The organism is Dubosiella muris (assembly GCF_004793885.1).
GTDB lineage: Bacteria > Bacillota_I > Bacilli_A > Erysipelotrichales > Erysipelotrichaceae > Dubosiella > Dubosiella muris.
Genome location: NZ_SRYG01000005.1, coordinates 55451 through 112759, shown reverse-complemented (window position 1 = coordinate 112759; position 57309 = coordinate 55451). Strand labels below are relative to the sequence as shown.

General features: G+C 48.8%; 55 protein-coding genes, 2 tRNA genes and 1 pseudogene (2 of these 58 only partly in view). 42 read left to right on the top strand and 16 right to left on the bottom strand.

Annotation, left to right across the window (positions count from 1 at the left end; all coding sequences use genetic code 11):
* Positions 1-639 carry the 5' portion of a Fic family protein gene (locus tag E5336_RS03755; protein WP_135979742.1) on the bottom strand. Its footprint begins 351 nt before the window's first position, so the window shows 639 of its 990 coding nt (coding positions 1-639); the start codon lies at positions 637-639; the stop codon falls past the left edge of the window.
* 251 nt (positions 640-890) lie between these two features.
* On the opposite strand from E5336_RS03755, the gene E5336_RS03750 reads away from it, so the two are divergent.
* From E5336_RS03750 to E5336_RS03710, 9 genes are all read left to right on the top strand, one after another.
* Positions 891-1943, top strand: a complete 1053-nt coding sequence (locus E5336_RS03750) for a hypothetical protein (RefSeq protein WP_135979741.1) — start codon at positions 891-893, stop codon at positions 1941-1943.
* A 213-nt stretch (positions 1944-2156) separates the two neighbouring features.
* Entirely contained in the window at positions 2157-4613 is a 2457-nt protein-coding gene (gene secA / locus E5336_RS03745) for a preprotein translocase subunit SecA (RefSeq protein ID WP_135979740.1), read from the top strand.
* Positions 4613-5714 (top strand): peptide chain release factor 2 gene (gene prfB / locus E5336_RS03740; RefSeq protein ID WP_135979739.1). Its coding sequence is split into 2 segments (ribosomal slippage): positions 4613-4684 and positions 4686-5714, totalling 1101 coding nucleotides; the frame shifts between segments, so codons are not numbered across the junction. The genes secA and prfB overlap by 1 nt, the downstream gene beginning before the upstream one ends.
* 150 nt (positions 5715-5864) lie before the next feature.
* Positions 5865-6962, top strand: a complete 1098-nt coding sequence (gene brnQ, locus E5336_RS03735; protein WP_135979738.1) for a branched-chain amino acid transport system II carrier protein — start codon at positions 5865-5867, stop codon at positions 6960-6962.
* Between the two features lie 67 nt (positions 6963-7029).
* Positions 7030-7725 (top strand): M15 family metallopeptidase, encoded by a 696-nt coding sequence (locus E5336_RS03730; protein ID WP_277820773.1) that lies wholly within the window; start codon positions 7030-7032, stop codon positions 7723-7725.
* A gap of 28 nt (positions 7726-7753) precedes the next feature.
* Positions 7754-8434, top strand: a complete 681-nt coding sequence (locus tag E5336_RS03725; RefSeq protein WP_135979736.1) for a FadR/GntR family transcriptional regulator — start codon at positions 7754-7756, stop codon at positions 8432-8434.
* Between the two features lie 190 nt (positions 8435-8624).
* Positions 8625-9413 carry an electron transfer flavoprotein subunit beta/FixA family protein gene (locus E5336_RS03720; protein ID WP_135979735.1) on the top strand — a complete coding sequence of 263 codons (789 nt, stop codon included), beginning with the start codon at positions 8625-8627 and terminating at the stop codon, positions 9411-9413.
* Between the two features lie 13 nt (positions 9414-9426).
* Positions 9427-10629 (top strand): electron transfer flavoprotein subunit alpha, encoded by a 1203-nt coding sequence (locus E5336_RS03715; protein ID WP_135979734.1) that lies wholly within the window; start codon positions 9427-9429, stop codon positions 10627-10629.
* Positions 10622-12034, top strand: coding sequence for an FAD-binding oxidoreductase (locus tag E5336_RS03710; protein WP_135979733.1), 1413 nt, complete (start codon positions 10622-10624; stop codon positions 12032-12034). Before E5336_RS03715 ends, E5336_RS03710 begins: the two co-directional genes overlap by 8 nt.
* Positions 12035-12429: 395 nt before the next feature.
* On the opposite strand, the gene E5336_RS03705 is transcribed toward E5336_RS03710, so the two are convergent.
* Positions 12430-13677, bottom strand: coding sequence for a tetratricopeptide repeat protein (locus E5336_RS03705; protein ID WP_135979732.1), 1248 nt, complete (start codon positions 13675-13677; stop codon positions 12430-12432).
* A gap of 145 nt (positions 13678-13822) precedes the next feature.
* Between E5336_RS03705 and E5336_RS03700 the strand changes: the two genes are divergently transcribed.
* The 3 genes from E5336_RS03700 to E5336_RS03690 all read left to right on the top strand — a co-directional run bounded on the left by E5336_RS03700 (position 13823) and on the right by E5336_RS03690 (position 17315).
* Entirely contained in the window at positions 13823-15442 is a 1620-nt protein-coding gene (locus E5336_RS03700; protein WP_135979731.1) for an ATP-binding cassette domain-containing protein, read from the top strand.
* Positions 15443-15804: 362 nt separating this feature from the next.
* Positions 15805-16530, top strand: a complete 726-nt coding sequence (locus tag E5336_RS03695; protein WP_135979730.1) for an ATP-binding cassette domain-containing protein — start codon at positions 15805-15807, stop codon at positions 16528-16530.
* The gene (locus tag E5336_RS03690; RefSeq protein WP_135979729.1) at positions 16527-17315 is read left to right on the top strand and encodes an ABC transporter permease; all 789 of its coding nucleotides are present in this window, start codon (positions 16527-16529) and stop codon (positions 17313-17315) included. Before E5336_RS03695 ends, E5336_RS03690 begins: the two co-directional genes overlap by 4 nt.
* Positions 17316-17451: 136 nt before the next feature.
* Here E5336_RS03690 and E5336_RS03685 read toward each other — a convergent pair whose 3' ends face one another.
* The 4 genes from E5336_RS03685 to E5336_RS03670 form a co-directional block, all read right to left on the bottom strand.
* The gene (locus E5336_RS03685) at positions 17452-18441 is read right to left on the bottom strand and encodes a Fic family protein (RefSeq protein WP_135979728.1); all 990 of its coding nucleotides are present in this window, start codon (positions 18439-18441) and stop codon (positions 17452-17454) included.
* A gap of 115 nt (positions 18442-18556) precedes the next feature.
* Entirely contained in the window at positions 18557-18940 is a 384-nt protein-coding gene (locus tag E5336_RS03680) for a VOC family protein (protein WP_135979727.1), read from the bottom strand.
* A 28-nt stretch (positions 18941-18968) separates the two neighbouring features.
* Positions 18969-19787, bottom strand: a complete 819-nt coding sequence (locus E5336_RS03675; RefSeq protein ID WP_135979726.1) for a histidinol-phosphatase HisJ family protein — start codon at positions 19785-19787, stop codon at positions 18969-18971.
* Positions 19784-20701, bottom strand: a complete 918-nt coding sequence (locus tag E5336_RS03670) for an ROK family transcriptional regulator (RefSeq protein ID WP_135979725.1) — start codon at positions 20699-20701, stop codon at positions 19784-19786. Before E5336_RS03670 ends, E5336_RS03675 begins: the two co-directional genes overlap by 4 nt.
* Before the next feature lie 129 nt (positions 20702-20830).
* On the opposite strand from E5336_RS03670, the gene E5336_RS03665 reads away from it, so the two are divergent.
* The 5 genes from E5336_RS03665 (at position 20831) to E5336_RS03645 (ending at position 26083) form a co-directional block, all read left to right on the top strand.
* Positions 20831-21076: a hypothetical protein gene (locus E5336_RS03665; RefSeq protein WP_135979724.1), complete on the top strand. Its 246-nt coding sequence runs from the start codon at positions 20831-20833 to the stop codon at positions 21074-21076.
* A 20-nt stretch (positions 21077-21096) separates the two neighbouring features.
* Entirely contained in the window at positions 21097-22032 is a 936-nt protein-coding gene (gene cysK / locus E5336_RS03660; RefSeq protein WP_135979723.1) for a cysteine synthase A, read from the top strand.
* A gap of 129 nt (positions 22033-22161) precedes the next feature.
* The gene (locus E5336_RS03655) at positions 22162-24501 is read left to right on the top strand and encodes a glycyl radical protein (RefSeq protein ID WP_135979722.1); all 2340 of its coding nucleotides are present in this window, start codon (positions 22162-22164) and stop codon (positions 24499-24501) included.
* On the top strand, positions 24488-25387 hold the full coding sequence (locus E5336_RS03650) for a glycyl-radical enzyme activating protein (RefSeq protein ID WP_135979721.1): 900 nt from the start codon (positions 24488-24490) through the stop codon (positions 25385-25387). Before E5336_RS03655 ends, E5336_RS03650 begins: the two co-directional genes overlap by 14 nt.
* 12 nt (positions 25388-25399) lie before the next feature.
* Entirely contained in the window at positions 25400-26083 is a 684-nt protein-coding gene (locus E5336_RS03645; protein ID WP_135979720.1) for a fructose-6-phosphate aldolase, read from the top strand.
* A 90-nt stretch (positions 26084-26173) separates the two neighbouring features.
* On the opposite strand, the gene E5336_RS03640 is transcribed toward E5336_RS03645, so the two are convergent.
* Positions 26174-26602: an RrF2 family transcriptional regulator gene (locus E5336_RS03640; protein WP_135979719.1), complete on the bottom strand. Its 429-nt coding sequence runs from the start codon at positions 26600-26602 to the stop codon at positions 26174-26176.
* Positions 26603-26613: 11 nt separating this feature from the next.
* A complete protein-coding gene (locus tag E5336_RS03635; protein WP_135979718.1) occupies positions 26614-27147 on the bottom strand; it encodes an HdeD family acid-resistance protein in 534 nt (177 codons plus the stop codon).
* A gap of 113 nt (positions 27148-27260) precedes the next feature.
* On the opposite strand from E5336_RS03635, the gene E5336_RS03630 reads away from it, so the two are divergent.
* The 3 genes from E5336_RS03630 to E5336_RS03620 are packed head-to-tail and all read left to right on the top strand — an operon-like array spanning position 27261 to position 30322.
* Positions 27261-27809 carry a DJ-1/PfpI family protein gene (locus tag E5336_RS03630; protein ID WP_135979717.1) on the top strand — a complete coding sequence of 183 codons (549 nt, stop codon included), beginning with the start codon at positions 27261-27263 and terminating at the stop codon, positions 27807-27809.
* Positions 27793-29007, top strand: a complete 1215-nt coding sequence (locus E5336_RS03625; protein ID WP_135979716.1) for a glutamate-cysteine ligase family protein — start codon at positions 27793-27795, stop codon at positions 29005-29007. Before E5336_RS03630 ends, E5336_RS03625 begins: the two co-directional genes overlap by 17 nt.
* On the top strand, positions 29000-30322 hold the full coding sequence (locus E5336_RS03620) for a hypothetical protein (RefSeq protein ID WP_135979715.1): 1323 nt from the start codon (positions 29000-29002) through the stop codon (positions 30320-30322). Before E5336_RS03625 ends, E5336_RS03620 begins: the two co-directional genes overlap by 8 nt.
* A 104-nt stretch (positions 30323-30426) precedes the next feature.
* Here E5336_RS03620 and E5336_RS03615 read toward each other — a convergent pair.
* Positions 30427-30503: transfer RNA gene (locus E5336_RS03615), tRNA-Arg, on the bottom strand.
* A 119-nt stretch (positions 30504-30622) separates the two neighbouring features.
* Here E5336_RS03615 and uraA point away from each other — a divergent pair.
* A complete protein-coding gene (gene uraA, locus E5336_RS03610) occupies positions 30623-31897 on the top strand; it encodes a uracil permease (RefSeq protein ID WP_277820772.1) in 1275 nt (424 codons plus the stop codon).
* A 122-nt stretch (positions 31898-32019) separates the two neighbouring features.
* Entirely contained in the window at positions 32020-33435 is a 1416-nt protein-coding gene (locus tag E5336_RS03605) for an MFS transporter (protein WP_168353542.1), read from the top strand.
* A 68-nt stretch (positions 33436-33503) separates the two neighbouring features.
* On the opposite strand, the gene E5336_RS12695 is transcribed toward E5336_RS03605, so the two are convergent.
* Together E5336_RS12695 and E5336_RS03595 are read right to left on the bottom strand one after the other, a co-directional pair.
* Positions 33504-33821, bottom strand: coding sequence for a helix-turn-helix domain-containing protein (locus E5336_RS12695; protein ID WP_135979712.1), 318 nt, complete (start codon positions 33819-33821; stop codon positions 33504-33506).
* 12 nt (positions 33822-33833) lie between these two features.
* Complete coding sequence (locus E5336_RS03595) at positions 33834-34442, bottom strand: hypothetical protein (protein ID WP_135979711.1); 609 nt, start codon at positions 34440-34442, stop codon at positions 33834-33836.
* 209 nt (positions 34443-34651) lie between these two features.
* Here E5336_RS03595 and E5336_RS03590 point away from each other — a divergent pair, with 209 nt between their 5' ends.
* Together E5336_RS03590 and E5336_RS12565 are read left to right on the top strand one after the other, a co-directional pair.
* Positions 34652-35695, top strand: a complete 1044-nt coding sequence (locus E5336_RS03590) for an ATP-binding protein (protein WP_277820771.1) — start codon at positions 34652-34654, stop codon at positions 35693-35695.
* A 21-nt stretch (positions 35696-35716) separates the two neighbouring features.
* Positions 35717-36010, top strand: coding sequence for a hypothetical protein (locus E5336_RS12565; protein ID WP_277820770.1), 294 nt, complete (start codon positions 35717-35719; stop codon positions 36008-36010).
* A gap of 834 nt (positions 36011-36844) precedes the next feature.
* On the opposite strand, the gene E5336_RS03580 is transcribed toward E5336_RS12565, so the two are convergent.
* Positions 36845-38182, bottom strand: coding sequence for an RNA-binding domain-containing protein (locus E5336_RS03580; RefSeq protein WP_135979710.1), 1338 nt, complete (start codon positions 38180-38182; stop codon positions 36845-36847).
* Between the two features lie 249 nt (positions 38183-38431).
* Here E5336_RS03580 and E5336_RS03575 point away from each other — a divergent pair.
* From E5336_RS03575 to E5336_RS03500, 16 genes and pseudogenes are all read left to right on the top strand, one after another.
* Positions 38432-38508: transfer RNA gene (locus E5336_RS03575), tRNA-Arg, on the top strand.
* 144 nt (positions 38509-38652) lie between these two features.
* On the top strand, positions 38653-38931 hold the full coding sequence (locus E5336_RS03570) for a type II toxin-antitoxin system RelB/DinJ family antitoxin (protein ID WP_135979709.1): 279 nt from the start codon (positions 38653-38655) through the stop codon (positions 38929-38931).
* 165 nt (positions 38932-39096) lie between these two features.
* A pseudogene (gene tnpA / locus E5336_RS03565) lies at positions 39097-39376 on the top strand (IS200/IS605 family transposase); the annotation flags it as partial.
* A gap of 64 nt (positions 39377-39440) precedes the next feature.
* Positions 39441-40538: an IS200/IS605 family element RNA-guided endonuclease TnpB gene (tnpB, locus tag E5336_RS03560; RefSeq protein ID WP_135979708.1), complete on the top strand. Its 1098-nt coding sequence runs from the start codon at positions 39441-39443 to the stop codon at positions 40536-40538.
* Between the two features lie 43 nt (positions 40539-40581).
* Positions 40582-40920 carry a type II toxin-antitoxin system YafQ family toxin gene (locus tag E5336_RS03555; protein ID WP_135979707.1) on the top strand — a complete coding sequence of 113 codons (339 nt, stop codon included), beginning with the start codon at positions 40582-40584 and terminating at the stop codon, positions 40918-40920.
* 124 nt (positions 40921-41044) lie between these two features.
* Positions 41045-42370 (top strand): hemolysin family protein, encoded by a 1326-nt coding sequence (locus E5336_RS03550; RefSeq protein WP_277820769.1) that lies wholly within the window; start codon positions 41045-41047, stop codon positions 42368-42370.
* Positions 42371-42488: 118 nt separating this feature from the next.
* The gene (locus tag E5336_RS03545) at positions 42489-42941 is read left to right on the top strand and encodes a LytTR family DNA-binding domain-containing protein (protein WP_135979706.1); all 453 of its coding nucleotides are present in this window, start codon (positions 42489-42491) and stop codon (positions 42939-42941) included.
* Positions 42934-43629 (top strand): LiaF transmembrane domain-containing protein, encoded by a 696-nt coding sequence (locus E5336_RS03540; RefSeq protein ID WP_135979705.1) that lies wholly within the window; start codon positions 42934-42936, stop codon positions 43627-43629. The genes E5336_RS03545 and E5336_RS03540 overlap by 8 nt, the downstream gene beginning before the upstream one ends.
* 87 nt (positions 43630-43716) lie before the next feature.
* Positions 43717-44634, top strand: a complete 918-nt coding sequence (locus tag E5336_RS03535; RefSeq protein WP_135979704.1) for an ROK family protein — start codon at positions 43717-43719, stop codon at positions 44632-44634.
* A 274-nt stretch (positions 44635-44908) separates the two neighbouring features.
* Complete coding sequence (locus tag E5336_RS03530) at positions 44909-45220, top strand: PTS lactose/cellobiose transporter subunit IIA (protein ID WP_135979703.1); 312 nt, start codon at positions 44909-44911, stop codon at positions 45218-45220.
* A 24-nt stretch (positions 45221-45244) separates the two neighbouring features.
* On the top strand, positions 45245-46705 hold the full coding sequence (locus tag E5336_RS03525) for a glycoside hydrolase family 1 protein (protein ID WP_135979702.1): 1461 nt from the start codon (positions 45245-45247) through the stop codon (positions 46703-46705).
* A 39-nt stretch (positions 46706-46744) separates the two neighbouring features.
* The gene (locus E5336_RS03520; RefSeq protein WP_135979701.1) at positions 46745-47047 is read left to right on the top strand and encodes a PTS sugar transporter subunit IIB; all 303 of its coding nucleotides are present in this window, start codon (positions 46745-46747) and stop codon (positions 47045-47047) included.
* A 96-nt stretch (positions 47048-47143) separates the two neighbouring features.
* Positions 47144-48619, top strand: a complete 1476-nt coding sequence (locus tag E5336_RS03515; RefSeq protein ID WP_135979700.1) for a glycoside hydrolase family 1 protein — start codon at positions 47144-47146, stop codon at positions 48617-48619.
* A gap of 83 nt (positions 48620-48702) precedes the next feature.
* Positions 48703-49626: an alpha/beta fold hydrolase gene (locus E5336_RS03510; RefSeq protein WP_135979699.1), complete on the top strand. Its 924-nt coding sequence runs from the start codon at positions 48703-48705 to the stop codon at positions 49624-49626.
* Between the two features lie 103 nt (positions 49627-49729).
* Positions 49730-50212 carry a hypothetical protein gene (locus tag E5336_RS03505; RefSeq protein WP_135979698.1) on the top strand — a complete coding sequence of 161 codons (483 nt, stop codon included), beginning with the start codon at positions 49730-49732 and terminating at the stop codon, positions 50210-50212.
* A gap of 170 nt (positions 50213-50382) precedes the next feature.
* Complete coding sequence (locus E5336_RS03500; protein WP_135979697.1) at positions 50383-50619, top strand: hypothetical protein; 237 nt, start codon at positions 50383-50385, stop codon at positions 50617-50619.
* A 154-nt stretch (positions 50620-50773) separates the two neighbouring features.
* Here the strand turns inward: E5336_RS03500 and E5336_RS03495 are convergent, their stop codons facing one another.
* The 3 genes from E5336_RS03495 to E5336_RS03485 form a co-directional block, all read right to left on the bottom strand.
* Positions 50774-51202, bottom strand: coding sequence for a PTS sugar transporter subunit IIA (locus E5336_RS03495; RefSeq protein WP_135979696.1), 429 nt, complete (start codon positions 51200-51202; stop codon positions 50774-50776).
* Between the two features lie 133 nt (positions 51203-51335).
* Complete coding sequence (locus E5336_RS03490; RefSeq protein ID WP_135979695.1) at positions 51336-53129, bottom strand: SH3 domain-containing protein; 1794 nt, start codon at positions 53127-53129, stop codon at positions 51336-51338.
* Positions 53130-53685: 556 nt separating this feature from the next.
* Positions 53686-53916, bottom strand: a complete 231-nt coding sequence (locus E5336_RS03485) for a hypothetical protein (protein ID WP_135979694.1) — start codon at positions 53914-53916, stop codon at positions 53686-53688.
* 300 nt (positions 53917-54216) lie between these two features.
* On the opposite strand from E5336_RS03485, the gene E5336_RS03480 reads away from it, so the two are divergent.
* Together E5336_RS03480 and E5336_RS03475 are read left to right on the top strand one after the other, a co-directional pair.
* Positions 54217-55596 carry an MATE family efflux transporter gene (locus E5336_RS03480; protein ID WP_277820768.1) on the top strand — a complete coding sequence of 460 codons (1380 nt, stop codon included), beginning with the start codon at positions 54217-54219 and terminating at the stop codon, positions 55594-55596.
* On the top strand, positions 55593-56420 hold the full coding sequence (locus E5336_RS03475; protein ID WP_135979692.1) for an HAD-IIB family hydrolase: 828 nt from the start codon (positions 55593-55595) through the stop codon (positions 56418-56420). The genes E5336_RS03480 and E5336_RS03475 overlap by 4 nt, the downstream gene beginning before the upstream one ends.
* On the opposite strand, the gene E5336_RS03470 is transcribed toward E5336_RS03475, so the two are convergent.
* Positions 56417-57309, bottom strand: partial view of an MGDG synthase family glycosyltransferase gene (locus E5336_RS03470; RefSeq protein ID WP_135979691.1) — the 3' portion only. Its footprint extends 235 nt past the window's final position; only the last 893 of its 1128 coding nucleotides appear in the window; the start codon falls outside the window, past its right edge; the stop codon is at positions 56417-56419. The two genes, E5336_RS03475 and E5336_RS03470, sit on opposite strands and share 4 nt — an antisense overlap.

The following is a 57309-nucleotide window of genomic DNA, read 5'->3' as shown; positions in this document are numbered from 1 at the left end:
CTCGATCGGGATCCAGGCAAAAAACGGTTTCCATGTTTGTAAAATCAGGGAATGCCATAAACGTCCTGTGCGTCCGTTTCCATCCGCAAAAGGATGAATAAATTCAAATTCATAATGAAAAACGCAGGATTTGATCAAAGGATGCGTATTAGAATATCGAAGCCAGTTAAATAATTGTTTCATGACTTCCGGAATATAATGGGCTGGGGTTCCGGCATGGATCAACGTCGTGCCACTATAAACACCAGCATTTTTACTTCGAAATCTTCCCGCATCTTTTATTAAACCATTCATCATGAAAGCATGGGCTTTAAGAAGATCATTTAAAGAATAAGGATCGAGCGTTTGCAGAATCTCATAGGCTTCGTAAGCGTTTTTTGCTTCCCGAATATCGCTTGGAGGAGCCAGTACGCGTTTGCCGTTGATAATGTCCGTGACTTGATCAACGGTCAAAGAATTGTTTTCGATCGCAAGGGAAGACTGGATCGTTTTGATTTGATTTTCCCGGCGTAAAACAAGATTGGCCGCCTGTGCTTCGCTTACTGTGATTTTTCCAACCAGTTCACCAATCTCAATCACAAGACTTGTGATTTTGTCTGTCATGGTGAATGGCGGCGTATAAGAATTGTTTGTTTTCATAATCTAATTTTACCATATCGGGAGGGGACGAGAAGGAAAATAGAAAGGATAAAGTATTTTGGAAAGGAAACGAAGAGAAATCGCATTTTGAAAAATAGATCAAAAGAACGGGTGTCGAATTTTGCGTTTTTGCATAAGGCAGCCGATACCGGAAAATAAAATAAATTCTTTTCTATCGTTCTTAAACTTGTTAAGATATAAAATAATCATTTGTTTTAAACAGCAGTTTTAATTTTATGGAAGGGGAACGTATGAAAAGAACAAAAAAAGGAATTTTGATTGTCGGAATCCTGGCATTGGCTGCCGGGCTCGTCGTCGTTTTGAGTCAAAAGGGGAAAGAAGACGGAACCGACGCCTACGATTTCTGGAAGGAAACGTACGAAGCCGTCGCCCGCAAGACAAAGGGCGCTTCGAGGTACGAGGAAACGCCTTGGAAAGTGGGCGCGCAAGATAGAAAACAGGCGGTGGAGGCGGACTATCCGGACTTTTTCATCGGTTATATGGAGGATGAAAACGGACGCCAAACGGAAACGACTTTGTCAATGCAGCACGACGGTTCTTCGCAAGAAAAAAAGATTGAGCTGATTTATGAAGTAAAGGAGTTTGCTGAAGAAAATCTGAAAGCCGAGAAAGAGTTCAAGATTGAATCCAGCGATTATTTGGCCAAACAATTTGATACATCATATTCCGTGTACGAATATTTAAACGGGGTGTTTGACCGTTCCGAAACGCAGGAAGGCTATTTGCATTTCAACGGAAACGACGTGGACTATATCGAGCTTCCTTTGATGAAAGAAGCGATGGAGCATTTTGACAAGTTGACTGGAAAGATCGAAGAAGAGTTTGGCGTCGCATACGATCAAACCCATTTCATTGATTTACCGGCTCTTTGCGAAGACATCGCGTTTTCGGAAGAGATACCAGAGGAAATTCAAACGCTTGATTATTTTAGCGATGTTCACTACAACGCGAGAGGGTATGGCATTGTCACCTTTTTAAAGGTGGAAGATGACTTCCAAACCGCGACGTACGGGACGTATGATGTGACCCGTCAAGGATACGGTTTCAACTACACGATGAATCTGATCCCCAGAGCGATGGAAAACGGCTTTGATTTGGATACAGTTTCCGATATCGAAAAAGAAATGGTTTATTTTGACGGCGGTACCGCGTATATTTACCCGGCGGATTGGAAAGACGAGGAAATCCTGGCGGATGTAAGGACTGGAGCGGAAAACGCGGTTTCTGTTTTAAGCACGCAAAATAAAAATTACGAGGATTATGAAACGATGGTAAACGGTTGATCTTCTCCGAAGGGAAAGGATTCTGAAAGAAAGAAGAAAATCGCAGTCAAATCAGCAGGAAAGGAAACTTTTGCGATGAAAAGGCAAAAAAGTATTGAAAAAGGTTAGAATCTCCTGTTTAATGGCATTTGTATTAAAGGGTTTTTGACTAATATTTTTTTACCAATGCAATATGATATGGTATGATAAAAAGAACCACAAAGGAGGTACTGAATGGCCGGATTTTTAAATGGCCTTTTTTCGGAAGAAAAAAGGGAACTCAATAAATTAGAAAAAATGGCTGATAAAGTGCTGGCGCTCGAGCCGGCAATATCAAAATTATCCGATGAAGATCTAAAACATAAAACGATCGAATTCCGCGAGCGGCTGGCGAACGGCGAAACGATCGACGATATCTTGTACGAGGCGTTCGCGACCGCCCGGGAAGCGGCGTACCGCGTCATCAACGAGAAACCGTACAAAGTGCAGATCATGGGCTCTTTGGCGATGAACCTGGGCGACATCGCCGAGATGAAAACAGGTGAAGGAAAAACCTTGACGGCGACGATGGCCGTGTACTTGAACGCGCTGGTCGGACAAGGCGTGCACGTCATTACCGTCAACGAATACCTGGCCGGCCGTGACGCGGCGTGGATGGGTGAAATCTACCGTTTTCTTGGATTGACGGTTGGTGTCAACAAGCGCGAGCTTTCGCCACGGGAAAAACGCGAAGCGTACGCGTGCGACATCACGTACACGACGAACTCCGAGCTAGGATTCGACTACTTGCGCGACAACATGGTGACCGACGTGAAGGATCGCGTCATGCGCGGCTTGCACATGGCGATCATCGACGAGGTCGACTCCGTATTGATCGACGAGTCGAGAACGCCGCTCATCATTTCGGGCGGTAAAAAACAAACCGCCAACTTGTATATCGGCGCGGACCGCTTCGTCAAGACGCTGACGGCGCCGGAATACGAAACGGACAAGCACACGCACGAAAAGACGCTGATTTCGGGCGACTATGACATCGACGAGAAGACGCGTCAGGTCATGCTTTCGGAAGAAGGCGTGAAGAAAGCCGAGAAGTTTTTCAATATTGAAAACTTGTACGATATCGAGCACACGCAGCTCGTCCACCACATCAACCAGGCGCTGCGTGCCAACTATATTATGATGAAAGGCGTGGAGTACGTCGTCAACGACGAGCAGGAAATCGTCATCGTCGACCAGTTCACCGGTCGTATGATGCCGGGCCGCGCCTACAGCGACGGACTGCATCAAGCCATCGAAGCCAAGGAAGGCGTGCCAATCAAAGAGGAAACGTCGACGCTGGCCACGATCACGTACCAGAACTTTTTCCGCCTGTACGAGAAGCTGGCCGGCATGACCGGTACGGCGAAAACGGAAGAGGAGGAGTTCCTTTCCACGTACAACATGAAGGTCGTTGTCATCCCGACGAACCGTCCGGTCGTGCGCGACGACATGGCCGACGAGATTTACGCCCGCAAGGAAGACAAGTACCGGGCGCTTGTGAACCGCGTCAAGGAGCTGCACGCCAAAGGCCAGCCGGTTCTGGTCGGCACGATCGCCGTCGAGACGTCCGAGCTCATTTCGAAAATGCTGAAAAAAGAAAAGATCCCGCACGAAGTGCTGAACGCGAAAAACCACGCCCGCGAGGCGGAAATCGTCGCCAAAGCCGGCCAGGTCGGCGCCGTGACGATCGCCACGAACATGGCTGGTCGTGGTACCGATATCAAGCTGTCGCCGCAATCGCGCGAGCTGGGCGGTCTGGCCGTCCTCGGTTCGGAACGCCACGAAAGCCGCCGTATCGACAACCAGCTGCGCGGCCGTTCAGGACGCCAGGGCGATCCGGGCTTCTCCAGATTTTACGTGTCGCTCGAGGATTCGCTCATGGTTCGTTTTGGCGGGGACAAGCTGCAAGGTTTGTTCTCGAAAATGGGCGACGAGCAAATCGAGTCCAAGACGGTGACGAAGTCGATCACGATGGCGCAAAAGCGCGTCGAAGGCTTCAACTTCGATTCGCGGAAGCAGCTGCTCGACTATGACGACGTGTTGCGCCGCCAGCGCGAAATCATTTACGCGCAGCGCAACAAGATTTTGGAAAGCGAAAACGTGCACGACATGGTGAAGGTGATTTTCGAAAAAGTCATCGACCAGACGCTGCAAGCCAATATCGCCGATTCCCGCAAGGGCACGGTGGACATTCCGGGCTTTGTCAAGTCGCTGGAAATGATGGGACTGCAAGACGACCGCGCCATCCATGTCGAGGATTTGGAAGGCAAGAGCTACGAGCAAATCCAGCAGTACGCGATGGACAAGATCTGGGCCGACTACGAAAACGAGATCGCGGACGTGAAAGGCCAGTTCCTTCCGTTTGAGAAAACGGTTGTGCTGCGCAATATGGACCGCAACTGGATCGAGCACATCGACCGGATGGACAAATTGAGAAGCGGCATCTACTTGCGTTCGTACGCGCAAAACAACCCGCTCCAGCAATATGTGCAGGAAGGCTTCGACATGTTCGAGGAAATGAACCAGCGCATCGACCGCGAAATCGCGTTCTTCCTGTTGAAAGTGCGCATTCGCCGCGTCACGACGAAAAAAGAAGACATTGTCCAAAAGGCGAAACAAGCCCAGCAGGCAAAAAGAGGAGCCAGTGTATAATGGAACTATATGAATTGAAACAAGAAGTTTTTACTCACCTAGAAAAGTTGGACCTTCTAGGTGAGTCGCTTTGACCTCGCTCAAAAAGAGGAAGAAGTAAAAGCGCTTGACCAGCAAATGCTGGGCGCCGATTTCTGGAGCGACCAGAGGGCGGCGCAAAGCGTCATTCGCAAACGCAACGGATTGAAAGACATCATCGACTCGTATGCTTCGCTTCACGACGAGCTCGCCTCGCTTAACGAAACGGCCGACGAGCTGAAGGGCGCCTTCGACGAGGAGTTGATGATGCTTGCCGAGGAAGAGTACGCCGACGTGAAAAAGGCGTTCGAGGACTTTGAAATGAAAGTGCTGCTCTCCCACGAGTACGACAACTCCAACGCCATCCTGGAAATCCATCCAGGCGCGGGCGGTACGGAAAGCTGCGACTGGGCGGGCATGCTGTATCGAATGTACACACGCTATGCTGAAAAGCACGGCTACAAAGTGAGCGTGCTCGACTATTTACCGGGCGAGGAAGCCGGTATCAAGAGCGTGACGTTTCTGGTGGAAGGCGAAAAGGCGTACGGCTATTTGAAGTCGGAAAAAGGCGTGCACCGTCTGGTGCGCATCTCGCCATTCGACTCGGGAGCAAGACGCCACACATCGTTCGCTTCGCTCGATGTCATGCCGCAATTCAACGAGGAAATCGAGATCGAAATCAAGCCGGAAGACTTGATTGTCGAGACGAAACGGGCTTCGGGCGCGGGCGGTCAGCACATCAACAAGACCGACTCGGCCATTCGCATGGTGCACAAGCCAACCGGCATCGTCGCCACGTGCCAGTCCGGGCGCAGCCAGATCCAAAACCGCGAGGAGGCGCTGCGCATCTTGAAATCCAGATTGTACCAGCGAGAAATCGAGGAGCAGGAAAAGAAGATCGCCGCGCTCAAAGGCGAGCAGGCGGCCAACGAGTGGGGATCGCAGATCCGCAACTACGTGCTCCATCCGTACAGTCTGATCAAGGACGTGCGTACCGGCTGTGAAACGAGCCAGGTTCAAAACGTGCTGGATGGCGATTTGGATGCGTTTATTTTCGCGTACTTGAAGTCGCAGATCCGCTAAAATGAGTACAAAATGCAAGTCATCGCAGGATGGCTTGTTTTTTTTTGGAAGAAACGCGGGAACGGGGATTCGCGTATTCTCTTTGATTTTGTTCGAAAATGAACGGGTTATTTTCAGGCAGCTTTTTGGCATGCGTGGTATGATACTTTCATGAACAGGAAAATACCATTTCAAAAAATATTCTGGATCGGCCTCATGTTGTTTTCGATGTTTTTCGGGGCCGGGAATTTGATCTTCGCGCCGTTTCTTGGCGTGCAGGCGGCAGGCAATACGCCGCTGGCGCTCTTTGGGTTTTTGTGCACGTCGGTCGTCGTGCCGATTTTGGCCATCGTGATCTTGGCCAAGTTTAAAGACGGCCGTTCGATGCTGGAAACGATTTCGAAGCCGCTGGCCATCGTGTTCATGTCGCTTGTGTACTTGCTGATCGGGCCTTGCATCGCCATTCCGCGAACCGCGACGACAAGCTTCGAAATGTTCGAGTGGCTCATCGCGCCGACCGCGTTGAACCGGATGTTGTTCGCGCTCGTTTTTTTCGCGGCCTCTTTTTTCGTCGCGCTGCATCCCAACAAGCTCAAGGACGTGCTCGGAAAGGTGATGTCGCCGATCTTGCTTGTCCTTGTAGGCGTCGTGTGCGTCGGATCGCTTGTGCAGCCGGATGCGGTCAGCCAGATCGTCGTGCACTACGATCAAAATCCATTTGGCACCGGCTTTGTCGAGGGCTATCAGACGATGGACATTTTGGCGGCGTTTTGTTTTGGAAGCATCATGGTCATGAACATCAAAAACGAAGGCGTCGAGCACAAAAAGGCGATCCACGCGGTGCTGGTGCGCGCGGCAATCATCGCCGGCGTCCTTCTGGCGGGCGTGTACAGCTTGCTGGCGTTTAGCGGCATGCTTCGCTCGGAAACGCTGCTGGCGGCTACAAACGGGGCGCAGGTGCTTTCCATGCTGGCCGAACAGCTGTTTGGCGGCTTCGGGCAAGTCATCAACGCGTTGATTTTCCTGATCGCCTGCTTTAACGTGTGCACGGGTTTGCTTAGCTGTGTGTCGGAATACTTTCACGAGCTGGTGCCGCGCTGGTCGTACCGGACGTGGCTAATCGTTTTCACGGTGGCGGGAATTGTCGTTTCGTGCTTTGGTCTGGACGTGATTTTGAGCTTGTCGGCTCCGATTCTCAATTTTCTTTGTCCGGTCGCGATTTTGTTTCTCGTGTACGGGATTTTCAAAAAGAGCGACTCGCAGGCTTAGCTTTCTTTTTGTGTCGAACGCGGTTCGGCACTTTTTTTCTTTTTCGTTTCAGCGTACAATGAACAGTATGAAAAGAAGAGAATGGATGAGGTGGTGCTTGTTTTTGGGAGCGCTGACGGGCTGCGCGGCCAACGAGGCCGAAGTCGTGCCGGCACCCCAGGAGGAAAGAACGGCGGTTGTCGAGCAGTCGACCCGGCCGGACAACGAAGAAAAGAAGGAAGAAAGAGAAGCGGACGAGCCGGTTGTGGAAACGGATGGCAACGTCACGCGAATCAACGGAATCGTGCTCGTCAACAAAGACTATGGCGTCGCGGCCGACTACGCGCCAGGCGAGGATCCCGAGGCGCTGGCGGCGCTCATGGATATGATTGGCGACATGCAAAGCGCCGGGCTGGACGTGTCCGGGGAGTACAGCGGCTTTCGCTCGTACCAGACGCAGGCGGATTTGTACGCGGGGTACGTGGCGGCGTACGGCCAGCAGGAGGCGGATACGTTTTCGGCGCGTCCGGGTTTTTCGGAACATCAGACCGGGCTGGCGTTTGATTTGAAGCATGGCAGCGGCCAGCTGCTGGAAGGCGAAACGGAAGCCGGATGGCTTCTGGATCATGCTGGCGAGTATGGATTTATCGTTCGATATCAGGAAGGGAAAGAAGAGGTGACCGGCTATATCGCGGAGCCTTGGCATGTGCGCTATATTGGCGAACAGGCGCCGGCCATTCAACAGTCGGGACTGGCCCTGGAGCAGTATTTGGGAATCAAGTAATCATTTGAAGTCAATGGGGGAATGAAAAATGGCTGAAATGGAAAAGACATACGAGAAAGTCGTGGAATCCATCAAAAATCAGGTGATGGATGGAACGCTGGTTCCGGGCAGCAAGCTGCCGACCGAGCGGACGCTGGCCAAAGAGCTGGACGTCAGCCGCAATTCGGTTCGGGAAGGGCTGCGGGTGCTTCAAAATATTGGAATCATTTCGTCGCAGCAAGGATCGGGAAACTATATTTCGCTGAACTTCGACCAGAAGATGACCGAAGTGCTTTCGTTTATGTATTTTTTGAAAGGAATCGACGAGACGCAAGTGACGGAGTTTCGATGGATCATCGAGGAGGCGGCGCTGCGTTACGCGGTGATCCGGGCCACGGCGGAAGAAAAAAAAGGACTTCTCGAAAGTCTGGCGGGGCTGGAGAGCGCGACCAGCGAGGCGGAGCGCATTCAATGGGACCAGCAAATCCACGCCCGCATCGTGCAGGCGAGTCACAACGATTTTTTGATTGCCAACTACAACGCGTTTACGAGTTTTATGGACGAGTATATCAAGTCGATGCGGCAGCGAATCATTCGGGGGCTTGAAAGCAACAACATGCTGGAAGTCGCGCATCACGAAATGGTGTATGGCATTCTTAACGAGGACATTCAGCTGAGCATGCATGGTCTTCGGGACCATTTCGGGTATATCGAGAAATACCGCGCCTGAAGTTAGTAACCGCTTACAAAAAATCGTGAATATCCCTTGCTTCTTTTGGAGGCAAGGGATATTCTATAGCTGTAAATTGGTAGTACCAATTAAACGAAAGCCCGAGCCGCGAGGCTCTTTCTTTAGAACGTCGATGTAAGCGCTAACATCATCTTTTGAACGATCATCACCGGAATAAAAGGAGTAGTATATGAAAATTCTAGTATGTATCAAACAAGTTCCTGAAAGCAACAAGGTCGAAGTCGACCCTGTCACGGGTGTCATCAAGCGGGACGGCGCCGCGTCCAAGATGAACCCTTACGATTTGTACGCGTTGGAAACCGCGTTTCGGCTGCGTGAGCACATAGGCGGCGAAGTTGACGTCATTTCCATGGGGCCTCCGCAAGCGGGCGAAGTCATTCGCGAAGCGTTCGCGATGGGCGCCGACGCGGGAACGCTCATTTCGGATCGCGCGTTTGGCGGAGCGGATGTGCTGGCGACAAGCTACACGCTGGCGCAAGGCATTCGCTCAAGCGGCGAGTACGACTTGATTTTGTGCGGCAAGCAGACGATTGATGGCGACACGGCGCAGGTTGGCGCCGAAATCGCGGAATGGCTTGGCGTTCCAAGCGTGAATAACGTGTGCGAGATTCACGATTTGAGCGAGGATTCGATTACCGTTTCAATGGATTTGCCGGAGGAAGTGGAAATCGCCAAAGTTTCCCTGCCTTGCTTGTTGTCGGTAGACAAAGACATTTTCATGCCGCGTCTGCCTTCGTATGTGCGGAAGATGGCGACAAAAGATCGTCCGATCACGGTTCTTTCGCTCAAAGACATGCGCGATACCGACGCGTCGCATTATGGCTTGAACGGATCGCCGACGCAAGTGCAGCGGATTTTCCCGCCCGATGTCAACCATGAAAAAGAAGTGTGGAACGGAACGAGCGAGGTTTTGGCGGATAAGATGTACGACAAGATCGTCGAGTTGAAATTTATTTGAGGGAGGAAACAGTATGCCGAAATTAGTATTGCATCCAGAGCACATTGAAGATCCTCAGGTGCTTGTCGACATTTGTCCGTTTGGCGCGATGCAGATGACGCCGGACGGCTTGGAAATCAACGCGGCCTGCAAGATGTGCAAGCTTTGCGTGCGCAAAGGTCCAAAGGGCGCGGTCGAGTTTGTCGAAGACACTGTGCAGCCTAGCGTCGACAAAGACGAGTGGAAAGGCATCGCCGTGTATGTCGACCACGTCGATGGAAAGATCCATCCGGTGACGTACGAGCTGCTTGGCAAGGCGCGCGAAATGGCGGACAAGATCCATCAGCCGGTGCAGGCGATCTTTATTGGCAGCCATATCGTCGAGGAGGCGCGCGAGCTGCTTCACTATGGCGCCGACCAGGTGTTCGTGTACGACGAGCCGGAACTGGCGCGTTTTGAAATCGAACCGTACACCAACGTGTTTGAAGATTATATTTTGGCGGAGAAGCCTTCGTCGATTTTGGTTGGCGCGACGACAGTCGGACGCCAGCTCGCTCCGCGGGTGGCGGCGCGCATGCATACCGGGCTGACCGCGGACTGCACGATTTTGGAAATGGACGAGAACACCGACTTGAACCAGATCCGGCCGGCGTTTGGCGGCAACATCATGGCGCATATCAAAACGCCGAACCATCGGCCGCAAATGGCGACGGTTCGCTACAAGATCATGACCGCGCCTTGCCGTCAGGACGAGGAAAGCGGCGAAATCGTCGAGCGCTGCATCGCGAAAGAAAAACTGTCCAGCCATGTCGAGGTGCTGGACATCGTGAAAAAGCCAGCCGAGGAATCCATTGAAAACGCGGATGTCCTTGTCGTGGCGGGTCGTGGCGTGAAGAGCCAGCAGGATTTGGCGATGCTTCAGGAGCTGGCCGGCTTGCTTCATGGCCAGGTGGCTTGTACCAGACCGCTAGTCGAGGCGGGTTTGATGCCGGCCAAAAAACAAATCGGCTTGTCCGGCCGGACGGTTCGACCGAAGCTGATTATCACGTGCGGCGTGTCGGGCGCGGTCCAGTTTACGGCCGGCATGGATCATTCGGATCAGATCATCGCGATCAACACCGATCCGGAAGCGCCGATTTTTAAAACCGCGAACTATTGTCTGGTGGGCGACTTGTATGAAGTCGTACCGGATTTGATTGCGAAGATCGAATCGCAGAAAGGAGCTTGTCATGCCTGAATACGTATACCATTCCATCGAAGAAACCGATGTGGAAAATTTAAGAAAACTCATTGGCGACGACCAGCGGGTGTTGTTTGGCGACGCCATTTCGGAAGACTACAGCCATGACGAGCTGGGCGGCACCGAGTCGTGGCCGGATGTCGTGATCAAGGCGACGAGCACGAACGATGTTTCGAACGTGATGAAATACGCGTGGGAACACGCGATTCCGGTGACGCCGCGCGGCGCGGGAACGGGGCTTGTTGGCTCGTGTGTGCCGATGGAGCATGGCATCGTTTTGGACTTGAGCTTGATGAATCACATTTTGGAGCTTGACGAGGACAATTTGACGCTGACGGTGGAGCCGGGCGTTCTCCTGATGGAGCTGGCGGCGTTCGTGGAAGAGCACGATTTGTTTTATCCTCCAGATCCAGGGGAAAAATCGGCGACGATTGGCGGCAACATTTCCACCAACGCCGGTGGCATGCGAGCGGTCAAATACGGCGTGACGCGCGACTTTGTTCGCGGTCTGGAAGTCGTATTGCCTAATGGCGACGTTGTCGAGTTTGGCGGTAAAGTCGTAAAGAACTCGTCCGGCTATGATTTGAAAGACTTGATCATTGGCTCGGAAGGAACGCTTGGTTTGGTGACGAAAGCCATTTTGAAGCTGCTGCCGCTGCCGAAAAAAGCGATCAGCCTGCTCATTCCGTTCCCGTCGCTGGAAGCGGCGATTGGCACGGTTCCGCTCATTATCAAATCGAAGACGATTCCAACGGCGATCGAGTTCATGCAGCGCGAAGTCATCGAGGACGCCGAGGAATATTTGGGCAAAGCGTTCCCGGACAAACAGTCCGACGCGTACTTGCTGTTGAAATTCGACGGCAACTCGGTAGAGGAAATTGAGGCGGCATACGCCAACGTGGCGAAGCTTTGCCTGGAGCAGGGCGCTTTGGATGTGCTCATTTCCGATACGGAAGAGCGCGAGGAAAGTATCTGGAAGGCGAGAGGCGCGTTCCTGGAAGCGATCAAAGGCTCGACAACGTACATGGACGAGGTCGACATGGTCGTTCCGCGCAACTGCGTCAACGAGATGGTCGAATATTTGCACGACCTCCAAAAAGAGGCCGGCTTGCGGATCAAGAGCTTTGGTCACGCGGGCGACGGCAACCTCCATGCCTACATGCTCAAAGACGATTTGAGCGACGAGGAATGGGAAGCCAGAGTGAAAAACGCGATGGAGCTTGTTTATAAAAAAGCAAGAGAGCTCAAAGGACAAGTGTCGGGCGAGCATGGTATCGGATTCGCGAAGAAGCCGTACTTGCAGGAAAGCCTGGCAACCGACAACATCGAACTGATGAATGGCATCAAGCGCGTGTTCGATTCGAAAAACATTTTAAATCCTCATAAAATCGCGCAGCCTTAAACAAAATCGAATAACGCATAACTCTCCTTTTAAAACCACCGGGGCCGTTGTTTTCAGGCGTTCGTTATCCCCAACGTCCGCCTGGCAAATGCCGGCTTCCACTTGAACGAAAGCGAAAAGACCGGGTGTCCGCCACACAATGAAATACACATCACCACATAGCAGCTTATTCAGTTCCCGAAAACCTGTTATCCCAAACCAGTTTTTGGAAACACTGGGCACCGCGGACAAAACGCAGCCGTTCAAAAAACAAGCAAAAATAATGATAATAATAAAACCGATTTTCGTATGTGAATCGTATAAAACCTGAATCCTTGTAAAAGATCTCCGTCGTCCAGCGGGGATCTTTTTGAGTGGAAAGAAAACAAAAAAACCTCGAATGGAACGAGGCATGGTCAACGCATCAAAAAGTCAATGAGCTTCGCTTGAATGACGCACAGGGAATGCTCGTCCTCCATCCCGGTATAATGGTCAATGAGCATTTGATACACAAAGAGATCCACTTCCAGATCCCTCCATTTTTCCAACTGGAGAAGCAGCTGACTGGCTAGGCGCTCAAACGTTTTCTTTCGTCCAAGCAAAAAGTTTTCAAGCACTTCCAGAAACTTGAGCACCATTTTGGAACGGGGATCTTTTCGGTTTTGACGGCGAAACGCGGCAATGGCGTCCAGCGCGTCTTCGGGCTGTCCGAGCTGGTAGTTGCTGTAGGCCAGGGTGATGTAGAGGTCAGGAAATTTGGAATTGTACGCGAGAGCTTTATTCACGAGGTCGATCGCGAAAGAGTAATTCTTTTGAATGAGCTGATTCCAGGAATAATTTCCATAAATAGATTTTAAAAAGTCCTCCTCCTCTACCTGATTGTAGGTTTGAAGCATAGTCTGAAATAAACTGTCCGCTTCTTCTCTTAGTCCTAGTTTCATATAGCATTGGGCCTGATTTAAATGTAAATCTAAAATACGACGATGAGAACCAGAATTTTGTAAATCTTTTCCACATTCCTCGAAAAATGGAAATGATTTTTCTGGTTGCATAAATCGCAAATAAGTAATAATCAAATGGTAATCAATCAATCCTAACCAACCGGGGATATTTAAAAGCACGCTCAATGATTTGGCGGTTTGAAAGCATTCGATCGCCGTTTCATCGTACGTTCGAAGCTTGCTGAGTCCGTATAGGTCATAAATCATCGACTGCGCCGTCGTATTGAACAAATCCATATGTTCCAAAAGAAACGGCAGTCGTTCTTGAAATGGAAGGTCGGCAAAGTATTCATAAATCATTTCTAAAAGTTTCGTTTCGAAAAAGGCAAGGGAATGCAGGTTGGTGGGATCGGAAAGGTAGTTTTCCAATTCAGGAAGCATTTCTTTTTGGCTGCGATACACAAACGAGACGATACATTGGCGAATGAGCGCATTCGCTTTCTCTTCCTTTTCCTCGTCAAAACAAAACGAGTAACTTTCTTTTCTCCCTTCATAAAAATGAATGATGGCTTCAAAGTCCTCGTCCTGAATCGTTTTTTTCCCTTGTTCCATTTTGGAGTACGCGCTGACGGACATGTAAAGGGTATCGGCAATTTCGGACTGGCCGATATAGAAAAAATCCCGAAGCCATTTTATGTAATGCTGATAAAATGTATTTTTCATACTTGTACAATAAATGAAATATGGGCTTAATACAATTTATTTTTTGAAATCAACCCCTTATATTTTCGAAAATATACTCTATATTGAAAAACGAGGGCGAGGGTTATTATGGAGATAGGAGTTTATTTCTTTTAAGGAGAAAAAAATGTGGAAGAAAATAGTAAAAGATTTTAAGAAACCGTTCTTCGTCGTGTTTCTTGTGATTGCCTTTTCGGCCGGGGTTGAACTGGTCAAAGCGTCTGTCCTGGGGGTTTTGACCGAGAATCTCGCGACGATTTTGGAGTGGAAATGGATCATGGTCTTTATCGGTTTTTTGATTCTTCAATTCGCCTTGTCCGTTTCCAAAGACTTCGCGTTCAATCGACTGAAGCGAGAGATCCAGCGTTTCTTTTTGCGCAAAGGGGTTGGTCAATATATGGTGGAAAACGAGTACGCGTTTTCCAAGCATGACATGAACGAGATCATGAACAAATTGACGAGCGAAGTGGAAGTCATCAACAACCAGTATATTCAATCGTTGCTGACGGTCGTGAGCTGTATCGTCAATTTTGTGTTTGCCACGATTTACATTGGTCTCTTGAATGTGTGGTTTTTGATTTTTTTATATGTCTGCTCGGCTTTGATGATTGTTTGGAACCAGTCGTTTAAAGGAAAACTTTCTCAAAAGCAGGAACAAATCATGGCTTCCAAACGGAACTGGATTTCCGCTCTACAGCAGTTTTACCAAAACTTTCCTGTGATCAAGGAATACAGGCTGGAAAAACTGGAACAAAAACAACTCGATCTTGCGTCAAAAAACTGGGTTGATTGTGATTACCAATCGAATCTGATGGTCGATCTTTTAGGGTCGGTCAATTTGGAAGTCGGGCTCATCATGTTTTTTGGCGTTTATTTTATTTGCGGATTGACCGCCCGGTATACGAATGTCAGCATTGGCATTTTGATGGCCATTTCCCAGGCCAGCAACATGATCACGTCGCCGATTATTGATTTCGCCACCTTGAAAAACCGAATGAACGCGTCCGAGCCAATCGTTCGCTCCTTTTACCGAAATGCGGAAGAACCACATCATGAAAAAACCGTTGTGCCGGCCATTGATCAAATTGAAATCAATCTGGATGAATTGAAAGAAAACGATAAAGTCCTGCTTCAAAATATCCACCTTGTATTTGAACGGGGGAAAAAGTATTTGATTACCGGTTCTTCGGGTTGTGGCAAGACGACCTTGCTCAAAACGCTCAGAGGCGTTTATGAAACCGATGCGGTTCGGGTCAATGGACACAACCATGTGGACTATTTTGACGACGCCAGCTTTGTCGCGCAAAAAGGCGCCCTCTTTCCGTGGACGATTGAAAAGAATATCGCGCTCGATAAAGAGGTGGTGCAGGAAGAGATCCAATCCGCGCTTTCCCAAGTGAATTTAAACCAAATGGATCCCCAACATGTGATGCGACAGGACAACGAGACGCTAAGTGGCGGGGAAACGCAAAGAATCCATTTGGCACGCGTGCTCTACCAGCACAAATCCTGGATTTTTTTGGACGAGGCGTTTTCCGCTCTCGACGCGCAAACGACGAAAAAAATCGAGCGCGTCTTCCTTGAAGATCCCGACATGACTTTGATCCATGTTTGCCACAAACCAGTAAAAGAAAACATCGGCTTGTACGATGAAATCATTCAAATGGAGCGTGGAAAGGTGGTGGAGATCCAAAAGAACACGGAAAAGTCGATGCGTGAGCGAAACACCCGTTTTTGCGCGGCATGAAAATAAGGAATCCATGAAGAACGAAAAGTTTTTGCGTTTTACTGCATAAATTTCTTGTTTTTAAAGGTTTTTGCATTTTACTGCAAAAACTTTTTCTTTTTTGTGGTGTATGCTATGTGGATTCATTGATCTTCGATATAAGCGCTTATCGGAAACAGTTGCTATGAAGTAGCTCTGGCTCTGGAAATAAGGTGTTCGCTCTTCTAAAACGAGGAATCTTACACGCTTCGTATGACGGAATCCAGTCTTTGAATTTGGTCGACTGGCTTCTGATGAAATAAATTAGCCGCAAAAAAAATGGATTTCCGTAAATAAATATGTTATTGTGTTGAGGAAGAATAAAAAGGAAACAGGAGAAAACTATGGATATTGTATTCAATCGGGTCGGGAAAAAATACGACAAGGACATCGTGCTCGACCATCTGGATTTGCGCTTTCCCGTTCAGGGTGGCATCGTCTCGTTTTTAGGGCCCAACGGCATTGGCAAGACGACGATCATGAAGCTGCTTTCGGGCATTTTGCTGCCGACCAGCGGAACGATCGCAACGACGGAAGGAAACGGAAAGGACTACGACGCGTGGGCGCGCCAAAACGTGGCGTATTGCTCCAGCGACGACCGCTACTTGTCGTACAAGCTCACCGGCATTGAAAATATCGTGCGCTATGGCGTGCTCAAAGGTGTCGACAAGGCGCAAGTGCTTACCCGGCTGGAAAGTTTCGCTTCGTGTCTGGATTCCACGACGTTTTTAAACAAGCGAGTCGAGCAAATGTCAACCGGCCAAAAGAAGATGACGAAAGTGCTGTCCTGTTTTGCCAGCGGCTATCCGGTATTGATTTTGGACGAGCCAACCAACGGACTGGATGAGGAATCGCGCAGCCGCCTCATTGAAACGATAGGGCATATGAAGGAAAAAGCGGCGTGCAGCTTGTTCGTGTCCAGCCATGATCTTGGCTTTATCCATCAAATTACCGACACCCACTTGTTTTTGTTTGGCAACGACAAAGCGGAACTGAAAACGATGCCCAACGCCACGCTCGACGCACTGCAAGCCGCCTACCATACGATCAAAGGAGGAAATTCGTTATGAAGTCTCATGTGTTTGAACTCGTGGCTCAGGAAATCCGGTTCGCGCTCAAAACCCGGTGGGGATACAAGATCGGCATCGTCAGCGATCTTGTCGTCATCACCGCGACGTTCGTGTTGATGTTTTACTTCCAGTCGTCCTATGGATTGCAGGATTTTTACGGCGTTAGCGAGCAAACCGCGAAAGTGCTCTATTTTCTCGGCTTCCTGTTTTGGCAGTTTGGCACGCTCGCGCTCGGCTTTTGTTCCTCGATGATTTCCAACGACGCCCGCTCCGGCATTTTGGAACTCGAAGTCCAAAGCGGCTATCCGGTGCCGCTGCTCGTCCTGGTGCGCATGGCCGCCAATTTGCTGTTGAACCTCGTCATCGTCGTCGCGCTCGTCGTCGTGTTTTACTTCCTCTCCTCGATTTCAATGAAGGAGATCGGCTTCGTACTGCTGGCTTGTTTGTTGAGCGTTCCCGCCATTCTCGGCATGTTTGGCATCGGATTGCTCGTTGGCTGCGTGAGCTTGAAAGAAAAGGGCACCAACTCCATTACCCTCATTTTGCAAGCCGTGCTGCTGTTTTTAGGAAACGTGTCCACACCCATCTACTTTTCCGTCCAGCACGCGATTCCATTTGCCGACGGCATCGAAATTGTCCGGTCTTTGTATGTGGGCATGCCGGTCGCGGCATGGCTCCCTTGGGCTTATGTATTGGTCAACGCGTTGTGGCTTGGCGCCGGTTTGTTCCTGTTTGGACGCGCCTTGCACCATGAGCGTGTATACGGGACGTTCGACACGTATTGAGTAACATTTGAAGGATCCGTTTTTAGAAGTTTTTGCGTTTTGGTGCAAAAACTTCTTTTTTTTACGAGTTTTTGCGATTGAGTGCAAAAACTTTTAGGCAATCATGAAAAAAGCCCGCATTTGCGGACTTATAGGTTTATTTTGTCGAATCTGAGCGAATGTAATGAGAGGAGCGTCCTTTTCCTTTGCGATGAAGCGTGCCATCGTCGACTAATTTCTTTAGCGCGGCTTCGATAGAAGAACGAGCTACACTTGGGCAATTTTCCACCACGTCTTTTTTTGTAAAGGTTCCCAAAGTACTTATAGCATAATTTTTGACAATATCATAGACGGTGCTTCGTTTACCGCTTTTCTCACTGATTGTCAGTCTTTCTTCAAATTCGCGATAGCACTTTAGAAGAATGCCTAACATATATTTAATGAAAGGGGTAGGATTATTCGCCCCTTCGTGCCATCCTGCATCCGCTTGCTCTAAAGCTTGATAATACGCCTCTTTCGTATCCGCGATTTCCTTTTCGATACTAATATACTTCCCGACCATATATCCGTTCCGATAAAGCAATAATAACGTCAACAGATGGCTCATTCGACCGTTTCCATCATGAAATGGATGGACACACAAAAAGTCGAAAATGACACAGGGAATCAAAATGAGAGGATCGACAATTTCAAGATCCAGCGCCTTCTGGTAATTGTCACAAATTTGTTCAATCTCGTTGGGCGCGGTTTTGTATTTTCCCCCATAAGAAAACGGGGTATATTGAAGTAAGTCGCGATGCAGCTGCAAAATATAATTGGAACGAAGCGGGATATATTCATAGCTGGAATGAATGATGTTCAAAACATTTCGATAGCCCAAAATTTCTTTTTCATCGTGATTTCTAGGCGTTGTTTTGTTTTCGACGAGTTGCAGTAAACGGGAACGAGTCGTGACAATGCCTTCGATTCGGTTGGAACTTTCTGTACTTTGAATCATCGCCACTTCAATGAGGCGTTGGAGTTCTACAGGTTCCTGTTGAAGGAATAACGCCTGTCTTCCTTTGTATTCATGGATTTTCGCGACATAAGATAAGATCTCATGATCCCAGGTTTTATTTTTTAAATCGCTATAATCAAAATCTCGCATAGTTTCTCCTTTTTTTCTCCCAAGTCCTTATTGTTTCTCCTAATTATACATTTAATTTAGGAGAAAAAAGAAAAAGCCCGCGATTGCGGACTTTGAGTAACCGGAAATTTTCCATTCACACTGTGATCTCGATTTGATTGTTCTCGAAACCGAGGACGCAGCTCTCATAGTAGCCGTCGCCCGTCGTGCGCGGCCCGCTGATGATCTCGTAGCCGTCGTTTTTTAGCCTGTCCGTCAGCTCGTCCACCGCTTCTTTGGAACCAAGCGCGAACGTCACATGCGCCAGACCCGTGCGGTTGAGCGGCTTAGGCAAATCGTCCAGGACCTCCTTGTTCATGATTTCCAGCCGGGCGCCTTCGTCAAAGCTTAAAAAGTAGGAACGAAAGCCCGTTTTCTCGTTGTGGTAGAGGTCGTTGGCCGTGGCGTTGAAGTACGTTTCAAAAAACTGTTTCGCGCCTTCCAGGTCTTGAAAGTAAATGGCCGTGTGTTCAATTTTCATATTCATTCTCCTTTTTCTTTCTTCTCGTTTACAATTCGTGGGCGATTGGCTTCATCGCCTCGAACGTGTGAAAATGGGTGAAGCCCATCGACTTGAGCTCTTGTTTGACGTCCTCGATCTGGTTGCCCACGTATTGTTTCGTGTGCGCGTCGCTGCCAATCGTGATAATCGTGCCGCCCAGGTCATGGTACAAACGCAAAATATCCCGCGACGGCATCAAGTCGTCCAAACCATACTGGAACGAGGATGTGTTCACCTCGATGCCTTTGCCATCCGCGATCACCTTTTTTAAAATTTTCTCAAGCAGCGGCTTCACTTGCTCGAACGGGTAGCGCCCCTGCTTGTCGTAGCGCACGATCAAATCGAGATGGGACAACACGCTGTAATGGGAAAACCGGGACATCACGTCGTACAAATACGAATAATAATGCTCGTTGTACTCTTTTTGCGAACGCCCTTTTTGAAAGTCCTGCGTCCAAAACTCCAAGTCGTCGATTTGATGGATCGACAATAAGACGAAATCAAGCGGATACGTTTCGAACAAGCGCTCGAACGCGTCCACCGTATGGAGCTGGACGCCAAACTCCAGCCCTTTTTTGATCGTAATCTGGGATCCGTACACTTGTTGCAGTTTCTCCAGCTCGTCAAAATACGCCGGATAGTCGACATTCAAAACGGCATCCTTAGGACGATTTGGATCGTCCCGGTCGTACTTTACGCCATAGTCGACGTGGTCGGTTACGCAAATCTCCTTTAGACCAAGCTGGATGGCGTCTTTCACAAGATCTTCCAGCGGGTAAATCGAATCGTCGCTGTACGCGGTATGCAAATGGTAGTCTGTCTTCATAAGTCTTCCTTTCTTTCCATCGTTCTTTTTTTCAAAGCGTCGATCGCGATCGTGAACAGCCCGTCCCAAACAAACGGTGCCATGTCCGGCACCCAATCCAAACAAGGCCGGTAGGAAAGCGGGACGGTTCGCCAATGGATCGCCGCCCGGACGCCTGTTTCATCGAAAATCGCGATGACGGCCGGCGCGACCACGCAAGCCAGCGTTTCAACGAACCGGTCGATCGAGCGCGGCTCGAAAGGCAAATAGCGCAATTCGCCCGCGAAGTGCCGATGCCCGTTGTAAAGCCGCCCGTTTAAAACAAGACCGCATCCAACCGGCGCGTTTTCCGGCAGGAAAAGAAACGCCACATTGGCACAGCGCCGCGCTCTTGCATACCCGATACAAGCGCAGTTGACATCGTTTTCAATCCGGCATTCGACAGAAAACCGCGCCTCGATCGCAGCCTTCAAGTCGACGCCCAAAAGCTGTTTCAAGTCGCCAACCTCCAAAACGCCATGCGAGCAAACACCCGGAAAACTCAAGACGACCAAATCGACGAGCGGATCGCGCAAACACGCCCGCCCGATGCATTCCAGCAGGAAATCCAGCGTGATTTGCCCGCTTTCGACGCGCTCTTCCTCCACGACGTTTCCATCCAGCGCCAAAATCCGGTAAGAGAGGCATTCCAGTGCCTGCTTTTGGAGCATGACGCAAAGAATGTGGCTTCGATCGGGATTTAAAACGTAACGCTTGGAAGGGCGTCCGCCCGTGGAACCGGCCACGCCCGGACAGATGATATCGCCATGTTCGAGCAGTTTGGCCAAATGCTTGGTCAGTCCCGCCAGCGAAAGGGCGCTTTCACGCGCGAGTTCGGTTTTCGTCCACGTGTTTTTGTCGTAAAACAAATTGCGGGTTTCGATCCATTGATTCATTGTTTCGCCTACTTTCGATACTTTGTGTTAAAAGCTAGTTTCATTATAGCACCTCATGCTTTCATTTCAATATCGAACGCGGCAAGTAAATTTCTTTCCATCCCTGTGTTGATTTTGTATACTGAAACCATGAACAAAGAAGAGAAGAAGAAAAAAATCAAGACGTTGTTCGATCAAGTCAACGATTATTTCATCAAGGAGTACTTTGACGTGGACAGCGACAACGATCTGGACGTCAAAATCGAGGTGCTGGAAGATTTGCTCGCGGGAAAGAAGCCGTATGAAATCGCCAGATACGATGACGTTTTGGAAAAATACCCGGAACACGAACAATTTGTGCACGGGGACATTCAAGACTTGCTGAACAAACTGTAGAAAGAGAGGAAGGAACCGAAATGACGATTCATCAAAACATTTTAGAGCTGGTTGGCGGTACGCCGCTTGTCGAGCTCTCAAAAATCGAAAAAGAGGAAAACCTGGGGGCGCGGGTCGTCGCCAAAGTCGAGGCGTTCAACCCGGCAGGCAGCGCGAAAGACCGCATCGCGCTCAACATGGTGGAAACGGCCGAAAAAGAAGGCTTGCTCAAACCCGGTGCGACCATCATCGAACCAACTTCCGGCAATACCGGGATCGGTTTGGCGCTCGTATGCGCCCAGCGCGGGTACCATCTGATTTTGACGATGCCGGACACCATGAGCGTGGAGCGGCGCAACCTCATTAAAGCGTATGGCGCGCAAGTCGTACTCACGCCAGGGGCCGAAGGCATGAAAGGCGCCATCGCGAAAGCGGAACAGCTCGCCAAGGAAATTCCGGGATCGTTTATTCCAAGCCAGTTCGCCAATATGGCCAACCCGCAAAAGCACTATGAAACGACCGGGCCGGAAATCTGGAACGACACGGATGGACACGTGGACATTTTCGTCGCCGGCGTCGGCACCGGCGGCACGCTGAGCGGCACCGGAAAGTATTTAAAGGAGCAAAATCCAAATGTGAAAATCGTCGCGGTCGAACCGGAAGGCTCCCCGCTGCTGTCCAAAGGCTACGCTGGCCCGCATAAGATCCAGGGCATCGCGGCCGGATTCGTTCCAAAGACGCTCGACACATCCGTGTACGATGAAGTCATCACGGTCAGCGACGAACAGGCGTTCGACACCGGACGCCGGCTCGCCCAAAAGGAAGGGCTGCTTGTCGGCATTTCCTCCGGCGCGGCCGCCCAGGCCGCCATCGAGCTGGCGAAGCGCCCGGAAAACAAAGGCAAGATGATTGTCGTGCTGCTTCCTGACACGGGCGAACGCTATTTGTCGACGCAAATGTTCGCCGAGCAAAAATAAAGAAAGGAAAACCGTCCATTCCGAGAGAATGGACTTTTCTTTGACACGAAACAATAAAAAACAATAAAAACTATCTTGAAATCAATAATAAATAGGATATAATAAAAGTACAAACAAAGGAGGCCGCCTATGCCAGAAAACCATCCACTCGATTCCCGCATCGAAGTCTTGAAAGAAAAAATGCTTTCCGCGCCCCGTTTCGCGTCCATCGAACAGGCGCGCATCATTACGCGAATTTATCAGGAAAACGAGGAACTTTCCGTTCCGAAAAAACGGGCCCTTTCCTTAAAGGCCGCGCTCGAAGAGCTGGAAATCGGCGTCGAACCCGAAGAGCTTATCGTAGGAAACCGGACAAAAGGCGTCCGCTACGGCGTCGTGTTTCCCGAATCGGGCTGCTCCTGGATCGACCGGGAATTTGAAACGCTGCCCACCCGGCCCCAGGACCGCTTTCTTGTGAAAGAAGAGGAAATCAAGGAGTTTCGGGAAACGATTTATCCGTACTGGAAAGGCAAAAGCATGGAGGATGTCATTCGCCAGCGCGATGGACAGCACATTGACGCGATCGCTAAAGTCGTGAAAATCAACCAGAAAGACCACGCCCAGGGCCACATTTGCCCGGATGTGAAACGCTGGCTCGAAAAAGGACCGGCCGGCCTGAAAGCCGAGGCGCTCCAAAAGCTGGAAACGTGCGCCGAAGACGAACGCGAGTTTTACGAATGCGTCGTCCTCGTTATGGAAGGCGCGATCCATTTCATGAACCGCTACCACGATTTGATCTTGTCGATGGACCGGGAACAGGAATTGACCGAAGTCGCGGCGATTTGCAAAAACCTGAGCGAGCGCGGGGCGCGCACGTTCCACGAGGCCGTGCAGTCGATTTGGTTTTTGTTCGTGATTCTTCACATGGAATCCAACGCTTCCTCGTTCTCGCCCGGGCGCATGGATCAGTATTTGTATCCGTTTTACGAACGGGACGTGGCCCAGGGACGAATCGACAAGGATCGGGCGCTCGTCCTGCTGGAGTGCTTGTGGCTGAAATTCAATCAAATCGTCTATTTGCGCAATCAAAATTCGGCAAAGTATTTTGCCGGGTTCCCGATCGGGTTCAATATCGCGCTTGGCGGCGTGGACGCGCAAGGAAAGGACACGTACAACGAGGTGTCCCTGCTTTGCTTGCAGGCGCAATACGATCTTGGACTGCCGCAGCCAAACCTGAGCGTCCGGCTTCATAAACACACTTCCTCCGAGCTGATGCAGGCGGCCATTCAAGTCGTGGCCAAAGGATCGGGCATGCCGCAGTTTTTCAACGACGAGGCCATCATCCAGACGATGCACGACGACTTAGGCATCGCCATCGAGGACGCCCGCGACTACGCGATTGTCGGCTGCGTCGAGCTGACGACGCACGGCAACAATCTCGGATGGTCGGACGCGGCGATGTTCAACTTGAACAAGGCGCTGGAGCTGACGCTCAATCATGGCGTGTGTTTGCTGACGGGTGAGAAAATCGGGCTGGATCTTGGCGGTCTGGACACGTATGGCTCGTTTGCCGAGCTGGAACAGGCGTTTCAGACGCAAGTCGACTATTTTATTGACGAAATGATGAAGGCCGAGGAAGTCGTGGAGCAGGCGCATCAGGATTGTTTGCCGACCGCGTTTTTATCGAGCGTGATCGACGATTGCCTGGAAGTTGGAAAAGACGTGACGCGCGGCGGTGCCAAGTACAACTTGTCCGGCATCCAGATGATTCAAATCGCCAATCTGGCGGATTCGCTTGCCGCGCTCCAAAAGCTCGTATACGACGAGCGTCGCATTGAAGCGGTTGATTTGCTCGAGGCGCTGCGCACCGATTTCAAAAACGACCGCGTCATGCAGACGATGCTCCAAAACAAAGTGCCAAAATACGGCAACGACGTGGACTGGGTCGACGCCCACGGCGCGAAATGGGCGGCCTATTTCCGCGAAAAGATGAAACAATACACAAACTACCGCGGCGGGCCGTACCATACGGGCATGTATACCGTATCCGCCCACGTGCCGATGGGCGAAAACGTGGGAGCCAGCCCCGACGGCCGCAACGCGAAAACGCCACTCGCCGATGGAGGCATGTCGCCGGTATACGGCCGCGACTTGTCCGGGCCGACCGCCGTGCTCAAATCGGTATCGAAAATGCAGGATTCGTGCACGACCAACGGCGGTCTGCTCAATATGAAGTTTTTGCCGTCGTTTTTCCAAACCCAGACAGGAAGAAACAAGTTTGAAAACTTCCTGCGGGCGTTTGTCGATTTGGAAATTCCGCACATTCAATTCAACGTCGTCAACCGGGCCGACTTGCTGGATGCCAAAGCGCACCCCGAACGGCACCAGTCGCTGACGATCCGCGTGGCGGGGTACACGGCGTACTTTGTGGAGCTGGCCGGAAAGCTGCAAGACGAGATCATCGAGAGAACAAGCTATGCCGACATCTAAAGGACTTGTGTTCGACATTAAGCGGTTCGCCGTCCACGATGGCGACGGGCTGCGCACGACGGTTTTTTTGAAAGGGTGCCCGCTGCGTTGCCAATGGTGTCAAAATCCGGAAGGACTCGACGCCTGCCGCCATCCGGTTTTTCTGGCATCCAAATGCATTGGCTGCCAACGGTGCGCCGCGTGTCCGGGCGTCGAACACGATGGAAAGCGGCCGCGGTTTTTGAAGACCGGTGTGGATGAAGCGGTCGACGTTTGCCCGTCGTCAGCCATCGTGTACGATTCGAACTGGTACGATGTCGACGCGTTGATGGCGCAAATCCAAAAGGACGCGGTATTTTTCCGGCATGGCGGCGGGGTGACGTTTTCAGGCGGCGAGCCGTTTTTCCAGGCGCCGTTCGTCCTGGAAATGTTGAAGGCGTGCCGGCAGGCGGGCATCCACACCGCGATCGAGTCGAGCTTTTATACGAGTCCGGAAGTCGTGGAGCGGGCGCTGCCGCTCCTGGACAGGATCTTTTGCGACTTGAAGCTGCTGGATGACGAGGCCCACCAAAAGGCGACGGGCGTCAGCAACGCGGTGATCAAAAAAAATATCGAGACTTTGTTGCGAAGCGAAAAGCGAAGCCAGGTCGTGATTCGGACGCCGCTCATTCCCGGAATCACGGGGACGGTCGAAAACGTGCGGGCCATCGCGCGATTCATTAGCGCCATCGACCCGGAAGTCCGGTACGAGTTGCTCAACTACAATCCGCTGGCGCCAAGCAAGTACGCGTTGTATGAAAATCTGGAGTATTCGCTGACAAATGCCAAGCCGTTTTCCAAAGCGGAAATGGAACGGCTGATGCAGGCCGCCAGGGAAGGCGGCGTCAAACATATCATAATGGAATAGGAGGAGCACAACATGGAATTCATTATTGATACAGTAAATATCGAGGAGATCAAGGACGCGATCGACCATATGCCGATCGTGGGCGTGACAAGCAATCCGAGTATCGTGAAAAAGACGCACCCGGCCGACTTTTACGACCATATGCGTCAAATTCGCTCGATTATCGGGAAGGAGCGCTCGCTTCACATCCAGGTCATTTCAAAAACGGCCGACGAGATGGTGAAGGAGGCGCACCGCATCCACGAGGAAATCGACCCGGACGTGTTCATTAAAGTGCCTGTTTCCTACGAAGGGCTCAAAGCGATCCAAATGTTGAAAAAAGAAGGCGTGAAAGTGACGGCGACGGCCGTGTACGACGAGATGCAGGCTCTTATGGCGTTGGCGGCGGGCGCCGACTACATCGCGCCATACGTCAACCGGATTGGCAATTTGGGCAACGATCCATACGAGCTGATCGCCAACGTGAGCGACCGGATCGACCATGACGGCTACGACTGCAAGATCGTGGCGGCCAGCTTCAAAGGCGTGCGCCAAATTCGCGAGGCGCTCGACGCGGGGGCGCAAGCCATCACGGCGCCGGTCGAGATTTTGAAGCAGGTGTTCAAAAATCCGAGCATCGACAAGGCGGTGGACGACTTCAACGCGGACTGGTATTCGATGTATGGCGAAGGCGTTGGTCTTTGCGATTTGAAATAGAGTGAAAAGCCCCGGGAAAACGCGGGCTTTTTTTGCGCCTCGAAAAAAAAAACCATTTCGCGGCGGCGCCGGAAAATGGCAAGGGAAAATCTAGCGGGTTTGTTTGCTTGGTGTGGTGTGGTCGACCAAATCCTGCAGGGAAATCGACTTGAGGTAGTCTTGCGTGACTTCGCTCAAGCCTTCCCACATCCATTTGATCATGCACTGGTTTTCGCGGTCGCAAAGGTGGTTTCCGGTTTCCAGGCAGGAAACGGGAAGCATGCATTCCTCGGTGGCGGAAAGAATATCGTAGACGGAAATCGTGCGCGGGTTTTCGATTAGACGATACCCGCCCTGGGATCCGCGGTTGGAACTGAGCATATGCGCCTGGTTGAGTGGAATGACGATTTGCTCCAAATATTTTTTTGAAATTCCCTGTCGATTGGCGATTTCTTTTAAGGACACAAACCCCTCGTCCTGATGCTGCGCCAGATCAATGATCAAGAGCAGCGCGTATCTTCCTTTCGTTGAGATTTTCATGGCGGCTCCTTTTATTGTATGTATTTGTTGACTTCGTGTTCGTTAATGAGCATGATGACGCCTTCGATGATGAGGCATACGCCGACGAGCTGAAGAATAAACGCCAGCGTCTGGATCGGCCGCAGCAGGATGATGACGCCGACAACGAGCGTCACGAGGCTGACGATGAACGTCCAGATCCAGTTTTCAAAGCCGTGGTCTTTCAGCAAGAACGCTTTTTGCATTTGCATGACCGAATTCAAAACCAAAATGATGCCGGCCAAAACGGGAAGGATGGCGACAAGCGACTCGGGCGAGAAAATCATGAACCCGCCAATCAGGGCGCAGGGAACGCCGGTAAAGAGCGGCACGGAGCTGACGGTTTGGCGCTTCATGAAATAGACGTAAAGCTCGTACACGCCATACGCGAGCAGAACCCCGCCAATGACGCGCGCCGACATCGTCAGGATGCTTTTGTTAAAAAAACAAAGAATAAGACCAAAAACCATATATATAATGGCGAATAAACGCAGTTGTGAATTTGCCTGCTTAAAAAAATTGTACATGAGAATCCTCCTGACTTGATTATAAAGGCATCTTTGAAAAATCACCTTTGAAATGCTTTAGGGCCTAAACCGATTTCGATTTGGGGTATACTAGGAGCAAGAGGTGAGGAAAAATGAAATGTGCAATTTTAATGGATAATGGATTTGAGGAACTGGAAGCGATGGGGCCGATCGCCTTGCTGCGGCGCGGCGGTGTCGATGTTGACGTGGTTAGCGTCGAGGGCAACGAGGTGACCGGCCGTTTTGGCGTGACGTACTCGCCAGCCGTGCCAATGGACGACTACGATTTCGATTCGATCGACTGCCTGATCGTTCCGGGTGGCCCGCACTATAAAAAGCTGGAAACGAACGACAAAGTGAAAAAAGTGATTCGCAAAGTGTTTGAGGATGATTCCAAGGTGCTGGCGGCGATTTGCGCGGCGCCGACGGTTTTAGGCAAGATGGGCTTGCTGGAAGGAAAAAACTACACGTGCTTCGAAGAGATGAACAAGGATTTTGGCGGACAGTACCACTATGACTACACCGTGACGGATGGTAATTTGGTGACAGGCATCTCGGCGGCCGCGGCGGAGGAGTTCGCTTTCGCGATTATGGAAAAGCTTTGCGGCAAAGAGCATACCGACCACGTCAAAGCCTCGATTTATTATGACGCCGCTCATTGAGTATTTTCAAAAAGGGGCTTCGAAAGACTCGCGGGCGCTCGGTGTCGAGATCGAGCATTTCGTGTTGAATGAGACGACCGGAAAGCCGATGCCGTACGACGAGATCGCGCAGCTGCTCGAGTTTCTTGAGCCAATTTACGACAAGGCGTATTACGAAGAGGGGCGTCTGATCGCGCTGGAATCCAAAACGACGCTCATTACGCTGGAGCCCGGCTGCCAGCTGGAGCTTTCGTTTCGCTACACGCCATCGCTCGATCAAATCCGCGACTGGTACGAGGAGGCGATGGAGCCGATTTTCGCGTTTGTCAACGAGCGAGGCTATCGAATCGCGTATTCGGGTGGTTTGCCGACGATTCCGGTTGCCGACGTGCCGCGCATTTTGAAAAAGCGGTACGAGTTGATGGAAAAATGGTTTGAAACGACGGGCACGCGGGGACGCGAAATGATGAAGGGAACCGCGGCGGTTCACGTTTCCATCGACTATGGCGACGAGGCGGATTTCGTGAAGAAGTATGCGATGGCCAACTATTTGCATTTGATGCTGTCGTTTTTAACGAGCAACACGCCGATGTACGAAGGAAAGCCGAACGCGGATGTGTTTTTGCGGGATTCGATTTGGGAGCATACGGATTCGCGGCGGTCGGGCTATATGCCAAAGGCGCTGGACGCCGATTTTGGCTTCGCGGCGTACGCAAACTGGGTCGAGCAAATGCCGCTTGTCGTGATGAACGACGGGGTGCGCATTACCGACGCCGGGCAGAGGACTTGTATGCAGGTGGCCGAAACGTATGGATGGAATGAAACGGTGATCGCGCATTACTTGTCGATGGTTTTCCCGTTTGTGCGTCTGAAGCGGTTTATCGAGATTCGCTCGGCGGACTGCATGCCGCTGGCGTGGACGCTGTCGTATTGCGCGCTGATCAAAGGGCTGTTTTACGACAAGGACAACGTGGTGTTTTATAGCGGGAAGGCCAGCGCCTGCACGATAGATACGCTGCATGCGTACAAGCGGTGTATCGAGCGCGATCAATGGGACGCGAAAGTGTATGGCGACACGCTGGCTGGCGCGCTTGGCACACTGCTGGAGCGGGCGGCGCGTGGACTGGACGCGAAGGAGCGGGCGTATTTGACGCGCTTTGAGCGACTCGTGGCCGAACGCCGGCATATTTTTGAAGAAAGCGGAGAAAACGATGGATGAATTAAGAAAATTTAAAAAATACATTGACAAGCATTGGATCGAAAGCAAGGAGAGCGCTTTGAAAATCACGATGGCGATTCAAAACAGCGAGTTGAACGCGGGCAATGGCAACTACACGCGCACGCTTCATGTGCCGAAGTTTTTTGACCGGGACGACAAGGCACGGTTCGAGCATATCGTGGAGCAGACGTACGCCATCTTTCGAAAGGTGATTGTCGCGTATCGAAGCGACGCGCGGATCCGGGCGCTTTTTCCGTTTTCCAAAGAGCTAGAGGAGCTGATTTTGCTGGAGCCGCAATATCCGGTCCCGATTCCGATTTGCCGTATCGACATTTTCTTTGACGAGAATATGAAGGATTTTTACTTTTGCGAGTTCAATACGGATGGAACGAGCGCGATGAATGAGAACTGGCGGCTCAACGCGCTGCTGGAACTCAACAACGCGTATACCGCGCTGAAACCGCATGTGGAGGTTTTGGAGCTGATGGAAACGTGGATCGACGCGTTTTTAAAGACGTATCATGAAACGGCAAACGCGAAGGAGAACCCGAACGTCGCGATTGTCGACTTTTTGGAAAAGGCGTACTTGAGCGAGCTTTACCAGTTCGAGGACCGGTTTCGCAAGCGGGGGCTCGTGTGCGAGGTGGTCGATATCCGGGATTTGAAATACGATGGAACGCGTCTTGTCAGCCAAAAGACGGGAACGCCGTTCGATGTCGTATACCGGCGGGCGGTCACGAAGGATGTCATGGAGCACTACGACGAATTGAAAGACGATTTCATTGCGTGCGTCAAGGACGCCAATGTCGTGTTGATTGGGGCGTTCCAAACGCAGCTTGTGCATCACAAATGCATCAACCAGGTGCTGTTTGACGAAACGATGCGCGGCTATTTGACGAAAGAGGAGTGCGCGTTTCTCGACAACCACATGCCAAAGACGCGCGACTTGACGCTGGCGGTCGCCAACGAGATCGTTTTGCAGAAGGACAACTGGATCATCAAGCCGAAGGACTCGTATGCCGCCAAAGGCGTGTGGGCGGGCTGCGACTTGGATCAGCATCGCTGGGCGAAAGTGCTTTTTGACTTTGTCGACAAGGACTATATCGCGCAAGAGTACATTCCGCCGTTCAAATCGGAAAATATCGACCTGGTCAATCACGACCATTGGATGATGTATTCGAACCTGACGGGTTTATACACGTACAATGGCGTGTTCGCGGGTGTGTACTCGCGGATGAGCGATTCGGGGATCATTTCCACGCAGTACAACGAGAAGACGGTGGCGACGCTGTTTTTGCGAGGAAACCAGGATTGAAGCGGGATAGAAAAAAGTTGAAATGAGCCGGAGCGAATGCCTTTCTCCGGCTTTTTTGAGCGCGAAAAAAAAACGCCGTCCGGCGGATGGCGTGATTGTTCAAATGGCGCGCTCGATAGGGCTCGAACCTACGACCCTCAGAATCGGAATCTGATACTCTATCCAACTGAGCTACGAGCGCGTTTACTCATCTATTATAATCCAAAGTTTGAATTTTGCCAAACGTTTTCTTCTTATCTTGTATTTGACATGGAGAAAATGGTATAAAAGAGGATGGAAATAAGAAAGTGAGGTTCTATAATGGCAAAGAAAATCATTCAGGTTGAAGAAAAAGTGCCATTTAAAATGCTGATTCCTCTCAGTATTCAGCATTTGTTCGCCATGTTTGGAGCAACGGTGCTCGTGCCGTTCTTGTTTGGGATCAATCCAGCCATCGTTTTATTGATGAATGGAATCGGAACGTTGTTGTTTATTTTCATCACAAAAGGAAAGGCGCCCGCTTATCTCGGCTCGAGTTTCGCGTTTTTGGCGCCGGCCAATGTGGTTATCGCGCAGTTTGGCTATCCGTACGCGCTCGGTGGATTCATCGCGGTTGGATTTGTTGGCTGTGTTTTGTCTTTTGTTATAAAAAAATTTGGTGTGAAGTGGATCGACATCGTCCTGCCGCCCGCGGCGATGGGACCGGTTGTCGCGTTGATTGGCTTGGAACTGTCCAGCTCGGCGGCCAGCACGGCTGGCTTGCTTGATGAAGTCGTCAACATGAACAACGTCATCGTGTTCCTGGTGACATTGCTTGTGGCGGTCATCGGCAGCGTCTGCTTTAAAAAGTTTTTCTCGGTCATTCCGATTTTGATCGCGGTCGTCGTAGGCTATTTGACGGCGGTATGCGTTGGGATCGTCGACTTTTCGCCGGTTATGGAAGCGCCGTTGTTCGCGATGCCGGACTTCACGATGCCACAGTTCAATTTGGATGCGATTTTGATGATTTTGCCTGTCGTGCTCGTTATTATTTCAGAGCATGTGGGGCATCAAGTCGTGACGAGTCAAATCGTCGGACGGGATTTGATCAAAGATCCGGGGTTGGATAAAACGTTGTTTGGGGATAACTTCTCCACGATGATTTCCGGTTTCCTCGGTTCCGTGCCGACGACGACGTATGGGGAAAACATTGGCGTCATGGCGCTGACGGGTGTCTACAGCGTGCAGGTTATCGCAGGGGCGGCGATCATGTCGATCATTTGCTCCTTTATCGGACCGCTGGCCGCTTTGATTCAAACGATTCCCAATCCGGTTATTGGCGGAATCTCCTTTTTGTTGTATGGAATGATTGGCGTTAGCGGATTGCGGATTCTTGTGGACGAGCATGTGGATTACGCCAACAGCGTCAACATGATGCTGACGTCGGTCGTTTTCGTGGTCGGACTTTCCGGCGTGACGATCCAGTTTGGCAATATCGCGTTGACGGGAATGGTTTTGGCCGCGCTGGTCGCGATGATCATGTCGTTGGCGTTTTACTTGTTCGCCAAGTTCAAGTGGCTGAACGAGGCGAGCGAAGAACCGAAAGATATGCTTTAAAAAATTGGAAAGATAAGAATGTAGCTGGAAAGACCGGCTGCATTTTTTTTGTGCGCGAGAAGCACATCACAAGAAGTTCCGGATGGACTTTCTTATAATCTATGTATGTAAGGAGAGGTCGTATGAATACAGTAACGAAAGAACAAAGCCATAAAATCATGCTCGGCTGCTACTTTGTGATGTTCACAATCGCCGCTTATGGCTTGTCGCTGGCAACCATCCAGCAGCCTATGCTGAACGCGATGGGCGGGGGATCGTATTTTTCCTTGATTACGTTGATTGCCGCGATTTGTATGACAATCATGACACCGATCGGTGGCCGTTTGATCGACGGCTTGGGAAATAGGAAAGTCACGTTGTATGGTGGCGTCATTTCCTTGGTGACCGGATTGATCATGGCGTTTATTCCGAACTTATGGATCTTTTTAATTGCCCGAATCCTTTTTTCCATGGCGCAGGGCGCCATTTCCTCGGTGCCGTACATTTTGGCGCGGGAAGTGAATCCGGTGGAAGACCAAAACAAAATCTTTGGTATGCTGGCGACGATTTTGGCCGTTGGCAGCTTCGTGGGTTCGTGGCTGGCTGGAAATTTGATGCAGTACGGTTTTATGTGGGCGGCGGTCGCCTTCCCGTGTCTGACGTTGATTCCGGGAATCTGGCTTATCGTGAAGAACATGTACAACGACGCGCACGAAGGCGGATTGAAGATGGATTGGCTTGGCGTGGTGCTGCTTGTCGTTTGCTTGAGCACTTTGCTGCTGTCCATGAACTTTGGCACGAAGATGGGCTGGTACAACGGATGGATCCTGGCTGGCTTCCTGGTTGGCTTTAGCAGCTTGCTTGCTTTGATCGCCTGGGAAAACAAAGCGGGAACGCCGCTGATTCCGATGACGTTGTTCCGTTCGAAAGAATATGTCTTGCTGCTTGGAATCACGTTTGCGGGCGTGTTTTACATGATCGCGATCAACAGCTATTTGCCGATGGCTGTGCAGACGATTTTGGAGGCGGGTTCTTCCACGTCGGGCGTGCTTCAGCTTCCAAAAACGATTGTTATGGTTCTCGTGCCAACCGTCCTTGGTGTCTGGGTTGGAAAGAAGAAATCCCATACGTGGATGGCGCTCGCGCTTTCCTGCGTGTTTGTCATCATTCCGTGCGGGCTTCTCGTTTTCATGGGCGTTCGAATGCCGGTATGGTTTATTATGCTGATGGTTGGTCTGACGGGTCTTTCCGACGCGTTGCGCTCGGTTAGCGCCACGCCGGCTGCGCAGGAGATTTTGAATCCGGCGGATCTGGGAATCGGAACGTCCATGATTGGGTTCACGATCACGCTGGCGAACTCCATTGCCGCGACGGTGGATGGAATCGCGTACGATTCCTTGTCGGCTTCCATTCCGGGTATCGTGGGAATGAGTCATGGAATCGACACGACGTTTTTGATTTCGGCGGGAGTCGGCGTCATTGGCTTGCTGCTGACGGTTTTGTTCTTCCGGCCGATGTTGAGAAAACGGGCGCAGAAAACCGGCGATACGACGAAATAGAAAAAGATAGTCTGGAGCGAAAGCTTCAGGCTTTTTTCGTGGCAAAGAAAAAGCCGGATCCAGCCGGCTTAAACCAATTCTTTTTTGAGAGGACTGGAGGAATTGGGTTCCAGTTTTTCGATTTTTTGGTGGAGCCGGGCGAGCGTGCGGACGTTTTCCTCGGCGAGCACGGGATCGGTTTGTGTCTCGGGTTCGTATTCGAGCAAGTCGCCGGGCTGGCAGCGGAGCACTTCGCAAATTTTGTTTAAGGTGGAAAACCGGATGGCGTTCACCTTGTTGTTTTTGATTTTCGACAAGTTGGCCTGGGTGATGCCGACTTGTTCGGCGAGCTCCTGCAGCGATATTTTTCGTTCCACCATGATTCGGTCCAATCGAAGAATGATCATTGTTTTCCTCCTTTAAATGAGTCCATCGACGTCTTGTTGCAGATGGATGCCGGACTGAAAGTAGGTGGACAAGGCGATGAGCAGCAGGCCTAAGACAAGGCTTTCAAAAGACCAGGCAATGTCATAAGACGGTGTGGATAAGTTGGGCAGGTTGAGCAGAAAACTAAAACCAAATTGCAGGAAAGGAATGCTTAGAAGCAAAATGCCGGCTTTTTTGATTCGTTCCGCCTGTCCGGTTTGGAAAGCGGAAGCGAGGTTTGTCGCTTCCAGCTCCTTTTTCGTTTGATGAAGCAGTCGGTACAAAAAGTGGAAGCAAAGCGCGTTCAGGGTGCTGGTGAGCAATCCGCAAAGAAGGACAGTTTGTAGTGTCGGAATAGTAATTTCATGGGAACTGAAAAAGCGAAAGACCGGAATGTTCAGTTTCCAAATCTTGACTATGCCATTATACACGTTGGATTGTGATAGATTCCAATTCGCGAAGTCCAGTGTTTCGGCCGCTAATGGTGAATCGAAAAAGGTAGAGGCTAGAACACATACGAGGACAGCGGTACTAAACCAGTAGACGAGCTCAATCACGAGGCAAAGCCACGAGGTGAAGGTGATAAAACGTTTTCTTTTCATAGCGGTTTCTCCTTTGTTGATTTCATTATAACTGAAATTGATTGAAAATCAATTATTTTTTATCGAAAAACGATAAATATTTGTTGATAAGTATATATTAATCGAGCTTTAATATAGAGATGATAGAAAGGAGGGATGGATAATAAATAGAATAAAGTACGGAAAAAGGTGCAAATCAAATCTTAAAAAGCTAGAAAAAGGTACAAGCTATGCTGAAAAGAAAAATATACGATGAACTGGTGCAATGGAAAGAAGAGGATCGACGGGTCGCTCTTTGCTTGATTGGGGCCAGGCAAATTGGAAAAACGGCAATCGTAAAGGAGTTTGCGAAAAACCACTATGAGGAAGTCATTGAATTGAACTTTCTGGAAAATCCGGACGCGAAGAAATTATTTGACGGGTCTTTGCGGGCGGAAGATATTTTATTCAAGCTATCGACGTTTACCCGTCAGGAATTGATTGAGGGGAAAACGTTGATTCTTTTCGACGAGATTCAGGAATGTCCCAGCGCAAGGACAGCCATTAAATTTTTTGTTGAAGATGGTCGATACGATTATATTGAAACGAGTTCGATGCTTGGAGTAAAAATAAAGGAAATCAAATCGTATCCGGTTGGTTTTGAACGGATCGTCAACATGTATCCGTTGGATTTTGAAGAGTTCTTATGGGCGAATGGAATTGGCGCCAAGGTAATTGACTACTTAAAACAGTGCTTTGAGGAAAAAACCATGGTTTCCGAATCCATTCATGATACTTTGAAGGATTTGTTTCACCGGTATTTGATCGTTGGCGGGATGCCAGAAGCAGTCAATACGTATTTGAAAACCAAAAACATGCAGCAAGTGATCAAGGTGCAAGAAGAGCTGATTGATTTGTATTCGAACGATATTCGAAAATATGCTGAAGAATCGCAACGACATGCGATTTTAGAAATTTTTAAGGCAATTCCGTCGCAGCTCGATAATCAAAATCGGCGTTTTAAATTGTCTCAGGTGATGCCGAAAGAAAAAATCAGCCGGCATGAAAATGATTTTTTATGGTTTACACTGGCCGGTATCGCGCTGCCGTCTTACACGTTGCAGGAGCCGCAATATCCGTTCCAGTTGAATGAAAAGCATAACTTGTTCCGGCTGTTTCTTTTTGACACCGATTTGTTGTGCGCGATGAGTTTAGACGATATTCAGTTTATGATTCTCAATGGCGATTTGAGTATCAACGAGGGAAGCATTCTTGAAAATTATTTTGCGACGTAGTTGACGGCCAACGGTTTTCCTTTGTATTACTATAATTCAAAGAAATTTGGTGAACTGGATTTTCTGATTCAAAATGGAAAAGCGCCAACAATCATTGAAGTCAAGTCAGGAAAAGACTATCGAAAGCACGCGGCGATGAATCGAGTGCTCGCCGTAGAAAACTGGCAGTTTCAGGATAAGATCGTATTTTGCGAAGGCAATGTCGAGCAGGATGGAGACATCTTGTATTTGCCATGGTATATGGCGATATTCATTTTGCCACACAAAACGGAATATATCTTTCCGGAGCTCAATCTGGATTTTGATTTGGAGTAAAGGGAGAATACGGAATATTCCCATTGTCTGGCAAGCGGTTTCTCTAGGACCTTATCTTTTTCGACATTTTCTTGTGACGAATTTCAGATGTTGGTCCAGGCTGTTCTTAAACTCGATTTTGGTAAAACCCTTCTTATAGGATAGTGCAGCGATCTTCTGTTTATATTTATACGCGAACCATATAAACAGGTAACGACAATTCCAATCATCCGACATAAAATGAAAAATGCCAAAAATCACTTCATAAGTGTTTTGGCATTTTTTAATTAAAAGTCAGTCCAAGTTATATCTTTTTCCGATTTCCAAAATGTTTTTCCTTGAAAGAAGGGAAACCCTTCGAGAAAATATTTTGTCTCTTTCTGATTCTTGATATGTATGAGACGTGCAAATGAAATTTAGTATCAAACTTATTAAGTATATCAGTTCGATGTTGTGAGGAATGATGGTTTATGATGTAAATATTCATCATAGTTCCATAATGATTTTGATAGATGGAATACGGGTAATGAAATTAGAGAAAGACAACTTATTGGGGCAAGAAGGCTGGGCCATGCCAGTATGACGACAACACAAAAAACGTATTTACATATAATTCAGGAACTTGAGAATAAAGATATTGATCTCGTGATGAGAGCTTTATCAACTCTGGGCTAAATAGAAAAATTGCGACTTATGCTGATGAAGATATGTAAATCGCAAAAAAAAAACAACCTACGAAAAGTGATTTTTGGCGGATAAACGTTTCGTAGGTTGCCTATGGAATAAGTAAATCCGAGCCGTGCTCTTCTTTACGGTTTCATTATAACTTGTCGTTGTGTTTTCGACAAGGGCAGACTATTTAACAAGTGTGTAATAGACATTTCTCGCTTTTCCATGCTGTAAAAGCAGGCCGGACTGAACCATCTTTCGAATCAGCCGGGAGGCAGTGGAGGGGCTCGTTCCAAGCAGTTGTTCCGCTTTGGGTCTTGTAATAGAACCGTGTTTTTTTATATAGTCTAGAACTTGTTCTTCGTCTCGGCCAAGTTCTGAAATGAACGAAACCGTTATATTGTCAGATATTTTGGAAGCAAAGTTGGTTTCATCTTTCGCGTTGATATTGGGAAGCGTAATTTTAAAGCTGTTCTTTGTGGTAGATAGGATAGGCTTTTTTAAAGAGCTGTCATATGCCTCCATGATTTTGGTCAATCCGGTACCGTACGCTTCAATTAAATGGAGTCGATAAAACAGATTGGCAAGATTTTGGTTTCTGCAAATCGAAATGCCAGCCATGATGTCTTCCAGTTCAATTCCGGTCAGCAGACCGCCAATGGACACAAGCTCGATTCGATCGTCGTAAATGCTGATCAACGAGCTCGCGCTGAAGGAATAATCCCGATGAACGAGAAGGTTCAGCAAGGCTTCCCGGATGGCGATGATTGGATAATCGCGAACATCGACACGAGAGAGCTTTTCAATCGTCGCGTGAATTTGGTTCCGGAAGTCAATGTAGTCATAAACTTCGTTCATTTGTTTGAGCAGGGAACCGCGAAACTCGCGCCGGTCTTTGAAAACCATTTGGTTGTTTCCTTGAAACACGGCTATTTTAATGGTGTAGGGATTTTGGTCTGACAGAAGTAAAGCGAGATTGCTATAAAGACCATCTGGATCCATGAGCTTCAACGTGCGCATTTGTTGTGGGCCAAACTCCACGTTATGAAATTGAAATTCTTTTTCAGTGGCATTGAATGTGAGCTCCTGGTCCAAACAGCGCATCGTCTCAAAGTGATCTCCATCGGTTTCCTTGATCATCCGGCGAATCGCGGCATCGCTTGCCGGGACTGAAGAATAGCCTTGCCGAACATATACACCTTCTGGCCGCATTCCTTTTTTGGCAATGTAATAGGGACGATCTGTGCCGCGCTGGACGCTGATTTCAATGATTTGTTTGCCCGCTTCTTCGATTGTCTTGTAATGAAGGAACATCGTCACATCTGGTTTGATCGTATCTTGAACCATATTGCTGATTTGCAAAGCCGTCCCATCCGGCTCATCCAATCCTAATACTTCGCCATCATCCCGAACGCCGATATACATTTTTCCTCCGTTACTGTTCGCAAAGGCGATGATTTCTTTTTTGATATCATCCACAACGATGGATTTCAATTCGACGGTTTCGCTTTCCTGATAAGTCATACATCCAACTCCTTTCTAAATTCATGTCTTGTCACCATTATATAGAATCTTATCAAATCTCGTCAATCTATTTGACGAGATTTGACGATATTGACAAGATTTCTGGATTCCGAACTATTAGGAAATGAATATTCTAAATTCGTGACAAGCAAGAAGAAGCAAGTGTTGGATATTTTAAGAGATATATCGAAAGGAAATCCACCGGCTCATTGAATTTCTCTTCCATCTCGGCTATAATCAATTCAGATTGTCGCCATAGCTCAGCTGGATAGAGCAACCGCCTCCTAAGCGGTAGGTCGGAGGTTCAAATCCTCTTGGCGACGCCAGAAAGTGCCGCCGCAAGCCATGTTTGGTTTGCGGCGTTTTTAGATAGATTTACTTATATAAGTTGTTAAAGTTCGTGCTGTGTATTGGTTTTTTCGTGCAAACTATAATATAGTATAATTACCAATATGAAAGGAGAGGAGAACATGGCACACTCTACTACGAATATCAGTATCCGTATGGATTCGGACCTCAAAGCGCAGGCAGATGCGCTATTTAACGAACTCGGTATGAATATTTCTACAGCATTTAATATCTTTGTCCGTCAGTCACTTCGGGAAGGCGGGATACCTTTTGATATTACTCTCAACCAGCCTAACAAGGAGACGATTGCCGCCATGTTGGAGGCAGAAAGGATTGCGAAAGATCCATCCGTGAAAGGCTATACCAATTTGGATGAACTGTTTGCCGATCTTGAAAAATGACAGAGACAAAGTATGTTGTCAAGATCGCCACGCGATTTAACCTTTGTAGCAAGAAGTCCCACACTTCTAAAGTGGGGATGAATTGCGTCCCATTCTATTTGCCAAGAAATAGAAAATAATAGGTTACAATAAAATCAGTCGAAAACAGGAAAGGCCGATAGACTTATGAAGTTCGATAGTAATGCACATTTCGGTGTTTTTGTTATACGATTATCTTGTGCTTGTTGTGAAATATCGAAGAAAAGTATTTGATGATAAAATTTCCAAGAGGACTAAAGAAATATTTGAGTATATTGCTCCCCATTACAATTTAACCTTACAGGAATGGAATCATGATAAAGACCATGCGCATATTCTGTTCAAGGCTCACCCGAAAAGTGAAATAAGCAAATCCATAAACGCATACAAAAGTGCCAGTAGTCGGCTTTTGAAGAAAGAATTTCCGTAAATAAGACAAAAGTTATGGAAACACAGGGGCAGGAAGACAAGCGAAAAAAGAGGTGAAAAACATGGCAAACAAAGCATATAAATTCAGAATATATCCGAATGCTGAGCAAAAGATCTTGTTTGCCAAGACATTCGGCTGTGTCCGATTTATCTACAATAAAATGCTGTCCGATAAAATCAAGTATTATGAAGAAACCAAACAAAAACTAAAGAATACCCCTGCACAATATAAGGCAGAGTTTGAGTGGCTCAAAGAAGTTGACAGTTTAGCGCTTGCCAACGCACAGATGAATCTGCAGAAAGCGTATAACAACTTTTTCAGAAGCCCGAAAACAGGATTTCCGAAATTCAAATCAAAACACAGAAACAGAAATTCTTACACTACAAATAACCAAAAGGGTTCTGTCTCTATTGAAAATGGCTGTATCAAATTGCCTAAAATAGGCTTTGTCAAATTGAAACAGCATAGAAACATCCCGTCCGATTATAAACTGAAATCCGTAACAGTCAGTCAAACTCCGAGCGGAAAATACTATGCAAGCATTTTGTTCGAGTATGAAAACCAAGTACAGGAAACAAAGCCGCACAAATTTTTGGGAATGGATTTTTCTATGCGCGAGCTGTACAAGGACAGTAACGGCAATGAGCCGCAATATCCGAGGTACTACCGTCAAGCGGAAAGAAAGCTGAAACGTGAACAGCGTAAACTTTCAAAAATGGAAAAAGGCTCAAAAAACCGTGATAAACAGCGTATCCGGGTTGCCAAACTGCATGAAAAAGTCGCAAATCAGCGCAAGGACTTCCTTCACAAACAGTCAAGGCAGATAACCAATGCCTATGATTGTGTTTGTATAGAAGACCTTGATATGAAAGCGATGTCCAGGTGTCTAAACTTCGGCAAATCGGTAAGTGATAACGGCTGGGGAATGTTTGTGACATTCTTACAGTACAAACTGGAAGTATCAGGCAAAAAACTTGTAAAAGTGGATAAGTTTTTCGCAAGCAGTCAGACTTGCAATGTCTGCGGCTACAAAAATACGGCAACAAAAAATCTTAGTACTCGTGCGTGGGATTGTCCTGAGTGCGGTACTCATCACGACAGGGATATAAATGCCGCAATAAATATCAGAAACGAGGGTATGCGTATCATAAACGCATAGCCATATACATAAAAACCGTGGGACACACGGGGTTAGCTCGCTTATGCTTAGTACAGTAGTATTATCGAACGAGAACCGACTGTTCGCTTTATGCGAAAGGAAGCCCCCGCCTCTTCAGGCGGGGGAGGATGTCACAAAGGACTACAAACTCGCAATCAAGCGTGGTTTGAGAATCGGTTTGCTAAAGGATATTGTTGCTGTTCTCGCTATGGGGGAGAAACTACCTGAAAAAAATAAGGATCATGAGTTGACCGGAAGCTGGACAGGGCATCGTGAATGTCATATCCAGCCGGATTGGTTGCTGATTTACCGTATTGAAGAGGATGTATTGGTTCTGACTTTATCGAGGACAGGCAGTCACAGTGATTTATTCAGAAAATGATTTTTCTTTGGCTTCTTTTGTTCCCGGGCGTTTTTTTTGTTTTGAGCATTCCGTTTTGAGAATCCGACAGTTTTGGTATAATGTTGCCAAAAACAAAGAAAGAGGTTAAAGAAACAAAACACATATGGACAGTAGTATATTGTGGATGCTTTTGCTTCAAGTCGTGCTCATCGCCTTGAATGCCGTATTTGCTTGCGCAGAGATCGCCGTGATCTCGGTCAATGAAAACAAAATCGAAAAAATGGCGGACGAAGGAAACCGCAAAGCGAAAAAGCTTTTGAATTTAGTTTGCGATCCTTCCCGGTTTCTCGCGACGATTCAAGTCGCCATCACGCTATCCGGATTTCTAGGAAGCGCCTTCGCCGCCGACAACTTTTCCGAGTACATTGTCGACTGGCTCGTCAACATGGGCGTCGGCATCTCCCCGGCCATTCTCGACACGATCGCCGTCATTGTGATCACGATCATTTTGTCGTATTTCACGCTCGTGTTTGGAGAACTCGTACCAAAACAAGTCGCCATGCGCAAAAAAGACCAGCTGGCTTTATCGGTCGCCGGTTTGATTACCGTCATTTCCAAGATTTTCAAGCCCCTTGTCTCCTTGCTGACAATCTCCACCAACGCGGTGTTGCGGTTGATTGGCATCGACCCCGACGAAGGCAGCGAGGAAGTAAGCGAGGAAGAGATCCGGCTCATGGTGGAAGCGGGAAGCGAGAAAGGAACGATCGACCACGAGGAAAACGAATGGATCCAAAATGTGTTTGAATTTGACGATTTGCCAATCAAAGACGTGATGACGCACCGCAAAGACGTCACAATGCTCAATATGATGGACACCGAGCAAGTATGGGACGAGCAAATCATGCGCAGCTCCCATTCGCTGTTTCCGTTGTACCACGAAACAAAAGACACGATTGTCGGCGTCTTGAACGCGAAAAAGTTTTTCCGCCTCAAAGACCACAGCCGCGAAGCCGTCATGACGCACGCCGTATCCGAGCCGTATTTTGTACCCGAAAACTTAAAAGCTGACGTATTGTTCCGCAATATGAAAAAGGACAAAGAAAAAATGGCGATTGTGCTCGATGAGTACGGCGGCGTTTGCGGCATCATCACCATGAACGATTTGATCGAGGAACTCATCGGCGATCTCAACGACGACGAGCAAACCGAATGGATCGAACCGGCCGGCAAAGACCGCTGGAAGCTGATCGGCAACGTGCCGCTCGATGAAATCATGGAAGCCACAGGCGTCGAAATCGAACCCGAGGATACCGGGACGCTTAACGGGCTCATTTACGAAACGCTCTGTCGCGTACCCGACGATGGCGAACGATTTGGCTTTGAAAAAGACGGGCTGCGCTTCGAAATCGTTCAAATCAAAAACCATCAAGTCCGGTACGCCACCGTCGCGAAAATCCAGACGGACGAAAAAAGTAACAGGCAAGAGTAGAAATCAAGTCGCGAAACGCGGCTTTTTTTGTGCGCGAAAACAAGCGACTTGGCCGACGATTCGAACCACTTGGAAAAACCAGGTATCCCTTTTTTCAAGAGTGTGATATAAAAGGAACATGAAAATACACTTGGATATCGACGAATCGTACGAGGATATCGAGATTACGATTAAATGTCCGCAAATCAACGAGAAAGTTTTAGCGATCGAGAGCCTGCTTCAGCGCAAACAGACGACCTTCCCCATGTTTAAGGAAACCACGGAGTACTATATCGACTTGCACGACGTCTTGTTTTTCGAAACGGACGCCAAAGAAGTCGTGGCGCATACGGCCGGCGACATCTACCACACGGATTATCGGTTGTATGAGCTGGAAACGATTTTGCCGGGCATGTTTTTGCGCATCTCGAAATCGGCCATCGTCAACGTCGAAAAAATTTTCGCCCTGACGCGAAACATGTCAACCTGTCTGATCGAGTTTCAAAACACGTTCAAGCACGTGTACGCGTCCAGACAGTACTACAAACCGCTCAAAGAGAAACTGGAGGAAATGAGAAAGTATTATGAATAACAACGGAAATAAAAACTGGGTATGGGGTGCGTTCTTTATCGTTTGCGCGATTCTCGTGATCTTGAATGGTTTCGGCATTTTCCATCTGGCCGGCTTTTTGTGGAAAGTCGCCGTTTCGATCTTCTTCGTGCTGCTGTTTATGGAAAGCCGCCGGAAAAAGGACCGGAGCGGCATGATCATCGCGGGCGTCGTCTTGTTTTTGATTTGGAAAAACACGCTGGGATTTTGGTTCCTCTCGTTTGGAACGATCGCGTTCGCCACGGTGCTCGTGCTCATCGGCGTCCATTTTTTCAGCAAGCCAGGCGTCCCTTCGGCAAGCGCCGACACGAGCGATGTGTATTTTAACGACGCGGAAAACGAAATCATCGAAGTCAAAAGCGCGTTCAATTCCTCGTCCCATTACTTGCGGGGAAACGCCATTGAAAAAGTGTACCTGACGCCTTCGTTTTGCGCCATGAGCGTCTATTTGGATCAGGTCGGATTCAAAGACGAGAACCTCGAAGTCATCGTCGACGCCGGCTTTTGCGATCTCAAGATCTTTATTCCCAAAAACTGGGTTGTGCACAACGAACTGCACGCGATGTTTGGCAGCATTCAAGAGGAAGGAGTGCCGCTGCCCGAAGGCACGCAGTACGTGTATTTGAAAGGCGACGCCAACTTTTCCACCGTCCATATCATTCGTATTTAGCGAGCGAATCTCCCGAATCGGGAGATTTTTTTTGTTAACGCTTTCAAAGATTTATGATACATTTTTGGTAATGGAGGAACTTGGATTATGAATAAACTAGTGATTGATGTAGGGGGTACGTTTATCAAGTACGCCGTGATGGACAACGAGGCGAATATTTTGTCCAAAGGTTCGGTGCCAACGCCGCTTGACACGAGAGAACATTTCATCGCGGCGCTCGTCGACTTGTTCGAGGCGCACGCTGATCAGGTGGATGGCATCGCGATGTCGGTGCCTGGAAACATTGATTCCGCGACCGGATTTGTATACACGCCTGGCGCGTTGTCCTTCAACTACAACACGCCGCTGGCCGACGACGTGCGAAACGCCGTGTTCGAGCGAACCGGAAAAACGATCCGCGTTTCGATTGAAAACGATGGAAAAGCGGCCGCGCTGGCCGAAGTGTGGAAAGGCAACCTGGCCGACTGCAACGATGGCGTCGTCATCATTTTGGGCACAGGCATCGGTGGCGGCATCATTTTGAACCGCCGCGTCGTCAAAGGAAAAGATTTCTTCGCGGGCGAATTGTCGTTTTTGATGAACGACGTCAACGTGAAAGGATTTGCCAACTGCTTTGCCAACGCGTGCAGCACGGCGTCGCTGACCAAAAAGGTGGCGGACCAGAAAGGCCTGCCAGCCGAAGAGGTGGATGGATTCAAAGTGTTCGAGCTGCTGGACGCCCAGGACGAGCAGACCCACGCCGTGTTCGACGAAGTGGTCAATGGAATCGCCGGCCATATTTACAATTTGACGTGCATTTTGAATCCGGAGCGCATCTTGATTGGCGGCGGGATCTCGAAGCAGCCGCGCGTCGTGGAAGCCATCCGCGAAAAGACGAACGCCTACTATGACGCGGTGCCGGTTCCGATGCCTCGCACCGAAGTGGGTGTATGCAAGCATTTTAACGATTCCAATTTGATTGGTGCTTTATATAACTATCAGATTCTTTTTGAGAACGCGAAATAGAAACAAAAGGATACCATTGTTTTTCACGGTTGGGTGAAAGCGGAGCGTATTTTTTCAACCACATTGCCTTGCCAAGTCAAAATTCCCGACAGGTAAGGCATTTTTCGTGCGTTTTAGTACCGTAAAAAAACATTTTATGTTATATATATTTCTGGCAAACTCTGAAACGTTGTGACTGTTTCATTTTCAGAGGTGAAAACGCTTTACACCAAAGGTTTCCCTGAGTAAAATAAAAGTACAAAGTTTACTTGAGTAAGAGGAAAAGAGGAAAATTATGGACACAAAACTCGATATGATGTCTTTCTCAATTCTGAGAAACGCAAGAAAAGCCAAAAATTTGGCGTACAAAGCTCTGAAGCAAATGAAGGCCGGGAACCTTGATGAAGCACGAGAGCTGATCGCGCAAAGCGATGGAGCGACGACTTTGGCGCAGGAGGCGGAAAGCGATCTGCTTCATTTCGTACAGGGAAGCGAAAAAGAAGTAGAAACTTGGCTGGAGCACTCGCAGGACCACCTGATGAGCAGTCTGCTGGCGACGGAAACGATCAAAGAGATGATCGAGATGTACGCCGGTAATCGAGCGTAACAAAGAAAGCGAAAGGGAGAAAAAATGGGAGAGAAAACTTACGCGTTCCCCGCTGGTTTTTTGTGGGGAGGCGCAACGGCGGCCAATCAGTACGAAGGCGGCTGGCTTGATGGGGGAAAAGGAGCCAGCGTGCCGGACCACATAACGGGAGGTACGGTCAGCACGCCGCGGCGGTGGACACGGGAAATCGAAGAGGGAACGTATTACCCGAGCCACGAAGCGGTGGACTTTTATCATCGTTACAAGGAGGACATCGCGCTGATGGCGGAAATGGGATTCAACGTGTTCCGGCTGTCGATCAACTGGGGGCGGATCTATCCCAACGGGGACGATAAAACGCCAAACGAGGAAGGTCTTGCGTTTTATCATGACGTTTTTAAGGAATGCCGGAAATACGGAATCGAACCGCTCGTCACGCTCTCGCACTATGAAACGCCATGGGCGCTGACCGAGAAGTACAATGGCTGGGCGAGCCGGGAAGTCATCGACCATTTCGTCCGCTACGCCACGACGTGCTTCCAGGAGTACAAGGACGAGGTCAAATACTGGCTGACGTTTAACGAGATCAACTGCGCGATGATGCCGTTTGGAACGATTATGGGACTGGGCATGGTGCCCGAATCGGATGTGATGGACTTTGGCGCGAGCGAAACGCACGAACAAGTCCAAAAGCGGTTCCAGGCGCTGCACCATCAGTTTGTCGCCAGCGCGAAAGCCGTGCAAATCGGTCATGCGATCAATCCGAATTTCATGATTGGCTGCATGATCGCGGGCGGGCTGGCGTATCCGTACACGTGCAATCCAAAAGACGCGCTTGCCGCGCAAAACAAAAACAACATGTCGAATTATTTTTGCGGCGATGTGCAGGTGCGCGGTGTGTATCCGTATTTTGCGAAACGCTTTTTCAAAGAGAACGATATCCATTTGGATATCACGACGGACGATGAAATCGAGCTGCTCAATGGAACGGTCGATTTCTACTCGTTCTCCTACTATATGTCGTCGACGGAAACGGTGGACGAGGAATTGAAGGCGGCTAAAGGCAATGTGTTCGCCGGCGTTCCGAATCCGTATTTGGAAACGAGCGAATGGGGCTGGCAAATCGACCCGGAAGGGCTGCGCTGGTATTTGAATGACGTCTATGGCCGGTACGAGATTCCGCTCATGATCGTGGAAAACGGCTTGGGCGCGGTCGATGTGCGTGGCGAGGACGGCAAGTTCCACGACGTGTATCGAATCGACTATTTGCGCAAGCACATCGAGCAAATGGGCGAGGCGATCGAGGATGGCGTGGATTTGCTTGGCTATACGATGTGGGGCTGCGTCGATCTGGTTTCGGCGTCCACGGGGGAGATGAAGAAGCGGTACGGCTTCATTTACGTGGATAAGGACAACGACGGCAACGGCGACTTGCATCGGGAAAAGAAGGATTCCTTCGACTGGTACAAAAAAGTGATCGCGTCCAACGGAAAAGAGTTGGATTAGAAAAGGTTCTTCGGAACCTTTTTTTTGAAAGGAGAGACTATGAAAATTTTACTGATTTGCGTGGGTGGCATGTCGAGTTCGGTGCTGATGGAAAGAATGCGTCAATACGCCGCGGAACACGACGAGCCGCTTACGATCGAGGCGGTTGGGGAAATGGGCCATGCCTATGAAAAGGTGGCGGGCGAATACGACGTCATCCTGATGGCGCCGCAAGCCGGATACCGCAAGAAAGACGTCATGAAGCGGGTGTCGATTCCGGTGGATGTTATCGACATGGCCGCGTATGGTCGGGCGGATTGCGCGAAAGTGTTCGAGCAAGCGCGGCGCCTGCTGGATAAATAACCTCGAAAAATGACTAGAAATCGTTTTCATTTCATTAAAAATCGGATAAAATGGGTTTGAATAGGCGATACGATTAACAACAGAAAGGGGATTTCAATGAGTCATTTTCCAAATGGATTTTTATGGGGCGGCGCCACAGCCGCCAACCAGTATGAAGGGGGCTGGAACGAAGGCGGCCGCGGACCGGCGCTGACGGATGTGACGACGGGTGGAACCGTCGACTCGCCGCGGATGGTTACGTGGATCGACAAGTACGGCAGTCCGCACGCGAGTCCAAGCCACGGATTTACGCTACCCGAGGGGGCGTCCTACGCAGTGCTGGAGGATTATTACTATCCAAACCACAAAGGAACGGACTTTTATCATCATTGGAAAGAAGATATCGGTTTGTTTGCCGAAATGGGATTCAAGGTGTTTCGCATGTCGATTTCCTGGAGCCGGTTGTTTCCAAACGGCATCGAGGAAACGCCCAATCCGGAAGGCGTCGAGTTTTACCGCAACGTGTTCAAGGAATTGAAAGCCCATGGTATCGAGCCGCTCGTGACGATTTGGCATTTTGACACGCCGCTGTATTTGGAAGAGAAAATGAAGGGGTGGAACAACCGGGATTTGATCGACTTGTATGTCCGTTTCGCGCAGACGTGCTTCGAGGAGTACAAGGGACTTGTCAAATACTGGCTGACGTTCAATGAAATCAACAACACGATTATGTTCCTCGATATGTGGGGACACGAGGCGGACAACGAGGAGTTCCGGGCCGCGTACCAGCAGCTGCACTACCAGTTTGTCGCCAGCGCCAAGGCCGTGCAGGTCGGGCATGCGATTGACCCGGAAAACCGGATCGGCTGCATGATTTGCGGCATTACGTTTTATCCCGCCACGTGCGATCCAAAGGACATTATGCTGAACCGCCACCAATGGGAGAAAAATATTTTTTATTGCGGCGACGTCCAATGCAAGGGCGAGTATCCGGTTTTTTCCAAGCGGCTGTGGCAGGAACACGATGTCGAGCTGGACATCACGGATGAGGACCGGAAAATTTTAAAAGAGGGAACGGTGGACTACTACACGTTCTCCTACTATATGTCCAATACGATTACGACGCATGACGTGGAGGAGAAAGCGGGCGGCAACAACGTGGAAGGCGCGCGCAATCCATACTTGCGGTATTCGGATTGGGGCTGGGGCTTCGATCCGCTAGGCCTGCGCTATTTTTTGGAAGTGATCAACGACCGCTACCATAAGCCGATCATGATCGTGGAAAACGGGCTGGGCGCCTACGACATCGTCGAGGAGGACGGCTCGATTCACGATCCGTTCCGAATCGACTATTATCGCGAGCACATAAAGGAAATGGATCAGGCGATCGCCGAAGGCGTTGATTTGATTGGGTACACGACGTGGGGCTGCATCGACCTGGTGTCGGCGGGCACAGGCGAGATGCGCAAACGGTACGGCTTTATTTACGTGGATATGGATGATAAAGGCGAAGGCACGATGAAACGGACGCCGAAGGATTCGTTTTACTGGTATAAAAAGGTCATCGCCTCCAATGGAAACGATTTGGATTGACAGCTTTCGGGCTGTTTTTCTTTTTCGGATTGCGGGAACGGGAAAAGTCGTGGTATACTTCCACAAAACATGGAGAGCGAAAGATGAGTGTGAATGAAAATAGATTGATTGAAATCAACGGGGTGTTTCAGTATGTCGCGATTATGGCGCAAAAAAAAGGGCTGCCGCTGCTCGTGTATGTACATGGCGGACCGGGCGAGGCCGCTTTGCCTTTGCTGATGCATTATCAAAAAGAACTGGCCCAGCACTTCACGTTTGTGGTGTGGGAACAGCGTGGAGCCGGGAAATCGTTTTACGAGTTTGGCGTCAACGAGAAAGTCGTCATCGACGACTACGTCGAGGATTTGCGGGCTTTGACGGCGTATTTAACCGGCCGGTTCCATCAGGACAAAGTGTATTTGCTCGCGCACGATTTTGGAACGATCATCGGCTTGCGTTATATTCAAAAGTATCCGGAAACGGTGCGGAAATACATTGGCTGTTCGCAAGTCGTGAACATGGAGAAGGCGATGCGTCTGCGTCTGCGTTACGCGATTGAAAACTCCCCGCGCAACGTCGCGAACCGGCTGTTGAAAATCGACCCGACATTTTCCGGCGAGCGCTGGATGAAGGATCTCGAACGGCTGGATAAGCAAATCACCCGTCTGAAAGGCTGCTTGTACGATCAAAAAAACAAGTTCAGCTTGCAGCATATTTATTTGCGCTGTCCGGCGTACACGATGTTCGACTACCAGCGCTATCGAAAGGGAATCGAGCAAAGCGTCCGCAAGCTGTGGCCGGAAATCATGCAAGTCGACTTTGAGTCGACGACGCGGTTCGACGTGCCGGTCGTATTCGTGGAAGGACGCCACGACAAACGCCTGTCCTCGGCGCTGGCGAAGACATATTATGACAAGATCACGTCGGCGAAACAGTGGTTTTGGTTCGAGGAATCGAGCCACTATCCGCAATGGTGCGAGCCGCAGGCGTTCAACGAATTGATGATTCGATTACTTGAGCAGGAATAAAACCTGCTTTTTTTGTCTTTTAAGGCATTCTGGTTTTTTCGGAAGGAAAAACATGGTTTTATTAAGGTAGGAAATCAGCTCATAGGCAAGGAGGTGCTGATATATGAATCGCATTTCAATCGCGTTAAGGGAATTTTTGAAAGAAGAAACCTTGGAGATCTTTAATAATCAACAGCATCAGTTCGCCAGTTTAAGCGATGACGAGGAAATCATCGTCGTCATTAACGAGTGCGGAGAAGAAAACTTATATTTGCAGACAGGGACGGAACAGGCGATTCTCGCGTTTGGGGAATGGCGAAAAATTTACGATGACACGCTGGAGGAAATCGACGCGTTGAAATACGACATCGAGCAAATCCTCACCAATCAATCGTATGTTTGGACTATTATCGACGCGCCCAACTGCATTGTCGGCTACGTCAGCGACCAGGGCATTCAGTATTTGACCGACACCAACGAGTTTGGATGGAATTACCAATCCTCCAACGAGTTTTTTAAAACTATCGCCAAAGACGAAGGGTCGCAAAATTTCCTGTTCTGGCATCCGGGCCATCAGGTAATCGAGCCTTCCCAGTTTCTCATGTAAGCCGAAGTCATTCGGCTTTTTTTTGTGGCATAGGAAAAACCGGACGATAAATAAGAAAAATAAGCATCGAGATTGAAAAAGGAATAATATTAAAACTATAATAAATTTGAAAATGGTACCATTCTTATAAAAAAACGCACAAAGAAACGACAGTCTTCAGGAGAAAAAAGATGAAACACAAAACAATCAAAATCATAGGAATCGTCGCGGCATGTGTGGTTGCGCTAGGATTGATCTGGGCGCTGACAAAAAACGTGCACGGTCCGCAGGAAACGCGAAGCTGGCAGGAGCAGGATGAAAGCATCCGCGACACCATGACAAAAAGCCTGCCGGATTTAAGCGATCCGGAAGCAATGGGCCAATTCAAGTCCACGGCCAACATGATCGAGGGAACGGTTGGGTATTGAGAGAAGAAAAAGTTGCTAAAAAGGCAACTTTTTTTTAATGAAAAATTACTCTTCAAAGAATTCGGTTCCTAAAGCGTTTGGGTCAGTTTCGGCTTTTTGATGATTGCGCTTAATTTACGATAAATCATTGGATTGGTGGCTTGGGAACTGCATATTAGGAAAATGTGCTGTACGGGTTTTCTTTTCCAAAGAATTGATTTTCATGTCTGGCGATCGCGATAAATCCGGGAAGATCAGCCGTTGACAACGGATGAGCAATGGTAATTTTTCCTTCGAATTCGGTACTTGTTTTTGCTTCGCAATCCATCACTTGTTCGTAAAAGTCGGATGGCAAGGGGAAATATTGTTTTATTTTTGAAATCATTTCTCCAATCGTTTCTTCTTTTGTTTTCGAAGTAAGATTGAAAAACAAATATTCTCTCAGCATGATCGTATCCAGAATCACGAACTGGACCTTTTTGAATAATGCTTTGATAGTTTCGATATCCTTGGCGTTCATAAAACGAGAGATCATGACCACTCTTTCTAAAGGGGATTCAAAGGATTTCCTTTTCTCCATAGCGAGCTGTATGTTTTCCATCATTTGTGTAAGTAGAGACGGGAATACATGTTAAAGATAGGAAGATCTACAAAAAAAGGAAGGATTTAAATTTTCCTTCCATTTAAGGGATTCCAAAACAAACTTCTGCTAGAACCATCGTTCATAAGCAACGTCTTTATTCAAATGCTTCTACATTTTGGAATTCCCAGAATTGTCCGTCTGGTTTGTAGTAATCCAGAACATCCTGACGGGAAGATAAATTTTCTTCTTCCATATCATTTGCTGTAACTGTGATTCGATCAACGCTTTCTGTACCCATATGTCCCATAACTCTTTCAAAAACTCCAGAGTTTTCGGTTGAATAGAAGCCGGCATGAGAAGCAGAAGTTTCACCGATTTTTTTAATTGAGTCATCCTTGTATACGTACAATTTCAGTATATAATCTGCTTCGCATATACCGGTTTTTACTGCCAGCACCGGTACATCGAATCCGCTATCTTGCCACAAGTACCATAACGGGGCATATTCTAAGATATTCGCATACTTTTCTTTATTGGCTTCATTATCCAGGATTTCTTTATAAGCTGTTTTCCAGTCTTTGGCGTTGCTTGACATTGGATCTGCATAATCGTATTGAATATCTTTTAAACATACCCAACCGCCAGTAGTCAAATTTCCCCAGGATTCGCTGTCATCTTCGACGATATCGGATATTTTGATTTTTTCACCCTTTGATAAATTTCCAATTTTTTTAGAATTACGGTCTGGCTCTTCACGAATTGTCATATCATAGTTTAGCAGCCATTCTTTTTTCAAAGAAGGATTGACATATCCATGATTCTCAAAATCAAAATCCGGATATAAATTTCCAGCTATATATTGCTTAAGCGAATCTAAACCTGACGGGTCATAAACATTGGTAAACTGAATCTCTTTTAAATTGTCAAAATCCAGTTTGGCAATTTTGTCCTGAGTTAGCGCTGTTTCTTTCAGCTCGCTATTCTGGGATGAAATTTTTGTTACCGTTTTCTGGCCGTTTACGTTTTGAAACCGTAGCAGTGTATGATCTTTATTTTGATAAAGAATACTGTCTTCCATTGAAAATGATCCGATTGATTGACTAGTTATCACATTAGAAGAATCGCCATAGACTTCTATTTTTAAGTCTTTATTGTATGCACCTGAAACAATAAGCAAAGCAGGACATTCACTGTCTGATAAATTTGCTAAAGCATATCCCCAGCTAAAAGTGCCCTTATAGACATCGAACTGTTTCATCATCACGATTCGATCATATACCTCTTTCATTGTTGTGCTACGGGCAAAATTACCGACCACAATACCATTAATGACCGAAAAAAATGTCGGACCCTTCTCGTCGTATAACGGCATCCATCCTTCGTTTGTTTTGAGCCATGGCATGTTTTGCTCTCCTGAATCAAAATTCTTAAAAATCTGCTGTTCTGAATTCGCAGAAATATTCTTTCCGTCGATCTGATCATATAATTTTATATTCTGCTTTCGCTGGATTAGTGATTTGCCATCCCATTCCGCACCGTTGATCAAGGACGCCTTAAGATTTTGATCATAAATCAGAACATATTTTTGTTTGTCAGGTAAATATCCATAAACTTTTTCACTATCAGCATCTTGAAGTGGAAATGTAGCAGGAAAAAGGATCCTGAACTCTTCTCCTTCGTTGATTTTTTCATTGGCAGAAACTACATCCCGCCCGCCTTCATCCCGAGTAAATAAAGGCAAATCTTTTTCCGCTTTCCATAAGCTCGTACTTTTGATCATTCCTTCAGAATATGCATCTAAATCCAGTTCTGAAGGAAATAGCGTTTCAATTTCTTGGTCTGATTCGGCTTTTTCTGCCGGCTGTGTTGATTCAGGCACACTGCCTGAACATCCGATCAAACCGATACTCCATATCATAATAAAAAGTATTTTCTCTATTTTGTTCATCTTGTTGCTTTCCTTTTCTTATTTACAATATCATAAATTGATTTACGATTATTGCTTATTTTTTGTCTATACAGAAGTATAACATTTTTCAGACAGTCGGGATTGATTGGCTTGCCAAGATAAAAGTTGATGCCCGCGTTTCTGGACTCCTTGATGTCCGAATCGAGCGAATTAGCTGAAAGTGATATGATCGACATAGAAGCAAGTTTGGAATGCAAACGAATCGTCCTATTCAGGATGAAGGAACGATTGTTTGCAGAGTGTTGCCTAGCGATATGGAATTCGAAAGTGAAATGGATTAAAAATGCGAATCGTAACGAGCATAGGAAAAAAGACATGGGAGCACAGATACCGGGTATGTGAATAGAATGGAGGAACAGTCATGAGTATATGAAATCAGATCTTGGCTGATGATAATCTGGAAAAGGCCAAAAACGATTTACAAGAATCTGATAAAACAGAACACAGAGAACCGGAGTAGAATGAGCGGGGAGGAACTCTTCAAGGCACAGACAGGGGCCTACTCTATTAAAAAAATGAGCTTTCGCTCATTGGTTTAGTGAATGTCTTTTTTGATGTCTTCTTCGATTTTCTCGATTTTTTCTTTCACTTTTTCAGCGCTGGCGTCCAGCTCGGCGTGGTCGCGGGCAAGATCCTTTTCGAATTCCTGATCTTTTTCGTTTTTAAATTTTTCAAATTCTTTCCATTTTTTCTCGGCGTCCGCTTTTTCGCGCTCGATTAAATTTTCAGCGTATTGGCCGTCGACACGGTTGTTGTTGTTTTTCATGGCACATGACCTCCTGTATTTCTTATGATAAAAGAGTGGTTTTTGAAATTCAATCGTAAAGCTTGTGTTTCGAAAGCGGATGGGGTTTGCTATAATGAGGAATAGAAAGCGGGACCGGGTAAAAAAAACGTACCCTCATGGGTTCTCATAAATCCGCTTTAAAAAGTGAAAAGACAGAAATGGGTATGTGAAAGCATACCCGTCTGTGTGATTGAGGAAAGCAAGGGATACGAAACCGAAAGGAGAGATTGGAGTTTCCTCCCACGAAACGATCGCGTGTATCCACTCCAAAAATATTTGATGAAACAAAAAAGTAAATCTGTCGATCTGGGAACCGGATCTGTCGTCAAGCTACTGTTTTCGCTTGCGCTGCCAAGCATTATCGCCCAGGTCATCAACGTTTTGTACAACGTCGTGGACCGGATGTACATCGGCCACATTGCCGATCATGGCGCGCTTGCGCTGACAGGGGTCGGCGTCACGATGCCGGTCATCATGGCGATTTCCGCCTTTTCGAGTCTGGTCTGCATGGGCGGGGCTCCGCGCGCTGCGATCGAGCTTGGCAAAAACAAAAAAGAAAACGCGGAGCACATCATGTCGAACTGCTTTGTTCTCCTGATTGTGTTTGGCGTCCTGCTGACGATTCTCGTCGAGATATTCGCTGTTCCAATGCTGAATCTTTTTGGAGCCAGCCCAAGCACGCTGCCATTCGCGCTAGACTACTTGCGCATTTACGCGCTGGGAACGATTTTTGTTCAAACGGCGCTGGGGATGAACGCTTTTATCAACACCCAGGGCTACACGACGTACGGCATGACGAGTGTCCTGATCGGAGCGATTGCCAACATCGTGCTCGACCCGATTTTGATTTTTGGTTTTCATTTAGGCGTGAAAGGGGCGGCCATCGCCACGATTACTTCGCAATGCTTGTCCGCGGTGTTCGTGCTTTGGTTTTTGCGCTCGAACCGCAGCTACCTGAACATCCGCAAGCGGTTTTTCAAACTGTCGATCGCGGTCATCGCGCCATGCCTCATGCTCGGCCTGTCGCCATTCGTCATGCAAATTACGGAAAGTCTGCTTAGCGTTTGCTTCAACTCGTCGCTGCTCAAGTACGGAGGCGACACGGCGGTGGGCGCCATGGCGATTCTTGCCTCCGTCATGCAGTTTTCCATGCTCCCGCTCCAAGGCTTGACCCAAGGCTCGCAGCCGATTATTTCGTTCAACTTTGGCGCCGGCAAGTACGACCGCATCAAATCCACGTTCCGGATCTTGCTGCTCGTATCGCTCATTTACTCGACGACAGTGTGGGCGATCTCGATGTTCGCGCCGCAAGTGCTCGCCGGCTTGTTCACCAACGACGCCAACTTAATGAACTACACGTGCTGGGCGTTGCGCATTTACATGGCGATGTCGCTCATCTTTGGCGCGCAAATCGCCTGCCAGCAAACGTTTATCGCCCTAGGCAACGCGAAGACGTCGTTGTTTTTGGCGTTGCTACGCAAAGTGTTCCTGCTGATTCCGCTCATTTACCTTTTGCCGGCCCTGCTAAGCGACCAGACGTTCGCCGTCTTTTTGGCCGAGCCGGTCGCGGACACCCTGGCCGTCTTGACGACATGCATCTTGTTCGCCCGGTATTATAAAAAAGTGCTGTCCAGTCCAAAGGAGGAAAACGCCCGATGATCCGTCTTTTTGCCAGCGATTTGGATGGAACGCTGCTCAACGCCCATCATCAATTCGACGAGCGAATCGTCGACGGGATCCGCCGCTTGCTGGCCGAAGGCGCCGCCTTCGCCATCGCGACCGGACGCGGAAACAAGCAATGCGCGATCCCGGAAATCGAATCCGACGTGTACAAGATTTGCATGAATGGCGCGCTTATTCTTGACAAAAACGACGCGGTTCTCGCCATGTCCTGCGTGCCGAAACCGGTTCTTGCCCGCCTTCTTGACGAGCTGCCCGAGTACGCGTTCGATTTTGTGACACCGGACAAAACGTACACCCGCTACTCGAAAGAAACGTATTTTACCCGCAAAGTCGATACGAGCGCCGACGCGTTGTGGAAAGAGCGCTTTATGCGCGACTTTTTGCCGCGCATCCAGTTCGCTGCCACAAAACAGCAAATTTTGGACGCCGACGTCTGCAAAATCAATTTGCGGGTCGATCCGGGCATGGACACCAGACATCTGGACGCCTTTCTTGCCGTCCACGAAAAGGAAATCGCCAACGCACCAAGCGGAAGCGGCCTGTACGAGCTGACCGCGCACGGCGTCAACAAAGGACAGGCGGTGTTGCGGCTTGGAAACAGGCTTGGAATCGACCCGGACGAGATTGCCGTGTATGGCGACGGCGGCAACGATTTGGAAATGCTTGGCTTGTTCGAGCACGCCTATGCGCCTGCCAACGCCAGCGAAACGGCGAAGCAAAAAGCCAAAGACGTGATTGGCCCATCCGACCAATACAGCGTTATCACGCATATGCAAAAGACACTAGGCATCGAGTCCTAGTGTCTTTTTTCAATAAATTCGACAAGTTTTCGCGCGGCCAGCGGGTCGATCACGCGCTTGTCTGCCTCGATCATCCGCTGCCGTTCGCGTGGATCGAGTGCCTTCATCAAATCGACGAGCAAGTCGTTTTGCACGTCTTTGACCCAAATCGCCATCCCGTTGTCCTGAAAGAACTGCGCGTTTTTGTCCTCGCATCCCGGAATTGGCGTGATGATCAAAAACGGGATTTGCGACACGGCGGCTTCGGTCGAGGACAAACCGCCCGGCTTGGCGATCAAAACTTCGCAAGCCGACAAGTAGTCGTACACCTTGTCGGTGGGGTCGATCAAATGCAATGGGCGCACGCCCTTGTAGGCGATTTCCAGGTTTTCCTTCAAATGCAAGTTGTTGCCCACCAGCACGAGAATCTCGTAGTCCTTGTGCGAGAGAATGAACGTCAGCAGTTCGTCGATCGTGTCGTTGATATCGCCCACGCCAATGCTGCCGCCCGAAAGAAGAAAGTATTTTTTCTTTGGATCCAAACCAAGTTCCTGCTTGGCTTCTTCCGGCGTCCGGCTCTCGTGAAACGGCTTGGACGTCGGAATGCCGAATGGAAGCAGCTTTTCTTTTGGAATGCCCGCCTTGACGAATACGTCTTCCAGCTTGGGGCTCGGGATGACGAAATAGTCCGCGTCCACTTCCGCGACAAACGGGGAACACGTGTAGTCGGTGGCGACAAAGTAAACCGGCGGCAGCGGAATGTGCCGGTTTTTGAGCTGGGTCAAAATTTCGCCGCCAAACAAATGCGTCGTGATGATCACATCGCACGGATGCTCACGCAAATACGCCTCGAGGAGCCGGGACGTCTTTTTTTGCTTCCAGTACACCGGAGAGTGGATGGGAATCTTTT

What these genes read in the sequence shown, in the direction of transcription:
- E5336_RS03545 (WP_135979706.1), top strand. Translation starts at nt 42,489, where the DNA reads ATGAAAATACACTTGGATATCGACGAATCGTACGAGGATATCGAGATT.
- E5336_RS03675 (WP_135979726.1), bottom strand. Translation starts at nt 19,787, where the DNA reads ATGAAGACAGACTACCATTTGCATACCGCGTACAGCGACGATTCGATT.
- E5336_RS03590 (WP_277820771.1), top strand. Translation starts at nt 34,652, where the DNA reads ATGCTGAAAAGAAAAATATACGATGAACTGGTGCAATGGAAAGAAGAG.
- E5336_RS03485 (WP_135979694.1), bottom strand. Translation starts at nt 53,916, where the DNA reads ATGAAAAACAACAACAACCGTGTCGACGGCCAATACGCTGAAAATTTA.
- E5336_RS03690 (WP_135979729.1), top strand. Translation starts at nt 16,527, where the DNA reads ATGAAGTCTCATGTGTTTGAACTCGTGGCTCAGGAAATCCGGTTCGCG.
- E5336_RS03725 (WP_135979736.1), top strand. Translation starts at nt 7,754, where the DNA reads ATGGCTGAAATGGAAAAGACATACGAGAAAGTCGTGGAATCCATCAAA.
- E5336_RS03570 (WP_135979709.1), top strand. Translation starts at nt 38,653, where the DNA reads ATGGCACACTCTACTACGAATATCAGTATCCGTATGGATTCGGACCTC.
- E5336_RS03510 (WP_135979699.1), top strand. Translation starts at nt 48,703, where the DNA reads ATGAGTGTGAATGAAAATAGATTGATTGAAATCAACGGGGTGTTTCAG.
- E5336_RS03620 (WP_135979715.1), top strand. Translation starts at nt 29,000, where the DNA reads ATGGATGAATTAAGAAAATTTAAAAAATACATTGACAAGCATTGGATC.
- E5336_RS03730 (WP_277820773.1), top strand. Translation starts at nt 7,030, where the DNA reads ATGAAAAGAAGAGAATGGATGAGGTGGTGCTTGTTTTTGGGAGCGCTG.
- E5336_RS03550 (WP_277820769.1), top strand. Translation starts at nt 41,045, where the DNA reads ATGGACAGTAGTATATTGTGGATGCTTTTGCTTCAAGTCGTGCTCATC.
- E5336_RS03540 (WP_135979705.1), top strand. Translation starts at nt 42,934, where the DNA reads ATGAATAACAACGGAAATAAAAACTGGGTATGGGGTGCGTTCTTTATC.
- secA (WP_135979740.1), top strand. Translation starts at nt 2,157, where the DNA reads ATGGCCGGATTTTTAAATGGCCTTTTTTCGGAAGAAAAAAGGGAACTC.
- uraA (WP_277820772.1), top strand. Translation starts at nt 30,623, where the DNA reads ATGGCAAAGAAAATCATTCAGGTTGAAGAAAAAGTGCCATTTAAAATG.
- E5336_RS03665 (WP_135979724.1), top strand. Translation starts at nt 20,831, where the DNA reads ATGAACAAAGAAGAGAAGAAGAAAAAAATCAAGACGTTGTTCGATCAA.
- E5336_RS03525 (WP_135979702.1), top strand. Translation starts at nt 45,245, where the DNA reads ATGGGAGAGAAAACTTACGCGTTCCCCGCTGGTTTTTTGTGGGGAGGC.
- E5336_RS03640 (WP_135979719.1), bottom strand. Translation starts at nt 26,602, where the DNA reads ATGAAAATCTCAACGAAAGGAAGATACGCGCTGCTCTTGATCATTGAT.
- E5336_RS03500 (WP_135979697.1), top strand. Translation starts at nt 50,383, where the DNA reads ATGAAACACAAAACAATCAAAATCATAGGAATCGTCGCGGCATGTGTG.
- E5336_RS03605 (WP_168353542.1), top strand. Translation starts at nt 32,020, where the DNA reads ATGAATACAGTAACGAAAGAACAAAGCCATAAAATCATGCTCGGCTGC.
- E5336_RS03495 (WP_135979696.1), bottom strand. Translation starts at nt 51,202, where the DNA reads ATGATGGAAAACATACAGCTCGCTATGGAGAAAAGGAAATCCTTTGAA.
- E5336_RS12695 (WP_135979712.1), bottom strand. Translation starts at nt 33,821, where the DNA reads ATGATCATTCTTCGATTGGACCGAATCATGGTGGAACGAAAAATATCG.
- E5336_RS03670 (WP_135979725.1), bottom strand. Translation starts at nt 20,701, where the DNA reads ATGAATCAATGGATCGAAACCCGCAATTTGTTTTACGACAAAAACACG.
- E5336_RS03515 (WP_135979700.1), top strand. Translation starts at nt 47,144, where the DNA reads ATGAGTCATTTTCCAAATGGATTTTTATGGGGCGGCGCCACAGCCGCC.
- E5336_RS03475 (WP_135979692.1), top strand. Translation starts at nt 55,593, where the DNA reads ATGATCCGTCTTTTTGCCAGCGATTTGGATGGAACGCTGCTCAACGCC.
- E5336_RS03595 (WP_135979711.1), bottom strand. Translation starts at nt 34,442, where the DNA reads ATGAAAAGAAAACGTTTTATCACCTTCACCTCGTGGCTTTGCCTCGTG.
- E5336_RS03705 (WP_135979732.1), bottom strand. Translation starts at nt 13,677, where the DNA reads ATGAAAAATACATTTTATCAGCATTACATAAAATGGCTTCGGGATTTT.
- E5336_RS03645 (WP_135979720.1), top strand. Translation starts at nt 25,400, where the DNA reads ATGGAATTCATTATTGATACAGTAAATATCGAGGAGATCAAGGACGCG.
- E5336_RS03555 (WP_135979707.1), top strand. Translation starts at nt 40,582, where the DNA reads ATGCTTAGTACAGTAGTATTATCGAACGAGAACCGACTGTTCGCTTTA.
- E5336_RS03535 (WP_135979704.1), top strand. Translation starts at nt 43,717, where the DNA reads ATGAATAAACTAGTGATTGATGTAGGGGGTACGTTTATCAAGTACGCC.
- E5336_RS03720 (WP_135979735.1), top strand. Translation starts at nt 8,625, where the DNA reads ATGAAAATTCTAGTATGTATCAAACAAGTTCCTGAAAGCAACAAGGTC.
- E5336_RS03685 (WP_135979728.1), bottom strand. Translation starts at nt 18,441, where the DNA reads ATGCGAGATTTTGATTATAGCGATTTAAAAAATAAAACCTGGGATCAT.
- E5336_RS03530 (WP_135979703.1), top strand. Translation starts at nt 44,909, where the DNA reads ATGGACACAAAACTCGATATGATGTCTTTCTCAATTCTGAGAAACGCA.
- E5336_RS03750 (WP_135979741.1), top strand. Translation starts at nt 891, where the DNA reads ATGAAAAGAACAAAAAAAGGAATTTTGATTGTCGGAATCCTGGCATTG.
- E5336_RS03700 (WP_135979731.1), top strand. Translation starts at nt 13,823, where the DNA reads ATGTGGAAGAAAATAGTAAAAGATTTTAAGAAACCGTTCTTCGTCGTG.
- E5336_RS03520 (WP_135979701.1), top strand. Translation starts at nt 46,745, where the DNA reads ATGAAAATTTTACTGATTTGCGTGGGTGGCATGTCGAGTTCGGTGCTG.
- E5336_RS03695 (WP_135979730.1), top strand. Translation starts at nt 15,805, where the DNA reads ATGGATATTGTATTCAATCGGGTCGGGAAAAAATACGACAAGGACATC.
- E5336_RS03480 (WP_277820768.1), top strand. Translation starts at nt 54,217, where the DNA reads ATGAAACAAAAAAGTAAATCTGTCGATCTGGGAACCGGATCTGTCGTC.
- E5336_RS03710 (WP_135979733.1), top strand. Translation starts at nt 10,622, where the DNA reads ATGCCTGAATACGTATACCATTCCATCGAAGAAACCGATGTGGAAAAT.
- E5336_RS03580 (WP_135979710.1), bottom strand. Translation starts at nt 38,182, where the DNA reads ATGACTTATCAGGAAAGCGAAACCGTCGAATTGAAATCCATCGTTGTG.
- E5336_RS03505 (WP_135979698.1), top strand. Translation starts at nt 49,730, where the DNA reads ATGAATCGCATTTCAATCGCGTTAAGGGAATTTTTGAAAGAAGAAACC.
- E5336_RS03650 (WP_135979721.1), top strand. Translation starts at nt 24,488, where the DNA reads ATGCCGACATCTAAAGGACTTGTGTTCGACATTAAGCGGTTCGCCGTC.
- E5336_RS03635 (WP_135979718.1), bottom strand. Translation starts at nt 27,147, where the DNA reads ATGTACAATTTTTTTAAGCAGGCAAATTCACAACTGCGTTTATTCGCC.
- E5336_RS03680 (WP_135979727.1), bottom strand. Translation starts at nt 18,940, where the DNA reads ATGAAAATTGAACACACGGCCATTTACTTTCAAGACCTGGAAGGCGCG.
- E5336_RS03625 (WP_135979716.1), top strand. Translation starts at nt 27,793, where the DNA reads ATGACGCCGCTCATTGAGTATTTTCAAAAAGGGGCTTCGAAAGACTCG.
- E5336_RS03715 (WP_135979734.1), top strand. Translation starts at nt 9,427, where the DNA reads ATGCCGAAATTAGTATTGCATCCAGAGCACATTGAAGATCCTCAGGTG.
- E5336_RS03630 (WP_135979717.1), top strand. Translation starts at nt 27,261, where the DNA reads ATGAAATGTGCAATTTTAATGGATAATGGATTTGAGGAACTGGAAGCG.
- E5336_RS03655 (WP_135979722.1), top strand. Translation starts at nt 22,162, where the DNA reads ATGCCAGAAAACCATCCACTCGATTCCCGCATCGAAGTCTTGAAAGAA.
- cysK (WP_135979723.1), top strand. Translation starts at nt 21,097, where the DNA reads ATGACGATTCATCAAAACATTTTAGAGCTGGTTGGCGGTACGCCGCTT.
- E5336_RS03490 (WP_135979695.1), bottom strand. Translation starts at nt 53,129, where the DNA reads ATGAACAAAATAGAGAAAATACTTTTTATTATGATATGGAGTATCGGT.
- tnpB (WP_135979708.1), top strand. Translation starts at nt 39,441, where the DNA reads ATGGCAAACAAAGCATATAAATTCAGAATATATCCGAATGCTGAGCAA.
- brnQ (WP_135979738.1), top strand. Translation starts at nt 5,865, where the DNA reads ATGAACAGGAAAATACCATTTCAAAAAATATTCTGGATCGGCCTCATG.